Source organism: Bermanella marisrubri (genome assembly GCF_012295615.1).
GTDB lineage: Bacteria > Pseudomonadota > Gammaproteobacteria > Pseudomonadales > Oceanobacteraceae > Bermanella > Bermanella marisrubri.
This window is the reverse complement of the sequence record NZ_CP051183.1, coordinates 2704458-2761173: the sequence shown is the minus strand read 5'-3', so window position 1 is coordinate 2761173 and position 56716 is coordinate 2704458. Positions and strand designations below refer to the sequence as shown.

59 protein-coding genes and 3 tRNA genes (1 of these 62 running past the window's edge) are annotated in these 56716 nt (G+C 44.4%); 41 read left to right on the top strand and 21 right to left on the bottom strand.

Annotated features, from left to right (window positions below; all coding sequences use genetic code 11):
* From rpsO to HF888_RS12845, 5 genes are all read left to right on the top strand, one after another.
* A protein-coding gene (gene rpsO, locus HF888_RS12865) for a 30S ribosomal protein S15 (RefSeq protein ID WP_007016555.1) crosses the window boundary here: on the top strand, window positions 1-80 show its final stretch. The gene continues 190 nt to the left of window position 1, outside the view; 80 of the gene's 270 nt are visible here — the last part of the coding sequence; the start codon falls outside the window, past its left edge; the stop codon is at window positions 78-80.
* 226 nt (window positions 81-306) lie between these two features.
* The gene (gene pnp / locus HF888_RS12860) at window positions 307-2403 is read left to right on the top strand and encodes a polyribonucleotide nucleotidyltransferase (RefSeq protein WP_007016554.1); all 2097 of its coding nucleotides are present in this window, start codon (window positions 307-309) and stop codon (window positions 2401-2403) included.
* Window positions 2404-2580: 177 nt separating this feature from the next.
* On the top strand, window positions 2581-3066 hold the full coding sequence (locus HF888_RS12855; protein ID WP_007016553.1) for an FKBP-type peptidyl-prolyl cis-trans isomerase: 486 nt from the start codon (window positions 2581-2583) through the stop codon (window positions 3064-3066).
* Between the two features lie 193 nt (window positions 3067-3259).
* Window positions 3260-4141, top strand: a complete 882-nt coding sequence (locus tag HF888_RS12850) for a bile acid:sodium symporter family protein (RefSeq protein ID WP_007016552.1) — start codon at window positions 3260-3262, stop codon at window positions 4139-4141.
* A 116-nt stretch (window positions 4142-4257) separates the two neighbouring features.
* Window positions 4258-5097, top strand: a complete 840-nt coding sequence (locus tag HF888_RS12845; RefSeq protein ID WP_007016551.1) for an ATP-grasp domain-containing protein — start codon at window positions 4258-4260, stop codon at window positions 5095-5097.
* Between the two features lie 76 nt (window positions 5098-5173).
* On the opposite strand, the gene HF888_RS12840 is transcribed toward HF888_RS12845, so the two are convergent.
* Window positions 5174-5752, bottom strand: coding sequence for a YceI family protein (locus tag HF888_RS12840; RefSeq protein ID WP_007016550.1), 579 nt, complete (start codon window positions 5750-5752; stop codon window positions 5174-5176).
* A 43-nt stretch (window positions 5753-5795) separates the two neighbouring features.
* Window positions 5796-6317 (bottom strand): cytochrome b, encoded by a 522-nt coding sequence (locus HF888_RS12835; RefSeq protein ID WP_007016549.1) that lies wholly within the window; start codon window positions 6315-6317, stop codon window positions 5796-5798.
* A gap of 246 nt (window positions 6318-6563) precedes the next feature.
* On the opposite strand from HF888_RS12835, the gene HF888_RS12830 reads away from it, so the two are divergent.
* Window positions 6564-6911: an Mpo1-like protein gene (locus HF888_RS12830; protein ID WP_007016548.1), complete on the top strand. Its 348-nt coding sequence runs from the start codon at window positions 6564-6566 to the stop codon at window positions 6909-6911.
* A 90-nt stretch (window positions 6912-7001) separates the two neighbouring features.
* Here the strand turns inward: HF888_RS12830 and HF888_RS12825 are convergent, their stop codons facing one another.
* Window positions 7002-8246, bottom strand: a complete 1245-nt coding sequence (locus tag HF888_RS12825; RefSeq protein WP_007016547.1) for a serine hydrolase domain-containing protein — start codon at window positions 8244-8246, stop codon at window positions 7002-7004.
* 491 nt (window positions 8247-8737) lie between these two features.
* On the opposite strand from HF888_RS12825, the gene rpsF reads away from it, so the two are divergent.
* The 5 genes from rpsF to HF888_RS12800 all read left to right on the top strand — a co-directional run bounded on the left by rpsF (window position 8738) and on the right by HF888_RS12800 (window position 11491).
* A complete protein-coding gene (gene rpsF / locus HF888_RS12820) occupies window positions 8738-9151 on the top strand; it encodes a 30S ribosomal protein S6 (protein ID WP_007016546.1) in 414 nt (137 codons plus the stop codon).
* 14 nt (window positions 9152-9165) lie between these two features.
* Complete coding sequence (gene rpsR, locus HF888_RS12815) at window positions 9166-9393, top strand: 30S ribosomal protein S18 (RefSeq protein WP_007016545.1); 228 nt, start codon at window positions 9166-9168, stop codon at window positions 9391-9393.
* A 13-nt stretch (window positions 9394-9406) separates the two neighbouring features.
* A complete protein-coding gene (locus HF888_RS12810; protein WP_007016544.1) occupies window positions 9407-10258 on the top strand; it encodes a DUF2232 domain-containing protein in 852 nt (283 codons plus the stop codon).
* Window positions 10259-10322: 64 nt separating this feature from the next.
* A complete protein-coding gene (rplI, locus tag HF888_RS12805; RefSeq protein ID WP_007016543.1) occupies window positions 10323-10772 on the top strand; it encodes a 50S ribosomal protein L9 in 450 nt (149 codons plus the stop codon).
* Between the two features lie 122 nt (window positions 10773-10894).
* Window positions 10895-11491, top strand: coding sequence for a LysE/ArgO family amino acid transporter (locus tag HF888_RS12800; RefSeq protein WP_040297426.1), 597 nt, complete (start codon window positions 10895-10897; stop codon window positions 11489-11491).
* 15 nt (window positions 11492-11506) lie between these two features.
* Here HF888_RS12800 and dsbD read toward each other — a convergent pair whose 3' ends face one another.
* The gene (gene dsbD, locus HF888_RS12795) at window positions 11507-13318 is read right to left on the bottom strand and encodes a protein-disulfide reductase DsbD (RefSeq protein ID WP_007016541.1); all 1812 of its coding nucleotides are present in this window, start codon (window positions 13316-13318) and stop codon (window positions 11507-11509) included.
* A gap of 175 nt (window positions 13319-13493) precedes the next feature.
* Entirely contained in the window at window positions 13494-14462 is a 969-nt protein-coding gene (ispB, locus tag HF888_RS12790; protein WP_007016540.1) for an octaprenyl diphosphate synthase, read from the bottom strand.
* Between the two features lie 340 nt (window positions 14463-14802).
* Between ispB and rplU the strand changes: the two genes are divergently transcribed.
* The 5 genes from rplU (at window position 14803) to dnaB (ending at window position 19406) form a co-directional block, all read left to right on the top strand.
* Complete coding sequence (rplU, locus tag HF888_RS12785) at window positions 14803-15114, top strand: 50S ribosomal protein L21 (protein WP_007016538.1); 312 nt, start codon at window positions 14803-14805, stop codon at window positions 15112-15114.
* 88 nt (window positions 15115-15202) lie between these two features.
* Entirely contained in the window at window positions 15203-15466 is a 264-nt protein-coding gene (rpmA, locus tag HF888_RS12780) for a 50S ribosomal protein L27 (protein WP_007016537.1), read from the top strand.
* A gap of 133 nt (window positions 15467-15599) precedes the next feature.
* Window positions 15600-16799, top strand: coding sequence for an Obg family GTPase CgtA (cgtA, locus tag HF888_RS12775; protein ID WP_007016536.1), 1200 nt, complete (start codon window positions 15600-15602; stop codon window positions 16797-16799).
* Window positions 16800-16825: 26 nt separating this feature from the next.
* Complete coding sequence (gene proB / locus HF888_RS12770; RefSeq protein WP_007016535.1) at window positions 16826-17944, top strand: glutamate 5-kinase; 1119 nt, start codon at window positions 16826-16828, stop codon at window positions 17942-17944.
* 88 nt (window positions 17945-18032) lie between these two features.
* Window positions 18033-19406 (top strand): replicative DNA helicase, encoded by a 1374-nt coding sequence (gene dnaB, locus HF888_RS12765; RefSeq protein ID WP_007016534.1) that lies wholly within the window; start codon window positions 18033-18035, stop codon window positions 19404-19406.
* 8 nt (window positions 19407-19414) lie between these two features.
* On the opposite strand, the gene HF888_RS12760 is transcribed toward dnaB, so the two are convergent.
* On the bottom strand, window positions 19415-19843 hold the full coding sequence (locus HF888_RS12760) for an Lrp/AsnC family transcriptional regulator (protein WP_007016533.1): 429 nt from the start codon (window positions 19841-19843) through the stop codon (window positions 19415-19417).
* A gap of 113 nt (window positions 19844-19956) precedes the next feature.
* On the opposite strand from HF888_RS12760, the gene HF888_RS12755 reads away from it, so the two are divergent.
* From HF888_RS12755 to HF888_RS12745, 3 genes are read left to right on the top strand one after another with little or no spacing between them, the layout of a single operon-like run.
* Window positions 19957-21162 carry an aspartate aminotransferase family protein gene (locus tag HF888_RS12755; RefSeq protein ID WP_007016532.1) on the top strand — a complete coding sequence of 402 codons (1206 nt, stop codon included), beginning with the start codon at window positions 19957-19959 and terminating at the stop codon, window positions 21160-21162.
* 9 nt (window positions 21163-21171) lie between these two features.
* Complete coding sequence (gene astA, locus HF888_RS12750) at window positions 21172-22194, top strand: arginine N-succinyltransferase (protein ID WP_007016531.1); 1023 nt, start codon at window positions 21172-21174, stop codon at window positions 22192-22194.
* A 13-nt stretch (window positions 22195-22207) separates the two neighbouring features.
* Window positions 22208-23014: a DUF1338 domain-containing protein gene (locus HF888_RS12745; RefSeq protein ID WP_007016530.1), complete on the top strand. Its 807-nt coding sequence runs from the start codon at window positions 22208-22210 to the stop codon at window positions 23012-23014.
* Window positions 23015-23057: 43 nt separating this feature from the next.
* Here the strand turns inward: HF888_RS12745 and HF888_RS12740 are convergent, their stop codons facing one another.
* From HF888_RS12740 to HF888_RS12720, 5 genes are all read right to left on the bottom strand, one after another.
* Window positions 23058-24065, bottom strand: a complete 1008-nt coding sequence (locus HF888_RS12740; protein ID WP_007016529.1) for a class I SAM-dependent methyltransferase — start codon at window positions 24063-24065, stop codon at window positions 23058-23060.
* 48 nt (window positions 24066-24113) lie between these two features.
* A complete protein-coding gene (locus tag HF888_RS12735; RefSeq protein ID WP_007016528.1) occupies window positions 24114-24845 on the bottom strand; it encodes a type 2 periplasmic-binding domain-containing protein in 732 nt (243 codons plus the stop codon).
* Window positions 24846-24923: 78 nt separating this feature from the next.
* Window positions 24924-25469 carry an outer membrane beta-barrel protein gene (locus HF888_RS12730; RefSeq protein ID WP_007016527.1) on the bottom strand — a complete coding sequence of 182 codons (546 nt, stop codon included), beginning with the start codon at window positions 25467-25469 and terminating at the stop codon, window positions 24924-24926.
* A 36-nt stretch (window positions 25470-25505) separates the two neighbouring features.
* Complete coding sequence (locus tag HF888_RS12725) at window positions 25506-26516, bottom strand: serine/threonine protein kinase (RefSeq protein ID WP_007016526.1); 1011 nt, start codon at window positions 26514-26516, stop codon at window positions 25506-25508.
* A 44-nt stretch (window positions 26517-26560) separates the two neighbouring features.
* Complete coding sequence (locus tag HF888_RS12720) at window positions 26561-27007, bottom strand: ComF family protein (RefSeq protein WP_007016525.1); 447 nt, start codon at window positions 27005-27007, stop codon at window positions 26561-26563.
* A 372-nt stretch (window positions 27008-27379) separates the two neighbouring features.
* On the opposite strand from HF888_RS12720, the gene bioB reads away from it, so the two are divergent.
* The 7 genes from bioB to HF888_RS12685 all read left to right on the top strand — a co-directional run bounded on the left by bioB (window position 27380) and on the right by HF888_RS12685 (window position 33543).
* Window positions 27380-28438: a biotin synthase BioB gene (gene bioB, locus HF888_RS12715; RefSeq protein WP_007016524.1), complete on the top strand. Its 1059-nt coding sequence runs from the start codon at window positions 27380-27382 to the stop codon at window positions 28436-28438.
* 11 nt (window positions 28439-28449) lie between these two features.
* Window positions 28450-29625, top strand: a complete 1176-nt coding sequence (gene bioF, locus HF888_RS12710) for an 8-amino-7-oxononanoate synthase (RefSeq protein ID WP_007016523.1) — start codon at window positions 28450-28452, stop codon at window positions 29623-29625.
* Window positions 29626-29637: 12 nt separating this feature from the next.
* Window positions 29638-30450: an alpha/beta fold hydrolase gene (locus HF888_RS12705; RefSeq protein ID WP_007016522.1), complete on the top strand. Its 813-nt coding sequence runs from the start codon at window positions 29638-29640 to the stop codon at window positions 30448-30450.
* Window positions 30443-31246 carry a malonyl-ACP O-methyltransferase BioC gene (gene bioC, locus HF888_RS12700; protein WP_007016521.1) on the top strand — a complete coding sequence of 268 codons (804 nt, stop codon included), beginning with the start codon at window positions 30443-30445 and terminating at the stop codon, window positions 31244-31246. The genes HF888_RS12705 and bioC overlap by 8 nt, the downstream gene beginning before the upstream one ends.
* Window positions 31247-31270: 24 nt before the next feature.
* A complete protein-coding gene (gene bioD / locus HF888_RS12695; protein ID WP_040297433.1) occupies window positions 31271-31960 on the top strand; it encodes a dethiobiotin synthase in 690 nt (229 codons plus the stop codon).
* A gap of 315 nt (window positions 31961-32275) precedes the next feature.
* On the top strand, window positions 32276-32530 hold the full coding sequence (locus HF888_RS12690) for a hypothetical protein (RefSeq protein ID WP_007016519.1): 255 nt from the start codon (window positions 32276-32278) through the stop codon (window positions 32528-32530).
* Window positions 32531-32571: 41 nt separating this feature from the next.
* Window positions 32572-33543 (top strand): putative metalloprotease CJM1_0395 family protein, encoded by a 972-nt coding sequence (locus HF888_RS12685; RefSeq protein ID WP_007016518.1) that lies wholly within the window; start codon window positions 32572-32574, stop codon window positions 33541-33543.
* Window positions 33544-33662: 119 nt separating this feature from the next.
* On the opposite strand, the gene HF888_RS12680 is transcribed toward HF888_RS12685, so the two are convergent.
* From HF888_RS12680 to HF888_RS12660, 5 genes are all read right to left on the bottom strand, one after another.
* Window positions 33663-34961 (bottom strand): NAD(P)/FAD-dependent oxidoreductase, encoded by a 1299-nt coding sequence (locus HF888_RS12680; protein WP_040297431.1) that lies wholly within the window; start codon window positions 34959-34961, stop codon window positions 33663-33665.
* A gap of 161 nt (window positions 34962-35122) precedes the next feature.
* Window positions 35123-35482: a hypothetical protein gene (locus HF888_RS12675; protein ID WP_007016516.1), complete on the bottom strand. Its 360-nt coding sequence runs from the start codon at window positions 35480-35482 to the stop codon at window positions 35123-35125.
* A complete protein-coding gene (locus tag HF888_RS12670; protein WP_007016515.1) occupies window positions 35475-35684 on the bottom strand; it encodes a hypothetical protein in 210 nt (69 codons plus the stop codon). Before HF888_RS12670 ends, HF888_RS12675 begins: the two co-directional genes overlap by 8 nt.
* Before the next feature lie 29 nt (window positions 35685-35713).
* Window positions 35714-36163: a hypothetical protein gene (locus HF888_RS12665; protein ID WP_007016514.1), complete on the bottom strand. Its 450-nt coding sequence runs from the start codon at window positions 36161-36163 to the stop codon at window positions 35714-35716.
* 97 nt (window positions 36164-36260) lie between these two features.
* Window positions 36261-36464 carry a YgaP family membrane protein gene (locus HF888_RS12660; RefSeq protein ID WP_007016513.1) on the bottom strand — a complete coding sequence of 68 codons (204 nt, stop codon included), beginning with the start codon at window positions 36462-36464 and terminating at the stop codon, window positions 36261-36263.
* 227 nt (window positions 36465-36691) lie between these two features.
* Here HF888_RS12660 and alaS point away from each other — a divergent pair, with 227 nt between their 5' ends.
* The 6 genes from alaS (at window position 36692) to HF888_RS12630 (ending at window position 41679) form a co-directional block, all read left to right on the top strand.
* On the top strand, window positions 36692-39322 hold the full coding sequence (gene alaS, locus HF888_RS12655) for an alanine--tRNA ligase (protein ID WP_168367066.1): 2631 nt from the start codon (window positions 36692-36694) through the stop codon (window positions 39320-39322).
* A 169-nt stretch (window positions 39323-39491) separates the two neighbouring features.
* Entirely contained in the window at window positions 39492-40715 is a 1224-nt protein-coding gene (locus HF888_RS12650; RefSeq protein WP_007019129.1) for an aspartate kinase, read from the top strand.
* A gap of 295 nt (window positions 40716-41010) precedes the next feature.
* Complete coding sequence (csrA, locus tag HF888_RS12645; RefSeq protein ID WP_007019130.1) at window positions 41011-41196, top strand: carbon storage regulator CsrA; 186 nt, start codon at window positions 41011-41013, stop codon at window positions 41194-41196.
* 90 nt (window positions 41197-41286) lie between these two features.
* Window positions 41287-41376: transfer RNA gene (locus HF888_RS12640), tRNA-Ser, on the top strand.
* A 94-nt stretch (window positions 41377-41470) separates the two neighbouring features.
* Window positions 41471-41547: transfer RNA gene (locus HF888_RS12635), tRNA-Arg, on the top strand.
* Window positions 41548-41602: 55 nt separating this feature from the next.
* Window positions 41603-41679, top strand: a tRNA-Arg gene (locus HF888_RS12630).
* 52 nt (window positions 41680-41731) lie between these two features.
* Here HF888_RS12630 and HF888_RS12625 read toward each other — a convergent pair.
* Window positions 41732-42115, bottom strand: coding sequence for a winged helix-turn-helix transcriptional regulator (locus tag HF888_RS12625; protein ID WP_007019132.1), 384 nt, complete (start codon window positions 42113-42115; stop codon window positions 41732-41734).
* 97 nt (window positions 42116-42212) lie between these two features.
* Between HF888_RS12625 and HF888_RS12620 the strand changes: the two genes are divergently transcribed.
* Both HF888_RS12620 and ybaK read left to right on the top strand, forming a co-directional pair.
* A complete protein-coding gene (locus HF888_RS12620) occupies window positions 42213-42953 on the top strand; it encodes an HD domain-containing protein (RefSeq protein WP_007019133.1) in 741 nt (246 codons plus the stop codon).
* Between the two features lie 168 nt (window positions 42954-43121).
* Entirely contained in the window at window positions 43122-43592 is a 471-nt protein-coding gene (gene ybaK / locus HF888_RS12615) for a Cys-tRNA(Pro) deacylase (protein WP_007019134.1), read from the top strand.
* 7 nt (window positions 43593-43599) lie between these two features.
* Here the strand turns inward: ybaK and HF888_RS12610 are convergent, their stop codons facing one another.
* The 3 genes from HF888_RS12610 to HF888_RS12600 all read right to left on the bottom strand — a co-directional run bounded on the left by HF888_RS12610 (window position 43600) and on the right by HF888_RS12600 (window position 48576).
* Window positions 43600-45744, bottom strand: a complete 2145-nt coding sequence (locus tag HF888_RS12610) for a DUF748 domain-containing protein (RefSeq protein ID WP_007019135.1) — start codon at window positions 45742-45744, stop codon at window positions 43600-43602.
* Window positions 45745-45758: 14 nt separating this feature from the next.
* On the bottom strand, window positions 45759-47216 hold the full coding sequence (locus HF888_RS12605) for a cobyric acid synthase (protein WP_007019136.1): 1458 nt from the start codon (window positions 47214-47216) through the stop codon (window positions 45759-45761).
* Window positions 47217-47283: 67 nt separating this feature from the next.
* Window positions 47284-48576 (bottom strand): HD domain-containing phosphohydrolase, encoded by a 1293-nt coding sequence (locus HF888_RS12600; protein ID WP_007019137.1) that lies wholly within the window; start codon window positions 48574-48576, stop codon window positions 47284-47286.
* A gap of 135 nt (window positions 48577-48711) precedes the next feature.
* On the opposite strand from HF888_RS12600, the gene HF888_RS12595 reads away from it, so the two are divergent.
* From HF888_RS12595 to HF888_RS12585, 3 genes are read left to right on the top strand one after another with little or no spacing between them, the layout of a single operon-like run.
* Complete coding sequence (locus tag HF888_RS12595) at window positions 48712-49269, top strand: response regulator (protein ID WP_007019138.1); 558 nt, start codon at window positions 48712-48714, stop codon at window positions 49267-49269.
* Window positions 49270-49288: 19 nt separating this feature from the next.
* Window positions 49289-49837, top strand: coding sequence for a heme NO-binding domain-containing protein (locus tag HF888_RS12590; RefSeq protein WP_007019139.1), 549 nt, complete (start codon window positions 49289-49291; stop codon window positions 49835-49837).
* A 4-nt stretch (window positions 49838-49841) separates the two neighbouring features.
* Window positions 49842-51302, top strand: a complete 1461-nt coding sequence (locus HF888_RS12585) for a sensor histidine kinase (protein WP_007019140.1) — start codon at window positions 49842-49844, stop codon at window positions 51300-51302.
* Here HF888_RS12585 and HF888_RS12580 read toward each other — a convergent pair.
* Entirely contained in the window at window positions 51265-52230 is a 966-nt protein-coding gene (locus HF888_RS12580; protein WP_007019141.1) for a tRNA dihydrouridine synthase, read from the bottom strand. The two genes, HF888_RS12585 and HF888_RS12580, sit on opposite strands and share 38 nt — an antisense overlap.
* 291 nt (window positions 52231-52521) lie before the next feature.
* Here HF888_RS12580 and HF888_RS12575 point away from each other — a divergent pair, with 291 nt between their 5' ends.
* The 4 genes from HF888_RS12575 to HF888_RS12560 all read left to right on the top strand — a co-directional run bounded on the left by HF888_RS12575 (window position 52522) and on the right by HF888_RS12560 (window position 56661).
* Window positions 52522-52761, top strand: coding sequence for an OadG family protein (locus HF888_RS12575; RefSeq protein WP_007019142.1), 240 nt, complete (start codon window positions 52522-52524; stop codon window positions 52759-52761).
* A gap of 41 nt (window positions 52762-52802) precedes the next feature.
* Window positions 52803-54581, top strand: coding sequence for a sodium-extruding oxaloacetate decarboxylase subunit alpha (gene oadA, locus HF888_RS12570; RefSeq protein ID WP_007019143.1), 1779 nt, complete (start codon window positions 52803-52805; stop codon window positions 54579-54581).
* 13 nt (window positions 54582-54594) lie between these two features.
* Window positions 54595-55896, top strand: coding sequence for a sodium ion-translocating decarboxylase subunit beta (locus HF888_RS12565; protein WP_007019144.1), 1302 nt, complete (start codon window positions 54595-54597; stop codon window positions 55894-55896).
* Window positions 55897-56205: 309 nt separating this feature from the next.
* A complete protein-coding gene (locus HF888_RS12560; protein ID WP_007019145.1) occupies window positions 56206-56661 on the top strand; it encodes a hypothetical protein in 456 nt (151 codons plus the stop codon).
* The last annotated feature ends 55 nt before the right edge of the window (window positions 56662-56716 follow it).

The window sequence follows — 56716 nt, the reverse complement described above, 5'->3', positions numbered from 1 at the left end:
GTAAGTTGCTGGATTACGTTAAGCGTAAAGATGTTGCTCGTTATGCTTCTCTTATCAAGCGTCTTGGCCTACGTCGCTAATACGCTGAAAGCCCCCGAAAGGGGGCTTTTTATATGCTGTCAAAATCCTCACAAATATTGAAATAACTAAGATAACGTCAGATAACCTTGATCCAACTTAACTGTGTTTCTACCCATTCGCCTTTTCACCTTTGCAGCAGCATGCGGTAGAGAAAGGGCTAATGCTTGGAAGTACAGTAAGTCAGGTAAGGCATTAATGGCGTTCAAGTGATTTAAAAGGAAAGCTATGCTAAATCTAACACCTGTAACGAAAACGTTTCAGTTTGGTAATCAAGAAGTTACTTTAGAAACCCAACGCATTGCGCGCCAAGCTTCTGGTGCGGTGCTTGTTACCATGGGCGAAATCCAAGTATTGGCCACTGTGGTTGGTAAAAAAGAAACTAAGCCTGGTCAAGACTTCTTTCCACTAACGGTTAACTATCAAGAAAAGTATTATGCTGCGGGTAAAATCCCAGGTGGCTTCATTAAGCGCGAAAACCGTCCAAGCGAAAAAGAAACTCTAACTAGCCGTCTAATCGACCGTCCAATTCGTCCACTGTTCCCTGAAGGTTACATGAACGAAGTGCAAGTGGTTTTGACTGTGGTATCGGCTGATAAAGAAAATGATCCTGATATTGCAGCTATGATTGGTGCTTCTGCCGCACTTGCGATTTCTGGTATCCCATTCGATGGTCCTATCGGCGCTGCCCGTGTGGGTTATGATGCGGAAAACGGCTATGTTCTAAACCCAACGTATGCGCAGCTAGAAACCTCTTTACTAGACATGGTGGTTGCGGGTACTGAAGACGCCGTACTGATGGTTGAGTCTGAAGCGAAAGAACTTAGCGAAGACCAAATGCTAGGTGGCGTATTGTTCGCTCACCAAGAATTCCAAGTAGCTGTGAATGCCGTTAAAGAATTCGCAGCGGCGGTAGGTACTGAGCGTTGGGATTGGCAAGCGCCAGAAATTGATACTGAATTGTATGGCAAGATGAAAGAAGTAGCGTTTGCTGATCTTACAGCGGCTTATCAAATTAAAGATAAGCTAGCACGTCAAGATGCCGTTGATGCAGCGAACACTAAACTCAAAGAAGCGCTTTTGGTTGATACTGAAGAAGAAAGCAACGCTGAAGAGTTATCTAAACTGTTCAAGAAGCTTCAGAAAGAAGTAGTACGTGAGCGTATCTTATCTAACGAACCTCGTATCGATGGTCGTGATAACAAGACGGTTCGTGACTTAAACATCCAAACAGATGTGCTGAAAGGCACTCATGGTTCTGCGCTATTCACTCGTGGTGAAACTCAGTCAATCGGTACAGTTACTTTAGGCTCTACTCGCGACGCGCAAGTGGTTGAATTCCTGCACGAAGTACAAAAAGACAACTTCTTGTTCCACTACAACTTCCCTCCTTACTCTGTAGGTGAGTGTGGTCGTATGGGTGCACCTGGCCGTCGTGAAGTCGGTCACGGTCGTCTAGCTCGTCGTGGTGTTCAAGCCATGATGCCAAGCCTAGAAGACTTCCCATACACAGTGCGTGTGGTTTCTGAAATTACAGAATCAAATGGCTCTTCTTCTATGGCGTCTGTATGTTCTGCATCTCTAGCACTAATGGATGCGGGTGTACCGATTAAAGCACCTGTTGCGGGTATCGCTATGGGTCTTGTGAAAGAAGGCGAACGCTTCTCTGTTCTTACTGATATCTTGGGTGATGAAGATCACCTAGGTGATATGGACTTTAAAGTAGCCGGCTCTGAAGCAGGTATTACTGCACTGCAAATGGATATCAAAATCCAAGGTATCACTGAGCAGATTATGGAAATCGCGCTTGAACAAGCACTTGATGCACGTATGACCATTCTTAAGCAAATGAATGAAGTTATTGCAGAACCTCGCTCTGAAATGCCAAGCAATGCTCCAACCTACCTAACCGTTAAGATCCCTGCAGACAAAATCGCAGAAGCTATCGGTAAAGGTGGTGCGACTATTCGTGGCATTACTGAAGAAACAGGTGCGGATGTGGACATTAGCGAAGAAGGTGTTATCAGTATCTTCGCCTTGACTAAAGACGCAGCAGAAAAAGCCAAAGGTATGTTTGAAGCGGTTACTGCGGAAGCAGAAGTTGGCACTATCTACGAAGGTAAAGTGAACAAGATTGTTGACTTTGGTGCATTCGTAAACATTCTTCCTGGTAAAGATGGTTTAGTACATATTTCACAGATCTCAGATGAGCGTGTTGAAAATGTTGCTGACTACATCCAAGAAGGTGCAGTGATCAAGGTTAAAGTTCTAGATGTGGACAACAAAGGTCGCATCAAACTAACCATGAAAGGAATTGAAGCCTAATTAGGTTTCATCAGGGCTCATGGAGAGCCCTGAGCCTAGACTCTGTGTGACTGTCACAATATCAGTGCTATGTCTCTAAGGGTCCTATTTACCACTGACGTTAGGTGGTATTTTTTTAGTTGCACTGGCAGTGCAACGAGCAAGCATGAAATTCAGGTCAAAAAACGGGGGTATCCCATGACCATCGAAAAAGACAAAGTTGTCACTATTGAATTTACTGTCAAAAATGCCGATACGAACGAAGTAATCGAGAGCTCTGTTGGTGCCGAGCCATTATTGTACCTACACGGCCATAATAATCTGGTTCCTGGATTAGAAAATGCGCTGACAGGCAAGGCAGTGGGCGACAATTACTCTGTCCAAGTTGCTCCTGAAGAGGGCTACGGTGTACATGATGACAGCCTAATTCAAGAAGTACCTCGTGAAATGTTTCAAGGTGTTGAAAATATCCAAGTCGGTATGGAATTCACGGCCGATGGCCCGCAAGGCCCTGTTGTTGTTGAAGTGAAAAGCGTTGACGACAAAGTCGTTACGGTTGATGCAAATCACCCACTAGCAAGCGTAACTCTTGCTTTTGAAGGCGAAGTAAAAGACGTTCGCGATGCGACAGCTGAAGAATTAGAGCATGGTCATGTTCATGGACCAGGTGGTCACGAGCATTAATTCAAACAATGTTTGAATGATGAAGAAAGGGCCGAATGGCCCTTTTTTTATGCCTAGCATTTGATACTGCCCTGTGCCAATCTAATGGCAATTTAGGACAGCAAAGGCTGGTAGGTACATTCCTTCTTGGCCTACGAAGACAAACATCGTAAGCTCTATTCAGAATAAAAATAAATTGAAATCAGAGGGTTAGATGGAAGCTCAGTTTCTTACCAAGGTATTTCTACCTGTATCCTTGTTCATCATCATGTTGGGAATGGGCCTAAGTCTGAGGCCTATCGACTTCAAACTAGTAATAGTGAAGCCAAAAGCTGTGGTGTTAGGTCTAATTGCGCAAATGATTTTATTGCCCATGTTGGCCTATTTAGTTGTGATAGGGTTTGGTATGACAGGTGGCCTTGCGGTGGGTGTGATGATTTTAGCTTTATGTCCCGGAGGTACCACCTCAAATTTGTATACCTATCTTGCAAAAGGCGACATTGCTTTGAGTGTCACATTAACTTCCGTCGTGAGCTTGATAGCACCTTTTACTGTGCCTTTGTTGATTGTTTTCTTCATGGAGCTGCTCATGGGTCAGGAGGAATACATCAAACTGCCTGTTCTTAAAACTATTTTGCAACTTGTGGTCATTACTATTATTCCTATTAGTCTTGGCATGCTAATACGGCGCTATAAACCTGAATTATCACAGAAGTTAGAGAAACCAGTTAAGTTGTTTTCGATAGTTGTCTTGTTTGTCATTATTGCCGCCATCGTTTTCAAAAACCGTGCTCATATCGGTGACTATGTGGCTCAGGCGGGTTTGGTGACATTGATATTGAATGTCGCTTGCATGATGATGGGTTACGGAATTGCTAAGCTTGCCCAACTAAATGAAGCACAGAGTAAGGCTATCGGCATTGAAGTGGGTTTTCAAAACGGTACCTTGGCCATTCTCATCGCCTTAACGTTACTGGAAAACGACCAAATGGCCATCGCGGCAACCACCTATAGCCTCATCATGTTTGCAACGGGCGGTTTGTTTGCGTGGGTTTTACATCGCAAAACTCAGGTTCCAGTGGAAGTGGATGCATAATCCTGTAGCCAAGGATAGAAACTCGAACTTGGCTTATCGTAAAGATTAAAAAGTGTTGCTTTGCATAAGCGCTGATATTCATAAAATACAGCGCTTTATAGACGACGCATCCTGCGATGAAACTGATTACCTTTGATGCCCTGAGAACCTTGGGCTTTGCCGATGTACGCTATATCAAACCCGAGCTTATGCAGCAAAGCATCGATCAGTTGATCGATGCTGAGGGCATACTTTTTCCTGAATATTGGCAGGTTAATTCGCTGCACTACGCCTTAAAGAAGCGCATTTTCCCCAGCCCGGCTAGCTACCATATTGGCCATAATAAAATAGAAATGACTCGCTGTTTCCAAGCCCTTGCACCTCGACATGTGCCTTGGACTTTGATTGTTGCCAACTCTCCTTTCGAAGCCGAGCGTATTTGGCAAACAATGCCTTTGCCCTTTGTTGCAAAAATACCTAAGAGCAGCATGGGGGAGGGCGTTTTTTTAATTGATACGCTTCAGCAGTGGCAGCATTATCTTTCTCTAACGCCGGTTCTTTATGTGCAAGAATACCTGCCAATCGACCGTGATCTGCGCATTATATGGGTGGGTAACAAGATAATAGCGGGATACTGGCGTATGCAATCGCAGCAGGGCTTTTACAATAATGTGGCTCGAGGAGGTCAGGCTGAAGAAGGCATTATCCCTAAAGAAGCCTGTGACCTTGTGGAGACTCTAGCAACGGGCTTAGGTATTGATCATGGCGGTTTTGATATTGCAATGATTGGACATTACCCCTATGTATTTGAATTCAATCGCCTGTTTGGAAACCAAGGGATTAATGGATTGCAAAAAAAAGTGGATGAAGCAATACAAGTTTATATTCATGAGCAGTGGCAAGATGATGAGCCCGATGAACCGATAACACCGGATATGGGACCGGCCAACTCTCGCACCTGGGATAAGGTATCTTAGAGTATAAAAAAAGCGGTAAGCCTAGGGCTTACCGCTTTCATTACCTAGGGGTGCTTAGGTAATTCTTTTTGCTCGATTACTGGCGTACACCTTCGATGTTCAAAATCAGTTGTACGGTTTCAGAGGCTGGGCCAAGGTTGAAATCGATACCATAGTCTTTTAACGCAATTTCGGTAGTGCCCTCAAAACCACGACGGAAACCGCCCCAAGGATCTTCGCCTGCGCCGATTTCTTTGGCATCGATAACTACTTTTTTAGTTACTCCGTTAAGTGTTAGGTCACCATGAATATCAGCCATGCCTTCGCCTTTGCTGACAACTTTAGTACTTTTAAAGGTGGCCGTTGGATGCTTTTTAACGTTTAAGAAGTCGTCGCTACGTAGGTGCTTATCACGCTCTGCATGGTTTGAATCTACGCTTGCGGTTTTGATCGTGACATTAACGCTAGAGTTTTCTACATTGTCACCGTCATAAACAAATTGACCATCAAAGTCATTGAAGCGGCCTTTCAGCCAGCTGTAGCCAAGGTGCTTAATTTTAAATTCGATGAAGGCATGCATGCCCTTTATGTCGAATTGGTAATTTTCTGCGCTAAACGCTTGAGCACTTAAGCTAAGGGCTAGACCAGCTGTGATGGCTTTTAATGTATTCTTCATGTTGTCTCCTTTTGTATCGTTTCTTTTGTGTAGTGTTATATACCTATAGCATACGCTTTAGGGTTGAATCTTTATCGATGAAATGGTGTTTGATGGCGCCTGATGCGTGTAGCACCACTAATGCCATTAAAATGTAGGCTACCCATTCGTGGATGAAGCCCGCGACGTCTTCTTGATTTTCAAATGCTTCAAATAAGGCTGGAAAAGTAAACCAGCCAAATACATCGATGCCACGATCGTCTGCAGTCGCAATCATGTATCCGCTGACTAAGATAGTAATAATAGCTAGGTACATCATTGCATGAGTAATATGGGCTAACTTGATTTCCCACTTTCTATGGCTGGACAGTGGTTTGGGAGTATTGCTAAGAAAACGCCACGTGAGACGCAGCACAATAAGACCAACTAGTAATATACCCACAGCCTTGTGGTACTCAGGGGCTGGCTGGTACCAAGGATGATAGTAATCCAGTGTTCTCATCCACACGCCCACAGCGAATAAGCCAAGGATAACGAGTCCAGTCGTCCAATGTAAAAATCGGCTGGTTTTTGAATACTTTTCCATAGTAAGCACTTAGTTTATTCGATTCAGATAATCTTAATGCAATTAAATCGATAATAAACCTTAATTAATTGCAGTATTTAATTAGTTAATTCGATCAGTCTAGATGCCATATCAATAACGTTGACTTCACAAGTAAACTCCCTGTCTCTTAAAGCCAATGGGTTAAGCAAAAGGTGGCGGCATAATGGACTGAAGGATTCAAAAAACGTTCAAAACAATAAGAATTTTTGAGAGAGGGTCGTCAAAGTGGCTGAAGAAAAACGTATAGAAAGCTTTAAAGAGTTTTATCCATTTTATTTGGCAGAGCACAGCGACCCGGTGTGTCGCGTACTCCATTACGTGGGCAGTTTACTGGTCTTGGCGGTGCTTACGTTTAGTATCATTACGGCTCAATACATTTACTTGTGGGCTTTGCCCGTCATAGGGTATGGCTTTGCTTGGATAGGACATTTCTTTTTTGAACACAATAGACCAGCGACTTTTAAGTACCCGCTATACAGTTTTGTTTCTGACTGGGTGATGCTGGCGCAGGCCTTAACGTTTTCTCTGCCGAAAGAGCACTTTAAACCCGTGCATAAACAGGCACACCAATAGTGTGTGCCATCATGTGAGAAATAAGCGTTTACTAAATTAAAAAGCCTAGCAAATGCTAGGCTTTTTAATTAGTGAAGCGAAGGTAATGTTTTATCTCATGAGCGCCGTATCTCGCGTTGCTTCCGGCTCAGTTAATGAACGTGCAATAGAGCGGAACGCAGCTACTGCAATATCTTTGCTCTCGTAGTCATTTGCCATGAAGTCTCTGTGGGCGCTATTTTTAACAATAACCACATCATGTTTGCGATTGATATAGATGTATTGACCGTATATGCCGATGGCCAAAAATTCTTGATCAGGATTCTCTGGTAGCCACCATTGGTAGCCATAACCGAAATTGGTTGTGGCGTTGTCGCGCTTGCCTGGCATTAAATGCGGAGCATCCGGCGTGATACTATCTTCAATCCAAGATTCAGGAACAATTTGCTCGCCGCGATAGAAGCCATTGTCACGGTAGAGAATCCCCATACGCGCGTAGTCTCGACTAATGATGTTCAGGCCACCTAGCACCATGGGCTCTCCGGTGCTGTCGGTGATATAAATCGCGTCGCGCTCTGTACCTAATTTGCTCCAAAGTTTTTCGGTAAAATAATCTTCGATACGCTCACCTGTAGCAGCGCGCAATACCATGCCTAAAACATGAGTATCGATGCTCACGTAGTGCATGAAGGTACCTTGAGGACGAGTTTCATCTTTAGTGAGCGATGCTGCAAAATCATCAAAACTACCACCTAAAGCCATAATGCGACCAAAGCGATTAATGTCGCTGTTGAAATCGCCATAATCCTCGTTGAAATAAACACCACTGCTCATCTGCAAGACATTCTTAATGCTTACACCGTCATATCCACTGCCTTTTAAGTTGGGCACATAATCGGTCACAGGGACGTCGAGGTCCGGAATATGTCCTTCATTTACGGCTATGCCAAAAAGCGCGCTGAGATAACTCTTTGCCACGGACCAAGATATGCGTTGATCCCACTGATCGGTGCCCTGGTAATATTGTTCAAATGTGATGTCTTCACCTTTCAGAACCACTAAGGCGGTTGTGCTGCTGTTTTCTATGAACTCTTGGATGTTTCGGGCCTCACCCTTGTATTGAAAGGTGTTGGGAAGATCCTTCGCTGATGAGCCTAGATTGAAGACGGGACCTTGCTTCTCTATGGTTTTGGTAGGGGCTATTTCCGGTAAATGGGAAAAATTATGTACGATGACATCGGCATCAAAAAGACGAACCGTGTGGTAGAGCTGGCGCAGTTCGGTATAAAAGCCTATACCAATGAACAGACCCATGATTAAAAGGCTGATTCCAGCCCACTTGAAAAGTTTCAACATGCTATTCCTTATTATTTTTTGACTTAGCATACTTAAGGAATGTGTTTTGGGAAATGGCCTATCCGGTATTTCGGGTGGTTAAAAGTGACAATAGAAGGTGTTTAGCGCTCGGGCCCAGTGTAAGCCCTCTGAAAAAAAGTTAAAAAAAAGCCCCTCTCGCGGAGGGGCAAATGCTTGCTTAAGGAACACAATGATAGCGCCCTTGGGGAAAGGCGCTGGCTAAGGGCGGCCAAACCCATGTTCGCCCCAGCTGAATACTCAGACGATGGGGTTTAAGAAGAGTTCCTGCCTTCTTGGAAAAAGACGTTTTATATCCAAATGTTATTTAAAATACAGGTCTGAATTGCTCTACAAGGCCCGAAACTATTGATATGTGCCTAGTTTTTATGCATACTTCGCTGCCCTGATTTGCAACGGCAGATCAGGCCTCCTTGCCTATTGCTGTGTGAAGAGCACCGACTTTAGGCTATTAACCCATAAGGAGCATTTATATGCGTCATTACGAAATCGTATTTCTGGTTCATCCAGATCAAAGCGAACAAGTACCTTCTATGATCGAGCGTTACACTGGCTCAATCAAAGAAGCTGGTGGTCAGATTCACCGTCTAGAAGACTGGGGTCGTCGTCACCTTGCTTACCCAATCCAGAAAATCCACAAAGCACACTACGTTCTGATGAACATCGAGTGTGATAACGATACTCTGGCTGAGCTGAACAACACCTTCCGTTTTAACGATGCAGTAATCCGTAGCATGGTTATTCGCATGAAGGATGCTGTGACTGAAGCTTCTCCAATTAAAGCTGCTGAAAGCCGTCAAGATCGTCGTGACGAGCCTAAGGCCGAGCCAAAAGCAGAAACTAAATCAGAAGAAGCTGCTGAGCAAGCTGCTGACGCTGAAGAATAATAGGAGTATCTATCATGTCTCGTTTTTTCCGTCGTCGTAAGTTCTGCCGTTTCACTGCAGAAGGTGTGGATCAGATCGATTATAAAGATCTAGATACTCTAAAAGGCTATATCACTGAAACTGGCAAAATCGTTCCTAGCCGTATTACAGGTACGAAAGCTAAGTATCAGCGTCAGCTTTCTTCAGCAATTAAGCGTGCTCGTTATGTTGCGCTATTGCCATACACTGATGCTCATAAGTAATCGGTAAGTCTGTATGACCGGCATTGCACGCTTTGTCATGCAAGGCCCTCGTCAGGCGATGATTCTGGCGGTGCTATTCGCTGCGTTACCTGTGATGTACTGGTTGAGCGCAGCGATTGTTGCTTTGGTGATTTTACGCCAAGGTAGCACTCAAGGAATCAATGTGCTGTTGGCCGCGTTGTTACCAGGCATTGCTTGGTATGCAGCCCAGCACGAATTAACCGTTATCGTCGTGATCTTAGGTGCGGCGATAATGGCCTCGGTATTAAGGCTTTCAGTTTCTTTACCTAAAGCACTTATAAGTAGCTTGGTAACAGGGGCTGCAACCGTGATCTTATTACCGATCATCAGTGAAGAATGGTATGCCATGTTAAAGCAGGGCAGCCAAATTTACCTAGAAGCATTTAAAGAGCAAATGCCAGAATCAGCGGCCCAAATAGAGCCTTGGATTCTGCCCAGTTTGCTGGGTGCGGTATCGGCACTGATGCAGCTATTTGCAATGGGTTCATTGCTGCTTGCTCGCTTTTGGCAGGCAAAACTGTATAACCCTGGTGGGTTTGCAGAGGAGTTTCATGAGCTGCGCTTTCCTGTTTGGTTTGCTGCACTGGCTATAGGAGTGTCCTTAATTGGCACCTCATCTGTGAATTTTGTTTCATGGTTACCTGTGGTTTTGGTACCGTTTTTCTTGGCGGGTATCAGCTTGATTCACTCCGTTGTTAAAAAGAAACAAATGAGTTCGCAATGGCTGTTTATGTTTTACGTTGGCCTTGTGTTCTTTTTACCTTACATGTACGCGTTACTAATTTTAGTTGCGTTGATTGACTGTTTGGTCGATATACGCAGTAGACTAAAAGACACGGCATAAATATTAACTATTTGAGTTCATTGGATTTAATGGCTCAAATGCCCTGTAATGAGAGAAAACTATTATGAACGTTATTCTTCTAGAAAAAGTAGCAAAACTAGGTGGCCTAGGCGATCAGGTAACTGTAAAAGCAGGTTACGGTCGTAACTTCCTTATCCCACAAGGCAAGGCAGTTCCAGCTACAGATGTAAACGTTAAAGAATTCGAAGCTCGTCGCGCTGAACTAGAAAAGCAAGCAGCTGAGAAACTAGCAGCCGCTGAAAAACGTGCTGAAGAACTAAAAGAGCTAGAACTAACATTGGCTGTTAAAGCTGGTGACGAAGGTAAGCTATTTGGTTCTATTGGTACTCGCGACCTGGCTGACTTGATTGCTTCTACTGGTCTAGAAGCAAACAAATCTGAAATCCGTCTTCCAAACGGTCCTCTACGTACAACTGGTACATTCGAGATTACACTTCAGCTACACGCTGACGTGACTACTTCTCTAACTGTACACGTTGTACCTGAAGAGTAATCACTTTTAGAATCTTCTAATTGTGAAAAAACCCGCTTCGGCGGGTTTTTTTGTTTTTTTAGAGAAGCCTAAACTTATACTTTTTCGTTGCTAGACATATTCTGTTAGCCACAGAGGTTTATTTGAGTACTTTTATTTCTGGTTTTTCATTGGGGTTCTCATTGATCCTAGCCATTGGTTCGCAAAATGCTTTTGTTTTGCGTCAAGGGATTAAGGGCGAACATGTATTCTGGGTATGTTTAGTGTGTGCTTTGTCAGATGCGTTGCTTATAGCATCAGGTGTTGCAGGCTTTGGTTCGATTGTAAAAGCGTATCCAGATGTTTTAGTAGTGGCACGCTATGTAGGATCGGCATTCCTTATTGGATATGGGGGGGTGAGTCTTTACTCAGCATTTGCCAAAGATCATATATTAAAAGCGAGTGAATTAGGAGCGCAGACACCTTTCAAGGCGATTGCTATTTGTTTAGCGTTTACGTGGTTGAACCCTCATGTTTATCTCGACACTGTAGTGCTTTTAGGGAGTATTTCGACACAATATATCGAACCGCTAATGTTTGGATTGGGGGCTATCTCGGCGTCATTTGTTTTCTTTTTTAGTCTTGGGTTTGCAGCAAAAAAGCTTGCGCCTTTATTTGAGCGTCCTCTCTCATGGAAGCTACTCGATGGTTTGGTCGGCGCAATTATGTTTTATATTGCACTTAGTCTGCTGCATGAGTAAAAACATATTTGCCGCTTAGGGGTCAAACTGGTCCAAGTGGTTGAGAAAGTCTTTCTTACTGATTTCCCCTAATATTTTTGCTTCATCAATGGCCTGTCCATTGAAGCCATAAAAGATTAATGCTGGTGGGCCGAATACAATTTGTGATTCCAAATAGGCTTTGTGGTCATCGTTATAGTCGGTGATATCAAATTTGATGCGCACGAATGGGTCTAATTTGGCTTGTACTTCAGGGTCTGTAAATAACGTTTTCGCCATAATCTTGCACTCAATACACCAGTCCGCATACATATCCACAAAAACAAGCTGATTGTTCTGCTGTGCTTTTTCTACTGCGGTGCTAAGTTCGGCCTGACTATAAATGGTTTGGAAGAAGCGATCACTTTGCTTTTGCTGAATCGCCGCTTGGCCTACGACTACTCCTGAATTCTGTACAGCCATCGCACTAGGGATGCCTGCTGGGAATACAATCAGTTTGATCATTAAGCTTAAGGCAATGCCGACCAGAAGAAGACCAAAGCCTTTGATTACGCGCTGGCTTTGACTGTGGGCCGGTTCGAAAGCTCCCAAAACCACACCATATATCCCTGCAAGTATTACCCAGCCACTTAGGTAAATCCATTCAGGAAGTACACGTCCCAATACCCACCAAGCAACGGCAAGCAGTAATACGCCAAAGAAGTGTTTGACTTGCTCCATCCACATACCTGCTTTAGGTAGTAGAGACGCCCCAGTGGTTCCGATGATGATGAGCGGAACACCCATTCCCAGTCCAAGCGCTAATAATGCCGAGCCGCCAAGTACAGCATCGCCTGTAGTGCTGATATAAACCAAGGCTCCTGCTAAGGGAGCGGTCACGCATGGGCTGACAACAATGGCGCTTAACACACCCATGAAGAAAACACCGACAAGGCTGCCGCCTTCTTGTTTTTCATTGAGGCGATTGAGCGGGTCCTGAATAAAGCGTGGCAGGCGAAGCTCGTAAAAGCCAAACATCGACAACGCGAGTAAGACGAATAACCCGGCAAAAATGGCGAGTACCCAAGATTGCTGCATATAAGCTTGAATATTAAATCGGGCGCCAAGCATGCCAACAATGACACCGGCAATGGCGAAAGTGATGGCCATGCCTAATACATAGGTTGTGGAAAGTACGAAGCCTTTGCTGGGCGTGAGATTATTCTGACCCGCAATAACACTAGAAAGAATGGGCACCATGGGTAAAACGCATGGCGTAAAGGTCAGGCCAATGCCTAATAATAAAAAGGTGAGAATCACCCAAGTAGCGCTAGCGTTTTCAAGAAAACCGGAAATACCTTTTGCACTGTTCAGGTCTTGTTGATTTGATGCTGATTCAACTGAAGCTTGTTTCGATGCTTTGCTTGCTGGGGTGATATCCAATTGAGCTTTTTGTGGTGGATAACATAAACCAATGGCTTCATCGCAGCCTTGGTATTTCATGGTAAGGGATTCTGTACCTGCAGGTAGTTTGCTGCGGTCAATCAGCAATGTTGCCTGCTCATAAAACACGGCTACTTTACCAAACGCAGGGTCTTCAATAACAACAGGGGATTCTTCAAATCCGAAATGGGAGTATGTGGTTTTATCTGCAAAGCTTAATTTAATTTTGTCTTGGTAAAGATAAATGTTATCAGCCAATTCGAACTGAACCGCGAGTTGGCTATCTCGTTGCTCAGTGCTGAATTGAATGGCTTCATTGGCAGGCAGGGCGCTTGAACCAAAGAGATTGGCGTAAGAATTCAGCGTCATTAGCATAAGGCTAAACAGTAACACTGGGCGCAATAATAGATTTAACATCGGCTTCATAAATAACGGCTTATTTAATAGATACGCAATAGGAGTCTAATGTAGCGACTTTGTTCCCAATTGCCTATGGTCGTTTGGGCTAAGTGTGATGGTATTGGCCTAGTTGCGTTGGCCAATTGGGCGAGTGCGAGTAGGCTGATTCTTGTGTGGAATCAGCCTGCTATCTCTATAGAGTCTATTTGTTGCGGTTAATAGCCATATCGGCCAGAGTTTGCAGTGCTTGTTTGGCGGGCGTATCTGCAAGGATAGCGATGGCTTCGCATGCCTGATTCACATGTTCTTGTGCTTTTTGCTGGGTGTAATCAATGGCTCCACAGCTCTGAACAATCTCAATGATCTTGGGTAGATCCTCAGTGCCACCTTTACGAATGGCCTGTCGAATGACATCGGCTTGTTCTTGTGAGGCGTTTTGCATGGCGAAAATCAGCGGCAGTGTAGGCTTACCTTCTGCCAAGTCGTCGCCCACGTTTTTACCTAATTCATCCGCATTTCCGATGTAGTCAAGTACGTCATCAACCAGCTGGAATGCCATGCCCAAGTGATGTCCGAATAGGCGCAATGCTTCAGCTTGCTCTGGTGATGCGTTGGCCAGCTTGGCACCAGAATGGGAGCTCGCCTCGAACAACATGGCGGTTTTGCCCTGAATCACATCCATATATTTGTCTTCACCCACATTTGGGTTTTTAACATTCATGAGCTGCATCACTTCGCCCTCAGCGATGACGCAAGTGGCGTTGGATAAAATGGCCATGACTTCCATGGAACCCAATTGCACCATCATTTCGAACGCGCGGCTATAAAGGAAATCGCCCACAAGCACACTAGGGGCATTGCCAAAGGCAGCGTTCGCAGTGGCTTTACCGCGACGCATGTCAGAGGTATCGACGACATCATCATGTAACAATGTGGCGGTGTGGAGAAATTCAATAATACTGGCTAAAAGAGGATGATTTTGCTCATTACTTTCCAGTGCCTTAGCGGCAAGTAGCACTAGTAGTGGACGCATGCGCTTGCCACCACTTTCAATGATGTGATGGCCGATTTTTTCAACCATGGGTACGTTGCTAGAGAGCTGCTCAAGTATGATTTCGTTGGTGCGAGCGAATTCGGTTTCTACAACCTGATAAATGTCATTAAATTGCATGGATCATCACTTCCTTCAGGAAGGCCGTATCCTAAAGAGCTGTGGCCACCTAGGCAAGTCTCAAGCTCGCATTATTGGTGCTTTTGCGCTAGAAAGTACCGTCAAGGAGTGGGTAGAGCATAAGCTTTGCGTTAGCCGTGATATTGCTATATAATCCCGCGCCCGACTTGTGGTACCGCTAAATCATTGATTGTCTTACAATCTTGGCGGGCATGGGTGTTGGCTCCCTACCATAGAGCGTCCAGAGCGGCGTTCATAGAAGTAGGTCTTCGAATGAAGAGCAAAGTAGCCGTCCAGATAGAAACATCGCAAGCGAAACATCAGTCTTTGGAGACAAAACATGTACGCAGTTGTTGTAACTGGCGGTAAGCAATACCGTGTTGAAGAGGGTCAAACCCTTAAAGTAGAAAAAATCGAAACCGCTACTGGTGAAACAGTTGAGCTTGAGAAAGTTCTTCTTGTGGGTAATGGCGACGACGTAAAAATCGGTCAGCCAGTAGTTGAAGGTGCTAAAGTGACAGCTGAAGTTGTTGCTCACGGTCGTCACAAGAAAGTGAAGATCATCAAGTTCAAGCGTCGTAAGCACCACATGAAGCAAATGGGCCACCGTCAGTGGTTCACTGAACTAAAAATTACTGGTATCTCTGCTTAATTTTAAGCGAGACGTAACCTTATCTATTAACTAAAAAGTGTTGGGTAAAATATCCAAAGGCCCGAGACTTTAACAAGGAGATGACCAAATGGCTCACAAAAAAGCTGCTGGTAGTACTCGTAACGGTCGCGATAGTGAAAGTAAACGCTTAGGTGTCAAAGCTTTCGGTGGTCAATTTGTAACTGCAGGTTCAATCATTGTTCGTCAACGTGGCACTCGTGTTCACGCTGGTGACAACGTAGGCCTAGGCAAAGATCATACTCTATTCGCAAAAGCGGATGGCTATGTGAAATTTGAAGAGAAAGGTCGTATTGTTCGTAAGCAAGTAAGTATCGTACCTGCTGCTAACTAATACCCTTTGATCCAACTAATACGTTAAGTGTTAGTGCAAAAAGCTCTGAGTGCCTAGCACCAGAGCTTTTTTATGTTCAGGATGAACGTTTAAGAAACTCAATGTAGCCAGACAGCATAATGAGGTTTATAAAATGAAGTTTGTTGATGAAGCCAGCATTGTTGTCGAAGCCGGTAAAGGCGGAAACGGTTGCATGAGCTTTCGACGGGAAAAATATGTCCCGAAGGGCGGTCCAGATGGTGGTGATGGTGGTCACGGCGGTAGCGTTATTCTCGTAGCCGATGATGCTGTTAATACACTTGTAGATTATCGCTATGTACGTCGCTACAAAGCGGAAACCGGTCAAGACGGCATGGGCCGTGAAATGAGCGGTAAAAAAGGTGAAGATACCTACTTAAGAGTTCCTGTGGGCACCACGGTTATTGATGAAGACACCATGGAGACCTTAGGGGATTTGACCGAGCAAGGCCAAGAGTTGAAAGTCGCGCAAGGCGGTACCCGTGGCCTGGGTAATATCCATTTTAAATCCTCTGTTAACCGCGCACCTCGCCAAACAACAAAAGGCACCATGGGTGAAAGCCGTAATCTCAAGCTTGAGATGAAGGTGATTGCTGATGTAGGACTTTTAGGTTTACCCAATGCAGGTAAGTCTACCTTTATACGCGCTGTATCAGCAGCCAAGCCAAAAGTCGCGGATTATCCTTTTACCACCTTGGTACCTAATTTAGGCGTTGTCAGCGTAGCCAAGCATAAAAGCTTTGTGGTTGCAGATATCCCTGGTTTGATTGAGGGTGCTTCGGAAGGCGCAGGCTTAGGAATTCGCTTCCTTAAGCACTTAGTTCGCACGCGAATATTGCTGCATATTGTTGATATGAATCCTTATGATGGCTCGACCCCAGCAGACAATGCGAAAGCCATTATTAATGAATTGGATAAATTCAGTCCTGAGCTGGCCGAGCGTGAGCGCTGGTTAGTTTTGAATAAATTAGACTTGGTTCCAGAAGAAGAGCGTGAAGAGCGCTGCCAAGCAGTGATTGATGAGTTAGGTTGGCAAGGCCCCGTTTATAAGATTGCTGCCATCTCAAAACAAGGCACTCAGCAAATTGTTTTTGACATCATGAGTTTCTTGGATGAAAAAGCGCAAGCCATGGCTGAGGATCCTAGTCTCAAAGAAGCAGAAGAAGCTCATCGTAATTTGGTCGAGAAAGAAGCACGCGACAGAATGGAAGAATTGGCGGACCGTCGTAAATCACAACGAGCAGCCCGTAAAGCGGCGAAGCAGAATGATGATGACAACGACGATGGTCCAGAGTTTATTTATACCTACGAATAACAAAAGATTAGGAAATATCGACACCTATGAGCCGTCAATCTGTTGCGAACGCAAAGCGCATTGTTATTAAAATTGGTAGTGCGCTTTTAACCAATGACGGCGCCGGCTTAAATAAAGCAGGCATCGCCAACTGGGTGGACCAAATTGCTGAACTCAAGGCCCAGGGAAAAGAAATAATCCTTGTATCTTCTGGCTCTGTGGCAGAAGGTATGACACGCTTGGGATGGTCTGAACGGCCTACCGCCTTACATGAATTACAAGCCGCTGCAGCTGTTGGCCAAATGGGTTTGGTTCAATGTTATGAAAGTAATTTCTCTCGCCATCAGTATGTCACCGCACAAGTACTATTGACTCACGCTGACCTCAGCAACCGAACACGCTATCTTAATGCGCGTTCTGCCATTACGTCGCTGTTATCGTTTGGAGTTGTGCCTATCATTAATGAAAACGATACGGTAATCACCGATGAGATTCGTTTTGGCGATAATGATACGCTCGGGGCTTTAGTCGCCAATTTGATAGAGGCTGATGCGCTGATCATTTTGACAGACCAGGACGGACTCTATACCGCGGATCCTCGCAAAGATAAAAACGCCAAGCTCATTGAGCAAGCTCGCGCTGAAGATCCAGATATTGAAGCCGTAGCTGGCGGTGGCGGCAAGTTGGGGCGTGGCGGTATGACGACAAAAGTGCGCGCTGCAAAATTGGCGGCTCGTTCTGGTTGTTTTACTGTGATAGTGGGTGGTCGTATTGAAAACGTCATTACGCGCTTAAATAAAGATGAAGTTTTGGGTACGCTTTTGTGTAGTGATCAAGAGCCCATGGCGGCGCGCAAGCAGTGGCTTGCCGGTCACTTACAAACCCGAGGTCAAATTACATTGGACCCAGGAGCAGTTAGAGCCGTGATTGAACAGGGTAGAAGCTTGCTATCAGTGGGCGTGGTTCATGTGGACGGAAATTTTGGGCGCGGTGAAGTAGTTGCTTGTATTAATGAGCAAGGTCAAATCATTGCGAAAGGTTTGATCAATTATAACGCCCTTGAAACGCAGAAAATCATGGGTAAAGAAAGTAAAGAAATCCTCGATATTCTTGGTTACATGGATGAACCCGAGTTGATTCACCGAGATAACTTGGTTTTAGTATAACCATTGGCTTGCTCTTGTCTTCGCTTGTAAGACTGGGCAAACTAACTCTCCTTTGTCGTAGCAGAATAACAATAGAGTTAAGCAATTCATGGAACACGAAACGGACACTATCAAGATGCCACCCAATTCGGTGGATGCAGAGCGCTCAGTCTTGGGTGGTTTAATGCTTGATAATCGTGCGTTTGAAACGGTGAGTGAGCGCTTAATACCTGCTGATTTTTTCCGAACACAACACCGCCAGATCTATACCATCATCGGCAAGCTAGCTGAAGAAGAAAAACCATTCGATGTATTAACACTTAGTGATGAGCTGCAAGAAATTGATGCTTTGGCGGAAGTGGGCGGCTTAGAGTATTTGTCTGAACTGGTCGAAAGTACACCATCAGCAGCTAATATTGCAGCCTATGCAGATATCGTAAAAGAGAAATCGCTGTTGCGTCGTCTCGCAGAAGCGGCTACTGATATCGCCGAGTCCGCTTATCATACGCAAGGCAACGATCCTTTAGACCTTATTAGTGACGCTGAAAAACGCATTGCGGAAGTAGCAGAAGGCGGCGGTAAAAAAGACTCGGGCCCAGAGCACGTCAACCCTATTATGTCGCGAACCTTGGAAAAGATTGAAGAGCTTTTCCAAATGGAGGATGGCTTAACCGGTTTAACCACAGGCTTTACTGATCTGGACAAGCGCACTAATGGTTTCCAAGAGGCGGATTTAATTATCGTCGCCGGTCGTCCTTCCATGGGTAAAACGACCTTCGCCATGAACCTCTGTGAAAATGCTCTATTGAATACTAATCGTCCAGTATTAGTATTTAGTATGGAGATGCCCAAAGAAGCGATATTAATGCGGATGTATTCATCTGTCGGACGCATCCCTTCCAATAAATTGCGTTCAGGTAAATTGGATGAAGAGGATTGGCCAAAGTTAACCTCAGCATTCAATATGCTGAAGGATAAACCTCTTTATATCGATGATACACCTGCGTTAACGCCACAAGAAATGCGTGCCCGTTGTCGTCGTGTTTATCGTGAAAATAATAACGACCTTGCACTTGTTATGGTGGATTACCTTCAGTTGATGCAGGTTGCCGGCAAGAGTGAAGGGCGTACACAAGAAATCTCGGAAATTTCTCGCTCGCTAAAAGCTATCGCGAAAGAATTTGGCTGTCCTGTCATTGCGCTTTCTCAGCTTAACCGCTCACTAGAGCAGCGCCCTAATAAGCGACCAGTTATGTCAGACTTGCGTGAATCGGGCGCCATTGAGCAGGACGCAGATATCATCGCTTTCATCTACCGGGACGAGGTATATAACGAAGACTCCCCTGACAAAGGCATTGGTGAAATCATTATTGGTAAGCATCGTAATGGTGAGATTGGAACTGATCGTTTGGCCTTTATTGGTAAATATACTCGTTTTGAAAACCTCGCTCCGGGTTATTATGATGAGCAAGGTGCAGAGTAAAAACTAACTCACCGCCGAAACTTGGTTTCTAAAATAACCGATGAGGCGGTGCGCTCTACCCCTGGTAAGTCCCCAATTTCATCCAGTATTCCATTGAGCTGTTCTAGGCTCGCTGCTTGCAGTTCTGCAATCAAATCAAACTCTCCGCTTATTGCATGCAATGCATGTACGGCACTCAGTTTGTGCAATTGTTCGCAGGTTTCCATGGTCAATTTTTGTTTTACTTTAATCGACACATGGGCAGCAACAAGTGCCTTGAGGTAGGTCGATCCTAAATTGACTCGATAGCCCTCGATAATCCCAGAATGTTCTAGTCTCTCTAAGCGATGTTGAGCTGTTGTGCGGGATATGCCAAGCGTACGAGCCAATTCAGAAATACTAATTCTTGCGTTCTTTTGCAGTATCTCTAGTAATGTTTGATCTTTATCATTAATCATTTTTCACAATTGAGTGGTTAATTTGTCAAATAATTATAGTCAATACAATCAATTTATAGCTGCAAAATAGTTTTTTCTTCTTCCATACTGATTAAAAAGTAAAGAGGTTGCTTATGTCAGTTCAACGCTCATTATTTGATGAGGTCATGGTACCTACCTACAACCCACCTGAGATCATTCCTGTTTCTGGTAAGGGGTCTAGGGTATGGGATCAAGAAGGTCGTGAGTATATCGATTTTGCCGGTGGTATCGCTGTGAACTGCCTCGGTCATTGTCATCCTGATGTGGTTGAAGCCCTGCAGGAACAAAGCCAAAAACTCTGGCATTTATCCAATGTCATGACAAACGAGCCAGCCTTGAATTTGGCCAAATCCTTAACGGAAAAAACCTTTGCTGATCGAGTTTATTTTGCAAACTCCGGGGCCGAGGCCAATGAAGCCGCGTTTAAGCTCGTGCGTCGATATGCCATTGAGCAACATGGTGAAGATAAAACGAAAATTATTAGTTTTACGCGAGCGTTCCATGGCCGAACCTTCTTTGCCGTAACCGTAGGTGGTCAAGAAGCTTACTCCGCAGGATTTGGACCTCGACCTGGCAATATCGTGCATTGTGATTTTAACGATATCGAACAGTTTAAAGCACTGATTGATGATGATACCTGTGCCGTCATTATGGAGCCGATACAAGGTGAAGGCGGTATCATTGAAGCCGACCCACACTTTGCCCACGAAGTTCGTAAGCTTTGCGATCAGCATAAAGCGCTTTTGGTTTTCGATGAAGTACAAACCGGTGTGGGCCGCACAGGCAGTCTTTACGCGTACGAAAGCTTAGGTGTTGAGCCGGATGTGCTCACCACAGCTAAAGCCTTGGGCGCAGGCTTTCCTATTGCTGCCATGCTAACCAAAGAACATATTGCCGCTTGTTTTAAAGCGGGTGTGCATGGCTCAACTTATGGTGGTAATCCTTTGGCTTGTGCTGTGGGTTTGAAGGTACTGGATATCGTTAGTGATCCAAAGCTACTGGAACAAGTGACAGTCAAAAGTGAACGCCTTAAAGAAGGCTTGAAAACCATTGGTGAGCGTTACGATGTGTTTTCCGATGTGCGTGGTAAAGGCCTATTAATTGGTGCCGAATTAAAACCAGAATTTCATGGTAAAGCTCGTGAGCTTTTAAACCATGGCTTGCAGCAGGGTGTTATGTGTTTGGTGGCAGGTCCAAATATTTTACGTTTAACGCCCTCATTGATTATCCCCGATAAAGATATCGATGAGGGGTTAACGCGCTTGGATGCAGCAGTTAAGTGTATGGTCTCGGTGTAGGTAGAAGGTATGTTTGTACTGCGTCCAATTACCCAGCGTGATTTCTCTGAGTTAAAAGACATTGCTATTGCTTCTGGTCATGGTTTTACGTCACTGCCGGTTGATGACAATGTGTTGTGTAATAAAATAACAAGAACCGAACAAAGCGTGGCTCGCGACATTCAGCAGGCCTTTGATGAAACCTACTTGTTTGTATTAGAGGATACGGATACGAATCGTATTGTAGGGACCTCAGGAATTGAAGCAGCCGTCGGAACTCATATACCCATCTATCATTATCACATAGGTAAAACCGTTCACTACTCTCGCACATTGGATGTATACAATGCCGTTGAGGTATTGAGTATGTGCAACGACTACACAGGTAGTAGTGAAATTTGCACTCTGTATTTGCGTCCTGAGTATCGAAGAAGTCAGTTAGGTCGGTTTTTATCTCGTGCGCGATTTTTATTTATGGCGCAGCATCCTCAGCGGTTTTCTGAGCGTGTTATTGCGGAGATGCGTGGCCATCAAGACGAAGAAGGTAATTCGCCGTTTTGGCAATGGCTACAAGAGCACTTCTTTAGTATTGAGTTTCCCCATGCGGATCGCCTAGTTGGTCTCGGCAATAAAGAATTTATTTCTGAATTAATGCCTAAATATCCCATCTACGCCAATTTATTAAGCTCAGATGCTCAGGAAGTGATAGGGAAAGTCCACAAGGATACTTTGCCTGCGCTCAAGCTTTTAGAAAAGGAAGGCTTTGAAAATCGTGGCTATGTGGATCTATTCGATGCGGGTCCAACGGTGGAATGCAAGTTTGATCAGATAGATGGTGTAAAGCAATCTAAAACGGCTAAAGTGAGCATTCAATCCACTGAGCCTTCGGCAATCGTCTATGCCATTTGCAATCAACATACTGAAGGTTTTCGCGCCACGTTTACGAACAATATGTCCTTTGACGAAGAGTCTGGAATCGTAAACATCTCGCCAGAAGTAGCGGAACAACTTAACGTATTTAATCAAGACGAAGTGCGCTTTTTCGTACTTTAATAGGGAGACTGACATGCACAACCATACTGAATCCTTGTTTGCAGGCTTGTGGCAAGATTATGTAAACCATACGCCGTCAGCGATGAGTATTCATGAACTGCTAGGTGCTACTCAAGATAAACCTATTATCAATGATCATATTGCTTTGCGCACATTTAATCACGACAAAGTGAACCTCGATAAACTGGCTGAGCATTTTATTCGTCTAGGCTATAAAGAGGGCGGAGAGTATCACTTTAAGGCAAAGAAGCTATACGCAAAGCATTTTGAGCATGAAGACCCAACGCTACCTAAAGTGTTCATTTCTCAACTATTGTGCGAGCAATTGTCTGAACAGGCGCAACACTTAATTAATCAACTAGTTGATAGTGTGGATGAACAAGCCTATTTGGCCGATGACTTTTTATATAGTGGTATTCATTGGTCAGTAGAGCGCCAAGTTTATGAAACCTTGGCCGCTGAAAGTGAATACGCGGCATGGATGTCGGCTTGGGGCTTTCGAGCAAATCATTTCACGGTGAGCATTAATGAGCTTGAGCAATACGATACGATTGAAGCGGTCAATCAAAAGCTGAAGGATTCTGGTTATACGCTCAATAGTGCAGGCGGTGAGATAAAGGGTTCACCGGAGGTACTACTAGAGCAAAGCTCTACCATGGCAGATACGAAAACGTTGGACTTCAGTGATGGACAGCTGACGATTCCAAGTTGTTTCTACGAATTTGCGCTTCGCTACAAGAAGCCAGACGGAAAGCTATATAGCGGATTTGTTGAAGCATCCGCAGATAAGATATTTGAAAGCACGAACAAAGCAGACTAGTCGTTGTAGCTAGGCTGCTTTGTTGGAAGTAGGGCAGGACCTTCTATTTTCTCATGATGCCTTCACACTGCAGCACTTTAAAGCCGTTTTCTCTGGCCACCTCTTTGACCATCTTAAAGTGGTATTTGAGAATGACTTCATAACTTAAAAATTCATTGGCTACGATAAGAAGCTTGCCGCTAAGCTTTAAGTGGTCTTTAGCCTTTGCTAAAAACTGCTCCGTCACTTCGTAATGGGTTTTTACTCCTTGATGAAAAGGAGGGTTGCTTATGATCCAGTTGTAGCGATCCTCTACCTCATCAAAGCCATTGCTGGCAAAAGCCTCAGCGTAGGGAATGCTATTCTTTTCAATCGTGCGTTGCGCACTTTTGACAGCAAGTAAATCGTCGTCGAGCATATCAATCTCGTCGACTTCGCGATGTTGTTGAACATAGCATCCAATGACCCCAGCGCCGCAGCCGAAATCTAACACTCTACCTTTAATTTTACGAGGTAGATTTTTCAGTAATACTTCAGTGCCTTTATCTAGCTTTTCTTGGCTAAACACACCCGGCAGAGCCTGTACATGCATATCAAGTTCGTTTACTTGATTCTGGTAATAGGTTTGTAGTTCAAAGTCCTTTGCAGTTAATGGCTTGCTGGCACTTACAATGGCGCTGTGTTTACCTGTGGCAAACTTATCACTTTGCTCAAAGAGTTTTTTGGTTTGCTTGGCAAGGCTTTTTATTCCGCCTTTGTTTTCACCAACAAACCAAATCTCGCCATCGTCTGCAAGGCTCGAACAACAGTAGTCGATGACATATTGCAATCGATTTTTGGATTTTGGTAAATAGACAATGATGCTTTGATAAGCATGTTGTTTTGGCGCCAATACAGATACGGTCTCAAACCCTTGAGTTTCAAATACAGTATTGGTGCTATGGCTAAAACAGGCAGCATGCCATCCACTAGGTATAGATTGGGCTAGGTCATCATGGGGAGGATTGACCAGCAAAGCATGCTCAGGTAAATCTTGTTGCAGTAGTAACTGACTAGGAGGAGCTAAAGGCATAGATATCCATTGAAACGCGCATTAATTATGGTGGGTATAATACCAGTATTAAAGTGGATGGTCTTGGGTGTAGGCCTGTATAGCTTTATTTAGAACCGGTAGTTGCTTTTTATGATGTTTGCTTACAGCGCAGTGGATCAATAAATTTGTGGAGAGTGGGTGGCTGTATAATCTTTCCTTGCCCACAATATCAGGAATAACTTCAAGCAGGTGTTTCAGAGTTCGTTCCTTAATTAAAATCACATCGACCTTTTTATCACGGAACAAGCCGATAATATTGTATATCTCTCGCTTATGATAAACCGGAATAACGGCTTTACTATCAATGAGATGGCGGAATCTAGGATATTGGTAGTGCTCCATGAGCCCGATTGCCATGCCATTCAGATCGTTATATTTTTGTATTTTAGGTATATGAGGTTTGATCGAAACCAAGATTTCCTTATCTTGCATGAAGGCATCTGTGAGCAGTATGTTGTCAAGGTTTGGGTGCCATTCTGCTCTGGTGTAGCAAACAGATTGTAATTGACCATTGGAGAGTAGGGTGTCCACGTCTCCTCTCGGTATAACCTTGTAGCGAATCTTTTCTGAGGTATAGTTTTCTGCATATTGGCCCAACTCATACAATATACCCTCAGGCCGAAGCTTGGGGCCGTTCGAATCGTAATAAATAGATGCCACAGGTGCTACTTGGGAGGATGCAACACCCATTTCAAGGGCATTGCACTTTACAGAGAGTAGTATCAGTAAAATGGTGTAAGCGAATCGATATGGTGGCATGATCGAAATCCAACAGCAGTTCTGTCCTAAGCAATTATAGTTGAAAAACCGCTGTCAGATGTTCAGTGGACTCAATGACTAGAATGAAAAACCTAAGTTAGCTTGGTAGCTTTGTGTTAGGTCTTTGTTTAGATATTCCAAACGCACAAAGACGTTGGGGTGAATATCATATTGGGCACCAATGCCAACAAATAAGCCGTCGTCACCTTTTAAGCCCACACCAATACGAGCAATGGCACTCAAGTCTTCACGGATTTCCGGTAAAGGCTTACGCACAACGGCGCTGCCCCAAAAACCGTTTACATCAATATCGCTATTATCGTATAGCTCACCACTTTTTATGTATCCCGCTTCTATAGAGGTTTCTGTACCATAGCGATTACCAAGGGCGTAACCGAAAAAGACTTGTGAACCAGAGGCTTTACCGTCTTTTGCTGAACTAAGCGAGGAGTTATCGATGCGATTATAATTGAAGCCAACGCCGACTCTGAGTTTATCTAAGTTGATGGTAATTTTTTTGTCTGTATCCGCCGCTTTTGTAGTGCTTTCTTGTGAAAGTGCAACGTTGGTACCTAGTGAAGCCAAGCAAACTAAACCCGTAGTCAATGTTTTCATTATTTGCATTAGAGTCATCCTTAAAAAATTCAGCATTCTATTGGCTTAGAATGCGAGCTGCAAAGCAGGTTCCTGCATATTGGCAAACTGTTCGCGTAAAGTGAGAACTTGATCAGACCAGTAGCGAGGTGATTCAAACCAAGGAAAGGCTTGCTTAAATGCTGGATCATCCCAGCGACGGGCTAGCCACGCGCTATAATGGATCAGTCGCATGGTTCTTAACACTTCTATTAGGCCTAATTGCTGGCTAGGAAACGGCAAAAACATATCATAGCCTCTTGCAATGGCATCAAGTTGGCTAAGCATTTCGTCGCGCTCACCATAGAGCAGCATCCACATATCTTGAATTCGAGGGGCTAAACGACAGTCATCTAGGTCTAGCATGTAGGGGGTGTGGTCCACCCAGAGTAAATTGCTGGCATGCAAATCCCCATGGCAGAGCTGTAAGTTGGGTTGAATACTTTGCCAACGCTCGTCTACTAGGCCTTCTAAATCTGTGGCCAGACTTTTGTAAGCATGGCTTACATTGGGATCAATCCAATCCTGTTCGTATAGGTAGTTCAGGCTATCTTTAATAAAGGTTTGCGGCGTCATTTGTGGACGGTGCTGTATTTCAATGCTATTGGCGAGTTGATGCAACCGACCCAATAAGCGACCCATTTGTTCGAAATCGTCTAGACGTTCGAGTTGTCCACTGTAGCCGCCTTGTTTGCGAAAAAGAGCAATCATAAAACCATCTTTTTCGAATAGCGTTTCGCCATCTATTTCCAGTGGAGGAACAACTGGCAATTCAGATTCGACGGCCTCTAAGGCAAATGTGTGTTCCTCTAAAATCGCTTCTCGACTCCAGCGATTGGGGCGATAAAACTTTGCGATCACATCTGGATGCTCTTCGACACCAATTTGGTACACACGGTTTTCATAGCTATTCAGAGCGAGGACATGACCTGAGCACAACCAATTGAGCGGTGCCAATATTTCATCGAGAATATTCAGAATTCGATCTGGATTAAGCTGAGCGTATTCGTGACTAAGCTCTTGTTCGTGATCATTCATGGCAAATCTCAAAGACAAAGAGCAGGATTGTACCTGATCTTTTCCTAAATTGTCTGTGGCGGCGTGCGCGCTAGACAAGCGACACAAACACTTTTGGCGCCAGATTTAATCAGTGTTAGAGACGCTTCATGGGCTGTGGCTCCTGTTGTCATGACATCATCAATCAATAAGACATTCTTACCTTCAATATATTGCGCAGAGTTCACCTCAAATGCGTTTTTTACGTTCGTTTTACGTTGTTCGCGAGAGAGGCCACGCTGACTAACGCTCGGTCGAGGGCGCACAAGACATTCTGAAACAGGCAAGGAGAAATGACGAGCAATTAGCTGGGCTAGGTGCAAGGTAGGATGATAACCGCGCTGAATTAAGCGTTTCCAGTGATAAGGTATAGGTACAATTAACTCGAATTCGTGGTCGCTGAGCTGCTCTATCAGTGCATTGACCAGAAATGGACGTGCCGTATTACGCCCCCGTTTGAATTGAACCAGCAATTGCTTGATGGGGGCAACATACTGAAACGGTGCAATTACTTTGGAGAAGGCGGGGGGTGAAGCGAGGCAATGTCCGCAGATATGACCAAATAGATTGGGCTCACTGCAGCGAGGGCAGGCTTGTGTTATACGAGGTAGATCTGAGGCACAATCGGAGCAAATTCCTTGTGTTAAGGATGTTGGGTTTAGGCATAGGCTGCATAGTTCTTTATTTATACATCTGTAAACCCTATTTATTGCAATGGTTGACTGTTTGAATATTCTGGATAACATAGCGTTATTACTTGTTTTCATGGCCTTGATGGAGCGCTCTAGCCTAGTCATAGCGCTTGTATTGGTATATCAGGCAATGCACCTAAAAAGGATAATAATATGAATGCGCAACTAGACCCTCAGATTCGCCATGACTGGAATGAGCAAGAAGTACAAGCTTTGTTCGATTTGCCGTTTAATGATCTGCTATTCCGTGCACAGAGCATCCATCGCACTTATTTCGATCCCAATGAAGTACAAGTCAGTACTCTATTAAGCATTAAAACCGGTGCTTGCCCAGAAGACTGTAAATATTGCCCGCAGTCGGCTCACTACAATACAGGCCTAGAAAAACAGCGCTTGATGGAAGTAGAAGCCGTATTAAACAAAGCCAAAGAAGCCAAAGCCAAGGGATCAACGCGTTTTTGCATGGGCGCAGCGTGGAAAAACCCAAATAAACGCGATATGCCCTACGTTCTAGAAATGGTAAAAGGCGTAAAGGCGATGGGGTTAGAAACCTGCATGACCTTGGGGATGCTAAATGAAGAACAGGCGGGTGAGTTGGCTGAAGCCGGATTGGATTATTACAACCACAATTTGGATACGAGTCCAGATTATTATGATCAAATTATTACGACGCGCACGTACAGCGATCGATTAGATACACTGCAGCACGTTCGTGATAGTGGTATGAAAATCTGTTCCGGTGGCATCATCGGTATGGGTGAACGCAAGAAAGATCGCATTGGGTTGCTGGCACAATTAGCGAACTTACCTGTGCATCCAGAGAGTGTGCCGATCAACATGTTGGTGAAAGTGAAAGGCACACCACTCGAGGATGTAGAAGATTTAGATCCTATCGATTTTGTGCGCTGCATCGCTGTGGCGCGTATTCTCATGCCCAAATCCCATGTGCGTCTCAGTGCAGGCCGCGAAGATATGAGTGACGAGATGCAAGCAATGTGCTTCATGGCCGGTGCTAATTCTATTTTCTATGGCGAATGCCTTTTAACCACACCGAATCCTGAAGCCCACAAGGACATGCAATTGTTTAAGCGTTTAGGCCTACGTCCAGAGCAAGCCATTGTTGATCACAATGACGATGAGCAAGCTGAAGTGCTTAGCAAACAGGTGCAAAAGAACGATCAAAACCAACCTTTCTACGACGCATCCGTATAGATAAAAAGCGCATGTCTTCCACGTTAGATCATGTATTGTATCAGGCGCTCAATGAGCGTCGTGAGCGCAATTTGTATCGCCAATGTCGAGTATTGAGTTCGCCGCAAGGACCCCAGGTCGAAATCAATGGTCGTACTATGTTGAGTTTCTGTTCCAACGATTATTTAGGCCTAGCAAATGATGCTCGAATCATTCAGCGTTTTAAGGACGCAGCGGATGAGATGGGAGTCGGCAGTGGTGCGGCCCATTTAGTGAATGGTCATAATTATTATCATCAAGCGTTGGAAGAAGCATTAGCCGAATTCACCAACCGCCCTCGCGCTTTGCTTTTTAGCACCGGCTATATGGCTAACATGGGCGTGATTGCTTCAGTACTCAATAAGCAAGATGCCGTGTTTGAAGACAAATGGAATCACGCATCTTTGATAGATGGTGGGTTGTTAAGTGGCGCGCGTTTTCAGCGATACCTGCATAAGGATCTTGAAAATCTCAATCAGCGCCTACTAAAAACGCAAGCCAATCAAAAAATGATTGTTACGGATGGTGTTTTTAGCATGGATGGCGATTGCGCTGACTTGCCCCGACTAGCGAATACTGCAAAAAAACATAACGCATGGCTAATGGTGGATGATGCCCATGGCTTTGGTGTATTGGGTGATAATGGTGCAGGTTTATGTGAAGCGCAAAATGTGTCTGGCGATGATGTGCCCATCTTGATGGCGACGCTAGGTAAAGGCTTGGGAACCGCAGGCGCTTTCGTTGCTGGTAGCGAAGCATTGATAGAGTATCTTACTAATTTTGCACGCCCGTATATTTATACAACTGCTATGCCCGCTGCAGTGGCTGCAGCCACGCTGACCAGTTTGCAAATTGTTAAAGAAGACGCCGAAAGAAGAATCCATCTTCAGTCATTGATTTCGCAATTTCGTCAAGGCGCTCGGCAGTTGGGTTTTGAATTAATGAACTCTTCTACTCCGATCCAACCGATAATAGTGGGTGAAGCAGATCAGGCGCTACTAATGACCGAAGCACTCAATAAAAAAGGCATACACGTTGCTGCAATTAGGCCGCCTACTGTACCTGAAGGCACATCTCGATTAAGAGTTACGTTGAGTGCATCTCATAGTGAAGCTCACGTTAATCAATTACTGCAAGCACTGGAAGACATTCAGTACTTGAATCAATAAGAGCAAAATTTTATGCAGATTCAACACGACGAATTTCATATTCGCGAATTTGGTAATCCGGATAACCCGAGTTTATTTTGTATTCACGGCTGGGCTAGCAATAGTCATGTGTTTGAACCTCTTGCGAAATTGTTCAAGGATCATTTTCATTTTGTTTGTGTTGATCTACCAGGGTTTGGTGAATCCAAATGTGAGGATGCACAACAAAGTTATCAGCTGCCTTATTTGATCGAAGGGCTTTTATCCGTTGCACCTGAAAAGTCAGCTTGGCTTGGCTGGTCTTTAGGCGGCATGTTGGCTGTGCAAGCGGCTGCGAAATTACAACTTGAAAAGTCTGATCGAATTGAGGCGTTAGTCTCTATGAATGCTAATGCAAAGTTCATAGCGCACAAATCATGGAAAAGCGGTGTACCTCAACCATTATTTGATGGTTTTATGGAATCGATTGCTGATGTGAAAACCACATTACGCCGTTTCGCTGCTTTGACCGTTGTAGGTGAGCAAAAAGACATGCTGCAAAGCTTAAAATGGTTGCAGCAGAATACCCAAGTTCCTGCGCCCACCTCTGACGTTCTAAATGCCAGCTTAAAGCTATTAGCACAATTGGATAATCGAGCTACGTTAAAGCAATTAACGCTACCCACACTGCATTTGCTTTCAACGGATGATGCAATTGTGCCCAACGGCGTCAGCCAAGAACTTAATAAATTAAATCCAATGCACCCTGTGAGTTTTGTTCCCAACGGTTCTCACGCAAGCTTGGTGGCCCAACCACAATCCGTTGCCAATGGCATTTTGACCTTTCTGGAGGGGTTGAATGCTTGACAAGCAGGCGGTAGCAAAAAGTTTTGGTAAGGCAGCGCATGAATACGATGAGTATGCACGTATTCAACATCGTATTGCTGACGCTTTATTAAAAAAGTGTGAACCACTCGCTCCTGACGAATCAAACAGTGACCTATGTAATCATCACACTGTCCTTGATTTGGGTTGTGGAACTGGTTATTGCTTGCCTAAACTTCGCCAGTGTTTCAAGTCTAGTACTATCAAAGGAGCGGATCTTTCAGAGGGTATGCTAGCGTATGCAAAGCAAACTTATCCAATGTTTGAATACTCCATTGCAGATGCTGAAGCCTTGCCATTTGAACACGAGTCTATATCGCTTATATTTTCTAACTTTGCTGTGCAATGGTGTGATTCTTTTTCACAAGTGTTAAATGAACAGTATCGAGTACTGAAACCCGGCGGTCATTTAGTGTTGAGTACATTGGTTGAAGGTACGTTGCGTGAATTGAAGCAGGCATGGTCAAAAGTGGATCAGAGGCAACATGTAAATAGCTTTGAGACTCAACAAAATGTGGAGCAGGCAATATCTGAATCGTGTTTTGAAGAGATTGACGTCACCTTTCGTGATGAGGTGGAGTTTTACCCGGATATAAGGAGTTTAACTGATTCGTTAAAACGTATCGGTGCTCACAATGTAACACAAGGGCGCAATCGCAGTTTAACCACGCCCAAGCAATTGAAGGCATTCATGCAAGCATTCGAAGAATATCGTCAAGAAGAGGGCTTACCAGCTCGCTATCACGTTGCAAGTATTGTCTTAAGAAAACCGAATTAACGACATTGAATGACAGAGGCAGTCATGGCAAAACAAATCTTCTTTATAGCGGGCACAGATACAGATGCAGGCAAGACGTTCATTGCCAGTGGCTTATTAGCCAAGGCCAAACAAGCACAATTGAGTACATTAGGTTTGAAACCGGTAGCCGCTGGCTGTAGCGAAACAGATCAAGGTTTACGTAACGACGATGCCATGAAGCTGATGACGCAAAGTACAGTGCAGTTATCATATGAGCAGGTAAACCCAATTGCGTTACAACCAGCAATTGCACCTCATATTGCGGCGCAGCGAATTCGCAAGCCGTTAAGTGCCGAGCGCATAGTTGGGTTGTTACGCGGTGTACTCATGACGAATAAAGCAGAATTTACTCTGATAGAAGGCGCTGGTGGATATCGTGTACCGCTTAATCCAAGAGAAACACTGGCAGACTGTATTAAAGAGCTAAGAACACCAGTTGTTCTGGTTGTAGGGATGAAATTGGGTTGTTTAAATCACGCTTTGCTAACGGTCGAGGCTATTAAACGTGATGGTTTGCACATTGCGGGTTGGGTTGCCAACCAAATTGACCCAGCCATGAGCGCATACGATGAAAATATTGAAACGTTACGAGCGATGATTCCAGCGCCGTGCCTTGGTGTGGTGCCGCACATTGATAACAATACAGCAGAAGCTGCGGCAGAGTATTTAACGCTACCATCAATGGAAGGTTAACTTCGTATTACCCCAGCATCCTTGTTGGGGCATTTTTAACTTGCCTATTAAGTCTACCGTTTTTAGGCGTCCAAACCATGCTACAAATAGTCGCACCGTATATTTCTTGAACTTTTAGTTATATGCCTGAGATTATTTAAAATAAATAACTCTAAATAACTGAAAAACTGCTGCATGTTCCCTTCATATTCATTTCTACAAGGTGATACTGATTTCTTAGTCTGAAACAGTATTAAAGTAATAAGCGGCAAGTTTGTGCCGCTTTTAAAAGTTTGGTTAAATTATATACAGGTAAAACCAACTGAGGAGTCGATAATGCAAGTAGGTGGAGCGGGTAACGCCCTAGCAGCAGGTTTGTCAGGGTTACAAAAAGGCCAAGAGCAGGTGACCGAAGCTGCGCAAAACATTGCGTCGGCGGGAACGCAGACAGCACAGGGCAGTGATGCCACTACGCAGCTGTCGAAATCCTTGGTTCAACAAACAGAAGGCGTACGCCAAGTAGAAGCCAGTGCGAAGGTAGTTGAAGCTGCCGATAAGAGTGTTGGCAGCTTGCTTGACGTCAGAGCTTAGATCCTAGGAGGTTTCGTAAGAGTTAGCTTGCGAATCATGTTATGAATATTCAAGTGGGCAGTGCAGCCAGTTCACCGCAGATCACGCCAACGGCCAATACAGACGGTCGTGCGAACCTTGCTGTGCCCACGGATGCTGAAAATCAAGCGACCAATTCGTTTAATCCGGTAACGCAGAACGATGAGAGTGCTCGCGCCAAGGATAAGGATCGTCGTCAAGCTACGGAAGAAAAGCAAGAGCAGCAAAGAGCCAGCAGTGATCGAGCTCGCCAAGAGCAGGCAAGAGCAAATGCGCAAGCTAGAGATCAACAGACAGATCTCCGAAACGACGATCGTTCGCAAGAGGACCTGCAGCAAGATCGTACACTTACTGATGCTCAAACGGAAGCAAGAAGGGAGGACGGCCAGCAGGAGCAGCGCCGCCTAGAGCAAGAACTAAAAGAAATTCGTGCGCTAGCCGAGCGAGATAGGCAGGTTAGGGCTCATGAGCAAGCTCACCAAGCTGTAGGTGGCCAATACGCGGGTGCCATCAGTTTATCTTATAAAACTGGCCCCGATGGCAAACGCTATGCTGTAGCAGGTGAAGTACCCATCAGTGTGGGGAAAGTCCCAAACGACCCGCAAGCGACATTAGAAAAAGCTCAAACTGTGCGCCGAGCAGCGTTGGCACCAGCCGAGCCATCCGCGCAGGACCGACAGGTAGCTGCGCAAGCAGTCCAGTTAGCATTAGAAGCGCGTAGCGAGCTTCAGCAAGCGCGCACTGAGGAACTGCGACAGCAGTCCGAGTCGAGAGAAGAGAAGCAAGTAAAAGAAGAAAGTGATGAGTCGCGTCTAGATAAAGAACAAGAGACGCAGCAAGCAGATCAGCAGCAACAAGAACGTGCTAATCAAGCGGCTGAGAGCTTGCGAGAACTAAACGAGCGGTTAGCTCGTGTTCAATCTCAACTTGTTGAAGCGGGTCAGATTGATGACAAGGTAAACTCTAGAGTAAATCTCTTAGACATTACCGCCTAATTTAGCATCAAGTGGATTGAAAAAAGCCACGGTATTTACCGTGGCTTTTTTATGTTCAGGACGAACGAAATAGTGCGGCGACGGGACGTCAAAGAGCGCATATATTCAAAATAGGGTAATTAGTGAAGTTTTAATCGAGGACGAATTACTTTATTGATGCGACCGGACAAACTCATTAACAGAGTTTTAAAATAACCGTGTAATGCAATCTGATGTAAGCGATATAAACTCACATATACAATGCGCGCGAGTCGGCCTTCAATCATCATACTTCCCCCTGATAAATTGCCCATCAGACTGCCGACGGTGCTATAGCGACTTAGATTTACTAAAGATCCTTTGTCTTTAAACACGAAGTCTTTAAGTTCTCTGCTCTCAACTAGACGTAATAAATTTTTATAAACATGGCTGGCTTGTTGGTGCGCAGCCTGAGCTCTCGGCGGTACTGGCGTGCCGTCAGGTTGCAGCATAAAAGAACAGTCACCAATGGCAAAAATACGATCATCCAGCGTCGTTTGTAAGCTGGGCTTCACTTTTATTTGGTTGGTCTTGGTTGTTTCCAGTCCACCTAGGTTTTCCATCCATTCTGGCGCTTTGACACCAGCGGCCCAGACTTTTAACTGTGCGGGTATTAGTTTGCCTTCGCTGGTCCAATAGCCTTCTTCGGTTACTTCTTTGATGAAAGTCTGTGTTTGTACTTCCACACCAAGTTTGTTTAGTTCTCGATGTGCGGCAGCACTGATACGCGGTGGCAGCGCTGGTAAAATGCGTTCGCCAGCTTCAATAATGCTGACATTTAATTGCTCTTTCTTTAAGTAATCTAATCCATACGCACGCAGTTGCGCGGCCGTGTTATGCAATTCTGCTGCGAGTTCAACTCCAGTTGCACCAGCACCAACGATGGCTATATTCAGATTATATTGATCTTCTTTTTGAGCTTGGTTGTTGGCCTTTAGATACGTATTGAGTAACACTTTGTGAAAACGATCTGCTTGTTCGCGGCTATCTAAAAATGAGCAGAAAGCTTGCGCGCCAGGTGTTCCAAAATCATTGGTTTGACTACCAACGGCTAGAACTAAATAGTCATAGGATAGGCGACGCTCTGGTAAAATTTCTTCGTGTTTTTCATCATGAATGGATGAGAGCACAATTTCATTGCGTTCCCGATCTAGATCATTCATGCGACCTATATGAAAGGTAAAGTGATGATTGTGAGCCTGTGCTCGATAACTTAATTCATCTATACCACCATCTAGAGAACCAGTTGCCACTTCGTGCAATAAAGGCTTCCAAAGGTGAGTATTGTTTGCATCGACTAAATGGATTTCGGCTAAATTCCGTTTGCCAAAGTGATCTCCTAATTTTGTGGCGAGTTCTAAGCCACCGGCTCCGCCGCCTACAATTACGATTTTGTTCATGATGGATTCCAATAAAATAGTTCTAGAATGGACCGCGCCACGATGCATTCTAGAAATATCTTTTATGGAGAAGAGGTATTTTCATTATAACGAACTAACTTTTTGTAACAAGTTAGAAACAGAGTAGTTCGCAAATGACGATAATGAAAATGATGAAAGCTTTATTTAGCCAAACTTAATAAAAGGCAGGCAACAAAGAAGAAAATCACACCGGTAACCCAAAGGTGTTGATGATGCTGTTGTTCTGGTGCGGGTTCAGTGCGTTGCATCATATTTAATAAAGACTTTAATTCTGAGTTAGACGTCCATCCGATACAGTATCGATCGTCAGTTAAATCTATTTTCACCTGATGTTGGTCTTGCTCAATAGCTTGCACCTGTACATTGATTATTTCATCGCAACCAATGCGAAATTCATTACGTGGGCTAAAAGCCAAGCGATGAGAAAGAAAAGGAACGGAGTCTTGATGTTTTATTTGCCATTGCCCCTCTCCCAGATGGCCTTGCTGGATATCAATCACGAATCACACCCACCAAAACAAGTGTGCAGGCGATGGACAAGGCGGATGCCGTAATAAGCAATACTTGAGTAAGCCATTTTGGTTTTTTCCGTAGAGAAAAGTAATAGCGTTCCCAAGGATCTCTTGAAAATGGACCCACTCCGGTAACTGCCATCAAAACCACTCCACTGATGGCGAGTAAAACGCAAGCCAAGGCGTACATAAGTAAATCCTTCGGTTATTAAAACTCAGTTAATTGGTAGGAATGGCTAGATGCATTTCTGCACCGATGATTTCGTTATTTTCATCTGTATGCAATTTGCCTTTAAAAGCAGGCTTTTGATCTTTAACACGGGGCTCGAATAGGTTAGAGAATTGGTGTTGTTCCGCGGCTGTTTCCAGCGGGATAGCAGAATCGTCAAGCGTCATCGGGTCAACTTTCAGATCTAATCTTTCTGGGGGTAGCAGTGCTTGTAGCTGCTCATCCACATCATCTTTCGCAGGTGTGATACTAGGAGATGGTTCCATCTCGTCTTGAGCATCCTGTCCAATATCCTTGAAGAGTTTGCCTGAGTCTTCAAAGAGGGTAGTCGTTTTTTCAATCCAATCTGACCAGTCTGAAGTCGAATTTTGCTGGTGGGGCATCAAAACGATGAAACCAATAACCCCCATCAAAAAAATTAGTGCAAATGTTTGTTTCATAAGAAACCTGATAACAATGGCTTTATGCCATCATTATCAGGCTCTAATGGCGGGGTTTCAACCGTTTACTGTTGCAGTGTGTTACGGTTGGCAGGATTTAGTTAAAAGCTTGACCTGGCTTGATACCCATGGTTTTCAATATTTTTGCCAATGGACAAAAGCCTGTGAACGCAGCTTGAAACATATTAAGTCCCACAAATGCAGTAAACCATAACCAATTCACATGATGAATTTGGCTCAAGCCTAAGCTGAGTAAGATGAATAAACCTGCGAATGAGAATACAACGCGATCGATCGACATGGGGCAACTCCTCAAATATTACATTAGGTTATTCTAAATTAGATAAATCTTAAATAAAAAGCAAGAGATGTTTGTCTATTGGATGATAAACACTGATGCAAAATCCCCCCATCACCAGTGAGTTTGTGCTAGACCTCTCGTCGAAACGGCTTATTCTCGATATACTTGCCGCTTTGTGATCACAACCAGAGCCCTGTCGCCAAATGGGGCCGATAAGACGGAAAATTATGAAAACCGCAGAAATTAGACAGGCATTTTTAAGATATTTCGAAGAAAACGGGCATACCGTGGTTGCTTCCAGTTCGTTGATTCCTGCGAACGACCCGACGTTAATGTTTACTAACGCTGGGATGAACCAGTTCAAAGATACCTTTTTGGGACAAGAAACCCGTAATTATACTCGTGCAGCCTCGTCTCAGCGCTGTGTGCGTGCAGGCGGAAAACACAACGACCTAGAGAATGTAGGTTATACCGCCCGTCACCATACTTTTTTTGAAATGTTGGGTAACTTCAGTTTTGGTGATTACTTTAAGCGTGAAGCGATCAAGTTTGCTTGGGGTTTTCTAACCGGCAAAGACTGGTTGAACTTGCCTGTAGAAAAATTGCTAGTAACGGTTTATGCCGATGACCAAGAAGCCTATGACATCTGGCATCAAGAAATGGGTTTGCCGGAAGACAAGATCATCCGCATCGGTGATAACAAAGGCGAAAAGTACGCGTCTGACAACTTCTGGCAAATGGGTGATACCGGACCATGTGGCCCTTGCAGTGAAATCTTCTTTGATCACGGTGATCACATTTGGGGTGGCAAGCCTGGCACACCAGAAGAAGATGGTGATCGCTTCATCGAAATCTGGAACATCGTATTCATGCAGTACAACCGTTATGCCGACGGTAAAATGGAACCTTTACCTAAGCCGTCTATTGATACGGGAATGGGCCTAGAGCGTATCTCTGCCATTATGCAGGGCGTTCACTCCAACTACGAAATCGATTTATTCCAAAACTTGATTGCCGCAGCGGCCAAGGCAACCGGTACACAAGACTTAAGCAATAAATCTCTGCTAGTAATCGCCGACCATATTCGCTCTTGTGGCTTCTTGATCAGTGATGGCGTGATGCCAAGCAATGAAGGTCGTGGTTATGTGCTACGTCGTATCATTCGTCGTGCACTCCGTCACGGTCATTTATTAGGTGCCACAGACTTATTCTTCTTCAAGTTAGTCGCGGCGCTGGTAGACGAAATGGGGGATGCTTATCCTGAACTGAAGCAAAACCAAGCTCAGTTGGAAAAAATTCTAAAACTGGAAGAAGAGCAATTCGCTAAGACGCTCGATAACGGCATGAAGCTTTTAGAAGAAGCCATTGCTGAATTGAAAGGCGATACCATTCCCGGTGAAACCGTGTTTAAGCTTTATGATACTTACGGCTTCCCAGTGGATTTAACCGCCGATATTGCGCGCGAAAAAGACCTGAAAGTAGATGAAGCGGGCTTTGAATCGTGCATGGAAGAGCAAAAGAATAAGGCTCGTGCGGCAAGCAATTTCAAAGTGGACTACACAGATACGCTTAACATCGAAGGTGAAACCGACTTTACGGGTTACGATCATCTAAGTGATCAAGCAAAAGTCGTTAGCCTTTATAAAGACGGTAATGCGGTGGAAAGCTTGAACGCAGGCGAAGCCGGCATGATTGTTCTGGATAGTACACCATTTTACGGTGAGTCAGGTGGCCAAGTGGGCGACACAGGCGTACTGCGCACGGCGGACGGTTATGAGTTTATCGTTACGGATACAACCAAGCAGCAAAACAATCACTTGCATCACGGTGAAGTAAAAGCGGGCATCATCAAAGCGGGTGATACTTTAAGTGCATTAGTTGATGAGCATAAGCGTCAGCAGACTGCTATTCACCACAGTGCAACCCACTTATTGCATGCGGCTTTGCGTGAAATTCTTGGGGAACATGTGCAGCAAAAAGGGTCTCTATGTACCTATGATCGCTTGCGCTTTGACTTTGCTCACTTTGAAGCCATGACGGCGGATGAACTGGCAGCGGTAGAACGTCGAGTGAATCAACAAATTGCGGCCAATACGCCAGTGCAAACAGAATTGATGGCGATTGATGCGGCGAAAGAAAAGGGCGCTATGGCTCTGTTTGGCGAAAAATACGATGACGAAGTACGCGTTTTGAGTATGGGTACCGATGGTTTCTCGGTAGAACTGTGCGGTGGTACACACGCTAAACGTACGGGCGATATTGGCCTACTTAAAATTGTTAGCGAAGGTGGTATAGCAGCCGGTGTACGTCGTGTTGAAGCGGTTGTAGGCGAAGCTGCTATCAAATATATCCAGTCTATGGACGCGAGCTTGAACCTCATCGCCAGCCAAGTAAAAACCACCCGTGATAGCTTGGAAGATAAGGTGACACAGTTAGTACAGAAAAACCGACAGCTAGAAAAAGACGTGCAGCAATTGAAAGCCAAATTGGCTTCTGGTGCAGGTACGGATTTAGCGGCCGGTGCTAAAGATATTAACGGTGTAAAAGTCTTGGCGGCGCAGCTAGACGGTGCAGATGTTCCAGCCATGCGTAGCGCTATGGACCAGCTTAAAAATAAACTGGGCAGCGGTATTATCTTGTTGGCGAGTCACGATGGCGAAAAAGTAACCCTAATCGCAGGTGTGACCAAAGACTTGCTGGGTAAAGTAAAAGCGGGTGACCTTGTTAAAGAGCTTGCGCCTTATGTCGATGGCCGCGGCGGCGGTAAGCCAGATATGGCACAAGCTGGTGGTAAAAAGCCAGAAGGGATTCAGGATGCATTGAACGCATTTGATGCGTGGGCTCAGCAAAACCTATAACTCTTCTTGTTGATCGCAGCTTAAACACAGGTTTCCTGTGTTTCGCTGCAATAAAATCTATAAAGCCCTGTATTTCGGGGCCCTCGGGTATTTTCAATGGCGCTAATTTATTGTCTAATTAGCGCCCAAAATTTTTGCCCGCTTTTTAACAACATTTGAGAGCCTTTCCATGGCATTGTATGTACATAAATATGGCGGTACATCAGTGGGTTCTATTGAACGCATTGAGGGCGTCGCGCAAAAGATAAAGCACTTTAAAGAAGATGGTCACGATGTTGTCGTGGCGGTGAGTGCCATGAGCGGAGAAACCAATCGCCTGATTGGATTGGCCAAAGAGATTACTGATACACCGTCTGCCCGTGAGATGGATGTATTAGTTAGTACTGGTGAGCAGGTGACGATTGCGCTGCTAAGCATGGCGTTGGAAAAGATTGGTGTGCCGGCTAAGTCCTATACGGGCAGTCAAATTCGTATGTTAACCGATAGCGCATTCGGTAAGGCGCGAATCGAACACATTGATACGGATTCTATCCGCAGTGATTTGGACGAAGGTAAAGTGGTTGTCGTAGCTGGCTTCCAAGGTGTTGATGCGCAAGGTAATATCACGACACTCGGACGAGGTGGTTCAGATACAACTGGGGTTGCGTTAGCAGCTGCCCTAAAAGCTGATGAATGTCAGATCTATACAGATGTTGATGGCGTATACACTACCGACCCTCGAGTGGTAGAAAAAGCCCGTCGTATGGAAAAGATTACCTTTGAAGAAATGCTGGAAATGGCCAGCTTAGGTTCAAAAGTGTTGCAAATTCGCTCTGTGGAATTTGCAGGAAAATACCAAGTTCCGTTGCGCGTATTGCACAGTAGCAAAGAAGGCAATGGCACACTGATTACCATAGAGGATGATAACGCCGTGGAAAAACCTGTTATTTCTGGCATTGCATTTAACCGCGACGAAGCCAAATTGACCGTCATGGGCGTACCTGATATCCCAGGTGTAGCTTCAAAAATTTTGGGTCCTGTGGGCGCAGCTAACATCGAAGTAGATATGATCGTACAAAACGTAGCTGCTGACCGCACAACAGACTTTACGTTTACTGTTCATCGCAACGATTTTGCTAAAGCGCAAGGTGTTCTTAATGAAGTTGCTCAAGAGCTTGGTGCAAGAGAGGTTGCGGCCACGGATGACATCGCCAAAGTGTCTTTAGTGGGTGTAGGTATGCGCAGTCACGCTGGAGTGGCGAGCAAAATGTTCGAGATTCTTGCAAACGAAAACATCAATATCCAAATTATTAGTACTTCGGAAATCAAAATATCCGTGGTCATAGAAGAGAAATATCTAGAACTCGCTGTACGCGCATTGCATACAGGCTTTGATCTAGATGACGAAAAATAAACGTTTCGTCTTAACGAGCACCCGCGATAAAGATGACTGTGGATTAAGTCGATCTTTATCGCATTGTAATAGCGTCAAAGATCGGTCGCTATTACATAAAAAACCGCGTTGGAAAGCCAGCGCACCCTAGGTCAAGATCAGTAATGTTCAAATCGGTCGTCATCCATAACTAAATATTATGGAAACAATGTTAAGGCGGCTTTTAATTTGCTCAAGCTGGTCAATAATTAAACGTATGGATGCCCGATAGGGATTAAGTAGTCCATCGCTTGGCTACCGTATTCAGGAGAATAGAATGCTAATTTTAACGCGTCGTGTTGGTGAAACCTTAATGGTTGGTGACGAAGTAACCGTTACCGTATTAGGTGTAAAAGGCAATCAAGTTCGCATTGGTGTAAACGCCCCTAAAGAAGTGGCCGTGCATCGTGAGGAAATCTACCAACGCATTCAGAACGAAAAAGGCTCACCAGAAGAAAAGTAAAAATTTCGGCGAAATGGCGCTAATTCGTTAATTTTATTGAAATTTTTACTTTAAATTTCTCTCTAAGCTGGTAGTATATCGCCCCGTTGTGGAGAGATGGCCGAGTGGCTGAAGGCGCGCCCCTGCTAAGGGCGTATAGGAGAAATCTTATCGAGGGTTCGAATCCCTCTCTCTCCGCCACATTTAAAGTTCTTTTTATTTCCTAGAGATAAATAAACTTTGGCGTAGGTTGACTAATTTAATTGGCTGCCTATAATACGCCAACCCAATTAGTGCGCTCGTAGCTCAGCTGGATAGAGTACCTGGCTACGAACCAGGCGGTCGGAGGTTCGAATCCTCCCGAGCGCGCCATTTTCGAATAGATTTTATTTGAAATAGTTATTGGGAAAACAGTTTTAAAGATTACGCGCTCGTAGCTCAGCTGGATAGAGTACCTGGCTACGAACCAGGCGGTCGGAGGTTCGAATCCTCCCGAGCGCGCCATCATTCCAAAAACCCTGCACCAAAACGCAGGGTTTTTTTATGCCTCCAATATCTATTCTTTATTTTTCAGTTCTTTGATTGTTAAACCAAAAAACCATTTCGGTGGTTGCTTGCAATCAAAGTGATCATTCCCCCATTTGGCCAATGCTTGAATACTAGGAAGAAGCTCACAACCACTTTCTGTTAATACATATTCGTAACGCGTCGGTCGTGTTTGGTAGGCTTGCTTTGCAATAAGTTCATGTTCCAGTAAGCGCTTCAATCGGTTGGCTAGAATGTTTGTGGGAATGTTTTCATCGCTGCTAGCAAAATCGCCGTAGCGACGTTTTCCTTGAATCAAGTCGCGTATGATCAATAACGTCCATTTATCCCCCAGTATGGATAATGAGGTTGCTAAAGGACAAGGCTTTGCATTGTTATCAATATTCTTATTCATGCTCTTAGATTACGAAATACTTTAGTAACTTGCAATTTAAAAGTTATATGTGCATAGTAACTTTCAAAATGAAAGTTACTAATTAGGGCATAAACGCATGAAAGTAGGGACACTAAATAAACTGGAGCAATTCGGTTTTATCGCAAAACTCATTCAATCACAGTGTCATGAGCAATTGAGTCGTTGGATATGGCGCTTCAAGCTGACAGGAGCCAGTCGCAAGACGGTTGATCTAGAGGCGCTGCGCACTCCTGATACACACTTAGTTAAGCAAACAGAGCAATTGGTAGGCGATCGCTATACGCCAGTCATGTATGCTCACTGTCAACGTACCTGGCAATTTGCTTGGGTTGTAGCCAGAGCATTCGATATTCATTTTGATGAAGAGGCTTTTTATATTGCATGCCTTATGCATGATCTTGGCTTAACCGAACCTTGTTGTCACAATGTTACCGACAAGGGTTTTCACGTACTTGGAGCAGAAGAAAGCGCTCGGTTTCTTAATGGCCGTGGGGTGGAGAGGGATCGCGTTCGCTTAGTCACAGAGGCCATAGAGCGACACTTGCATCTAGGGACTAACTTGCGTAATTCAGAGCCTGAATCCTATCTTTTAAAAATAGGAGCCCATATGGATGTAATCGGAAGTTTTGCTCATTATATTGAGAGCAAAAATCTTGCAAGCATACATAAATCCTATCCACGCAGTGGGTTCAATCAAGAGATAGTTAAAACAATTAATGAGCTACCACACCAGCCTAATTCTCATGCCGGAATCTTGAGGCGACTTGGCTTTGCTAAATTGGTGTATGATAATCCTCTCAATCATTTTCATCATTAATGATATTCAGTGTAACGTGGCGACCCATGTGTACGCGAAGTTTATTTGTCGTTTTGAGTTATTGCGTAGTGCTTGATTGAGCAGTGTTTCCAACGCACAATTTAGAACTACTTGTAGAGCTTTCAATAAAAACTTTTCCGTTTGATTTGGTAATGAGACGTCTTAGATATGACACCAGCGATTAATTTACTCATTAAGCAAAATGTAGGGCACACAATTCATGAGTATAACCATGATGCTCGGGCTGAATCTTTTGGATTGGAAGCTGCTGACAAGTTAAATGTTGATGCTTCTCGTGTATTTAAGACCTTGGTGGTCGAAACGGATAACAAGGAATTAGCAGTAGCAATTGTTCCGGTTAATCGTCAGTTAAACTTAAAGTCTTTAGCCAAAGCACTGAAAGTTAAAAAAGCGAACATGGCAGACACTAAAAAGGTTGAGCGCAGTACAGGGTATGTATTGGGTGGTGTCAGCCCATTAGGTCAAAAGAAGCGTTTGCGAACGGTTATTGATGAAACGACAAGCTTATTCGATACCATTTATGTAAGCGCCGGAAAGCGTGGTTTAGAGATTGAGCTGCCAGCCACTGCTTTAGCTAAGCTGCTTAATGCTGACTTTGCAAACATCGCCACTGAATAGTTGTCCGTTATACGCCTAAATCCACATGAGGCGTATCTGCTACTTCTGTTACGCAAAGCGTTGTGCGCTTTGCTAGGTTCTCGCTGTTTTTGTCGTTATATTGTGCCAAGTAGGTCTTCACCGATTCTGCACGTGCTTGTCCTAGCTGTGCCCAAGTCTCTTGCTGGGTTTCTTGCTTTGAGACGTAAGGGCAAACCTGTAATTCCAACTCGGTTTTTTCAGTCAGGATTTTAACAACTTTATCTAAATAATCTTTATGCGATTGGCTTAACTCAGTTTGCTCTTCTTTAAAGTCTAATTGATTGAGACGAATCGCCATGATGCTATCAGTGGCAAACGATAATAGTGATATAAGTGCCCCATAGGGTTGTAAGCTCTGCTGTAGATAATGCATGGATGCTGTTTTTAGGGCGAGTGTGCCTAATTGATTCATCACATCATCATAAGCAAAGTCTGGATCGCTAATTTTTCCCGACATAGGAATACTCAATTGCAAATTGCCATTATCGTCTCTCAACAAATCCAAAGCGGTATCGACGGGCATGGAAATTTGCTTGCTGACTCGGCTGATGGTATTTCGATTCTTCGGTTCTAATTTTGAGTTGCGCAAGAAGATTCTAGTTTCACCATTTAATGTTTCATCATTCAGCGTGACCTGTGTGTTTACATTGAGCATGCCCTTTTGTGCTCTATAGCCAATGGCTTTAGTCATATAGCCATTAAGTGGAATGATATTGAATTGTTCTAGCTCTAGGCTTGCCTTGCCCATGGGCCATCCTTCTTTGCGATTCAACTGGGCATTAAAGTTAATTTCGCTATAGTTATCCACAGAGGCCATGAGTTTTATGTTAACGTCGGGCTCGAAGGGAGCATCGATATCCTTCATGGATAGCGCGCTCACAGAAAAAGACTTTAGCGCCATTGGGACCACATAATTCGGATCAATGCTCTGGTCTCGAAACCAGATTGTGGAAATAGTATCTTTAGAATCTTGCAGTGTGATCCCTTCAATATTAATAGCAAATGATGACGCCTCTTTGATTTGTTCCCTAGAGCCTTTATCGTCGAAAGCGTCATCTGCACTATTGGCACTGTTATCTTTCTCAATTGAGTTTTGATGTTCTTCAGGCTTTTCTGTGTTACCTGAACCAGCAATTGAGTATTCAATCTCGCCATTCTGGTCACGATAATTATTTACTTTCAATCCAGAAACATAGTGTATGCCTGTCGTTAAACCAAAAGAGGTCAGTGTGAGTTGGTTCAGCCAGTATTTATCAAGTGTTAGCCAAAATTGCTTATCCGTCTGCTCGCCTAAGGCTAATCCTGAAAGTATCAGATCATTACTTACCAGCTTTTGTTCTTCAATATTTAAACCATCAATGCGGAGGGAAGCTAATTGCGCGATGGGATTTTGTAATACGAGGTCTTCAATCAAGACACTCCCGGAAAACTTTGGTGATTTCATTAGGCTGAACAGTGAACCCTGCACATTGATACTTAATTCTGTATCGGCTTGCGCAAGATTAGACATAAGTAGATTCGCTATTTTACCTTCTAAGTTAATCGAAGTTTCTCGATTCTCTAAACTATGAAAATTGCTTAGCGATAGCTTTTCAATCATCACTTTGGACGAAAGCGCCTTCATGTTTAATTGATAGGTGTGCTGCTGAATATTGATGGAATTGATTTCGATAGCCCATGGATTTCCACTTTCTACCGCATCAATGTTATCGTCTTTATTGTCACTGGTTTGATTTGTATTGCTACTTTTCGGCCCATTTAATGGAATTTGAATACCAGCGATAGACAGATTGCTATCATCCTCAGTGATAGGAATGCGAACGCCGTTTAGCTGGATCTCATTCATGACCAGCTGCTTGTTGAATAGTGGTAACCAGCGGATATCCACACTGATGTCATCAATAGTGGCTTGCTGATCAGTGCTCCATTTAGCATGTATATTGGAAAGTGCTAATTCACCATCAATCAGGTTGAGCGACCAGTTTTGTATTTGTAGCTTGTGATTGGGCCCTTGTTGTGCGTAAAAGTCTTCTAGCCATTGAATGGCGAACATTGGCGCCAGCTGCAAGCTGGCTCCAGTGGCAAGGATTAATAGTAAGAAAACAATGAACAGTCGTTTGAACCACTTCATATTCGTGCTTGTGCCTATCCTTTTGATTTGATCACACTCTGCCAATCAAGATGTTCTTCTACCGTATGCGCAAGTCGATCAATTTCTGATTCTTGGAAATCGTAATAATTGAAATCTACTGTAGCGGACTGACCGCTCCATTTCAAAAATGCTTTTATAAACTCTGGGCTGTCAAAGATGCCATGTACATAGCTGCCCATTATTTTATCGTCATCACTGAACAGTCCATCTTGTATGGACTCATTGCCACATTGCAATTCAAATTGCGCTTTTGCAAAAGCCGGCCCTGTCGATTCACCACTATGTATTTCATAGCCACTAAAATTTACATTTTCGTAATGCCAAATACCGGATACATTGCGCAATTGTTTATCGGGGTGAAGCGTGGTTTCAAAGTCGAGAAAACCGAGAGTCTTGCTTGAACCTGCTTCGCTTTCGATGCCTTTTGGATCGTGAATCCAGCTTCCCAGCATTTGTAAGCCACCGCAAATTCCAACGACTTTGCCTCCGTAGCGCAGGTGCTGGTGAATAAGTGGTATCCATTGCTTTTCTTCTAGCCATTGAAAATCTCGACGCACACTTTTACTACCAGGCAAGATTAAGACATCGCAATCGTCTAAATCATTGGGATATTTTACGTATTGAACATGAACATTTGGATGCAAACGCAAAGCATCAAAGTCTGTGTGATTACTGATTCTAGGAACAGCAATGATGGCTATCTTAATTTGTGTGGCGGCTTTGTTTTGTACGCTAGTCTGAATGCTGTCTTCGGCTTCAATATGCAGGTTTTCAATGTAGGGGACTACACCTAATACGGGTTTGCCGGTCTTCTCTTCCAGCCATTCAAGTCCAGAGGTTAGTAAACTGGGATCGCCACGAAAACGGTTGATGATAAAACCGATTACGCGATTTTGTTCAGAGTCACTTAAGCATTGCATGGTGCCGAGCAGATGCGCAAATACTCCACCACGATCAATATCGGCAACAATGATGACAGGACAGTCAGCTGCTTCCGCAAACCCCATATTGGCAATGTCACGATCACGTAGATTGATCTCTGCCGGGCTGCCGGCGCCTTCTACAACCACCCAATCGTATTGCGTTAGTAAACGCTGATGCGATTCCAATACCGCCTCTAATAGTTTAGGTTTATGTTGGTGATAATAGTTTGCTTCCATGTTGGCGATGGCTTTGCCGTGGACGATCACTTGCGCTCCGGTATCACTATTGGGTTTTAGTAATACGGGGTTCATATCTGTGTGTGGGGCAATACCTGCTGCTTGTGCTTGCACTGCTTGGGCGCGTCCTATCTCTCCGCCGTCTTTAGTAACGGCACTGTTGAGTGCCATATTTTGTGGTTTAAAAGGAGCGACTGAGTACCCATGGTTTTTTAGGATTCGACAAAGGGCGGCCACCATAACGCTTTTCCCTGCATCGGAGGTTGTCCCTTGAATCATTATACTAGGCATGATATTCGGCTAATAAATAAGTAAAGCCATTATCATGTCATAGCCCCTTTATTTTCACTAGCGCAAACTAATTTGTTTCGGATTCTTCTTCTGGTTCTTCTTGCGGCTTTACAAAGACGGCAATTTGCGCAGCGCTCCTTTGTTGATATAGGTTGAGTTTAGAGATAAGTGTTTCTGTTAGAGTTGTCCCTTTAGCTACCAACAGAATTCCGGTTTCAGTGATAACATCTCGTGTTGTGATTAATCCTGCCTCTAGTTCTTCCACATGTTTAAGCTTATCTTGTGGCACATTATCTCGTTTAATTAAGCGCTGTATAAAGCGAGTGTAAAGTTGTAGCAGTACTGGGTCATACTTTATAGAAATGTATTTTCCCATGTACTCTAGGGCATCCATGAAACTTAATGATTGTGTAAATTGTTGGCCGTGTATTAGTTGCTGGAAATCGACAACAATTCTCAATATGCGAGACCCTAAAGGAATCTCCTTGCCTTTTAAACCATCTGGCATGCCGGATCCATCCATATTTTCGTTTTGGTAACGAATAATATTGGCAGCAAAATCAAGCGTGCTCAGCGGTGCGAGCATATCCGCGCCGGTAGACGGGAAGTTGTCATACATCGCTCGCTCATCTGAATTCATTTCGTTGAGTGTTTTTCCCAAAATAGCATCAGGAAAAAGCATCTTTCCAATCTGATATAAGCGCGCTGCATTTCTAATTTCTGTAATGTTTTTATTGTCCAGCTTTATGAGCTTCGCCATGGCCACACTGTGATTAACTACATTGTTGTCCATCTCCCAGGGGGTGGAAATGCGTTGGCTCAGCATGTTGCTAATCATTTTAATGGTGGTGTTATATTGTTTGAGAAGTTCGTCTTTTGCTAAATCCGCGAACACGCGAGTATTGGCCAGTTCAGAGGCGACGGATTCCACTTGCTGCTTGAGTATCGATTGGTCTTCGCTATTCGGATCGGATTTACTGAGTTCCTGCTTGGCCGCAAATTCTTTTTCTACCGTTTGCTTGAGTTCCTCGTTGTCCCAAGGCTTGGTCATGTACTGATGGACTTGGCCTTCATTAATGGCACGTATTGTACTTTCTTGATCACTATAGCCAGTGAGTAATATACGGCGGCTGTCAGGAGTTAAGGTGATAGTTTGTGCGAGAAAAGCAGCGCCATCCATCTCGGGCATACGCATATCAGAAATAATCACATCAAACTTGTGCGATTTAATGAGATCAATACCTTCTGCGCCGCTATTGGCTGTATGGGTTTCATAGCGCTTACCACGAAAAACACGGCCTAAGGCTGTTAGCATCTGGGCTTCGTCGTCGACAAAAAGTATGCGAATACAATCTGACATGGTCAAATCCTCCCGATATAAATTGACTATAATTTAACCTGTCTAAGCTGTCTAAGATTAAAATAGTATAAAAACTGACTATTTTTTATTCATGTCTGGGTCTAAATTATTGAGTGGTTGTTGAGGATATGCAGTATGAGCGAAACCACCTATACGACAGGCGACGTGGCAAAGCTGGTAGGGGTAAATTTCCGCACCGTGATTCGTTGGATTCAACGAGGTGAACTAAAGGGATACAAGCTTCCGGGTAGAGGGGATCACAGAGTAATCCAGAGTGATCTGCTGACGTTTATGCATGAAAACGGTATTCCAGTGCCATCAGAGTTGAAGCAGTCAAAACGTATTTTGGTGGTGGATGATGATCAAGCCATGGCAGCAGCTATTGAGCGAGTATTGAAACGAGATCATTGGCAGGTCGAAATAGCGCACAATGGATTTGATGCGGGAATAAAGCTGTCTACATTTGAACCAGCGATAATGACGTTAGATTTAAGTATGCCAAAGCTTGATGGTCTCGATGTGATCCGATCGTTGCGCCAGAACAAGGTTGCAAACCAACCTAAAATATTGGTAGTGAGTGGTCTAGACAAAGCCAAGTTACAGCAAGCAGTCACCGAAGGAGCCGATGATTATTTAGAAAAACCCTTTGATAACGATGCTTTATTGGATCGTATTCACGATTTGGTTAATTAGCTCTAATCTGGAGATCCACATGCAAGGTTTGATCTTTAATGCGCTTGAAGAATTTGTCATCAAAAACGCAGATCTATCTACATGGAATACTATTTTGAGTGAGACTGACTTACCCAGTGGTGGTATTTATACTGCGGGGGGTCGCTATGATGATAGTGAGATGATGGCGTTGGCTCAGGCAGTCTGTGAAAAACTGGGCGTTGATCAAGCAACAGGGTTAGAGGTATTCGGAAAATTTCTTTTCGGCTTCTTACAAACCAGAATGGCATCTGTGTTAGAGGGGCGAAAAGATTTATTTGATACTTTGGAGAATCTTGATAACACGGTTCATGTCAATGTAAAGCGCTTACATCCAGATGCGTATTTACCGTTCTTCCAGTTTGAGTACTTGGATACAAATACTGGCTATCTAGATTATCGCAGTAATCGAAAGCTATGTTCCTTGGCGTCCGGTTTAATACAGGGCTGCGCGGATCACTTTAACTCGCCAATCCATTTGGAGCATGTTGAATGCATGCACGATGGGGCTGCTCGTTGTCGTTGGCATATAAAACGACTTGGAGATTGAAACGATGGCTGATGAATATCAAGTTGCGTATGAGCGAGAGAAGCAAGCTCGATTGACTGCCGAAAAAATGCTGGATGAAAAGACTCGAGAAGTGCAGTCCAGTATGGACATGATTCAGCATCAATTTAATGACTTAATGAATCAAAAGAAAGAGGCTGATTACTTGTTAGCGGTAGCGAGACTGACTCAAAATGAGTTGGGTTTAAGTTCAGTGATACAGCAGTATATTATCGCGACATCAGGCTATCTTATTGTGAACTTTGCACGTTATTTTTTTATTTCTGGTGGCGAAATAAAAGAGGCCCAAGTAATGGTGGAAGGCATAACGCTTCCTCAATTTAAAGCAGATGAATACCGCTATCTCTTTGATCAGGAGCAAACTTTTTCAATGACCACTAATGAAGTCAAGTGTGATCGCTTTCGTGAAGCTTGTGATGAAGTGGGGGTTACTCGAGTTTTATATTTGCCTATTAAGCGATTTGGTAAAGTGACAACGGTATGTGAGTTCTTTATGGACTCAGCCAGTAACCATAAGTCAGATGTTCTAGAGCAATGCCAAGTAGCAAGCTATCAAATCGGGGGAATGTTAGAGAAAAGTTACAATAAAAAGAAAGTAGAACGTACTCTGGTGGAAATTAAGCGTAGCCATGATCAATTAAAGCAAGCCCAAGCTCAATTGGTACAGTCAGAGAAAATGGCATCATTGGGTCAATTATCGGCGGGTGTTGCTCATGAGATTAATAATCCAGTGGGATTCGTGATGAGTAACATCACCACCCTAAAAGAATACGCTGATGTCCTCAAATCATATATTGATCTATCTCAACAAATGGTTGTTGGTGTGAACTCGCCATTGGCTAAGCAAATGATAGAAATTGATGAAGAGCAAGATATCGAATTTATATCTGGTGATATGCAGTCCATTATTAATGACTGTGTCGATGGTTTGAAACGTATTAAAGATATTGTAAGTAATCTAAAGTCCTTCGCCCGAGCTGATGATACCGAGGAACATCGCTTCGATCTTAATAAAACTATCGAAAATACTTTAAAGGTCGTATGGAATGAGTTGAAATATAAAGTTACTTTGCATCAGGATCTTGATAGTACATTGCCTGAAATTTTGGGTAACGAAGGTCAGATTTCACAGGTAATCATGAATATGCTCGTAAACGCCGCTCAAGCCATGGAAACGGAAGGTGAGATATTCATCCGAACAAAGAATTTGGGGAAAGATGTTCAGTTTGAAATTCAGGATACCGGATCGGGCATGAGCCAAGAGGTTAGAGACAAAATCTTCGACCCATTCTTTACGACTAAAGGTGTAAATGAAGGTACGGGTCTTGGCCTATCTATTACGTTTGGCATTATTGAAAAACATCATGGCCGTATCGAGTGTGAATCAGAGGAGGGCAAAGGCACTTTGTTCAGAGTACGTTTGCCGATTGATTCTCAAGGCGACTGATTTCATCCAGTAGGAAGCGACGAATAGCGGATGCTTCCTTCATGGTCTTCAACGACTCGAACAAAGGCACCGCTTGTTCATATGACATCTTCAAAAAGCTAAACCATTGTTTGATACGACCATGAGCATAGCTTTGCCCACCAAACTCTACTAGTTCATCCAGCATCCAAATCAAATCATGCAGTCGATGTATCCATGTATCGGAAGATTCACAACCTTTAATGGTGGCCGCTAACTCAGGGTCAGCCACTGCGCCGCGTCCCAGCATGACATGCTCGCAATGGCTGGCGGCTTTACACGCTTCGTAATCGCGGCGGTTCCAAATTTCACCATTAGCAATGATCGGGACTTTTACCTGTTGTTTAATGTTTTTGATTTGATGCCAATGAGCGGGTGGACGGTAACCTTGCACCTTAGTGCGGGCATGAATACAGATATCACGCACACCAGCGCTTTCCATGGCTTGGGCGTTGGCTAAGGCTAGTGCATCGTCCTTAAAGCCCAAGCGCATCTTGGCTGTGAGCGGCACATGCTCGGGCAGCGCTTTGCGAACGCTCTCCAAAATGGTATGAATCTGATCTGGGAATTGTAGTAAGTATGCGCCGCCACAGCGGCCGTTTACAAAACGTGATGGACAGCCAAAATTAATATTCACCACGGGAGCACCCAGCTCGGCGGCACGGCATGCATTCTCTGCCATGGCCACAGGGTCGCTGCCTAATAATTGTAAGTGAACAGGTGTGCCCGCTGGTGTTTTCCACTGATGGTCGGATTCTGGGCAAATACGTCTAAATGAACGCTCAGGCAGAAGTTGCGTGGTGACTCGCAAAAATTCCGTCACGCAATAATCAAAATATCCACCGCGGGTGAGAAGGGTCCGCATATGGACATCAACCAACCCTTCCATTGGCGCTAAGCTTAACTGCACGGTACTGCCTACTTTATTTAATCAAAGCGCCATTTTAGCAAATTATTATTCGTTTAATGTCCTGAATTAAATGAAAAAATACGGATTTGACCAAGTCGTCAAGCTTACGCCCTTATTTGCCTAAGCTATAGATTTCAAGTACATTACGGCGATATTTTTTGTCTAAGCTGATGAAGTTTTAGTCAAAAGGCCAGAATTGATTTACTGCAATCAATACACTGCTTTGCCACTTGGTGAACCCAAGTAAAGGCAATAAAAAGCAGTCCGTTTAGCCAATAAGGAGAGGATGTTATGTCCCCAATCGTAGCTGACGGCCTAGGCTTGTTGGGATTTGGCATGGGTACGGTTTTCGTATTCCTGATTTTATTGATCTTTGCCACTTCCATCATGTCGACAATAGTGAACAAGTACTTCCCTGAGGCAGCACCTGTGCCAGCGAAGAAACGTTCACAACCGAGTCAAGGGGCCGACCCGCAATTGCTGAAAGTGCTAGCAGCGGCGGTAAAGGAACACAAAGCTCGCCAAAAGTGAGCCACGGAACTTATAACGATAATTAACATAGGCCATTACAAATGACCGATACTAAAAAACCATTAGGCATTACGGACGTCGTACTCCGCGACGCACACCAATCTCTTCTAGCGACCCGTATGCGCATCGACGATATGTTGCCGATTGCGGAAAAGTTGGATCAGGTAGGCTACTGGTCTCTTGAATCCTGGGGTGGCGCTACATTCGATTCCTGCATCCGTTATTTGGGTGAAGATCCATGGGATCGTATCCGTGAATTCAAAAAGGCCATGCCAAACACCAAACAGCAAATGCTTTTGCGTGGTCAAAACCTATTGGGTTATCGTCATTACGCTGATGATGTGGTGGACAAATTTGTTGAGCGTGCTGCTACTAACGGTGTTGATGTATTCCGTGTTTTTGACGCCATGAATGATCCGCGCAACCTTGAGCGTGCAATTAAAGCAGTAAAAAATAATGGCAAACATGCACAAGGTACTTTGTCGTACACCACATCTCCTGTACATAACCTAGATGCTTGGCTAAGCCTTGCGAAACAAATTGAAGATTTGGGTGCGGACTCTATCGCCATTAAAGACATGGCGGGCATCATTACTCCTTATGATAGCTACGAGCTAGTTTCTCGCCTAAAAGCCGAAACCGATCTTGAGGTTCAACTGCACTGCCATGCCACTGCTGGTATGTCGGATATGTCGATCTTGAAAGCCATCGAAGCGGGTATTGACCGTGTTGATACGGCTATCTCTTCTATGTCTATGACTTATGGTCACACGGCAACAGAAAGCATTGTTGCGGCTATGCGCGGTACTGAGCGCGATACTGGTATCGATCTACTATTGCTTGAAGAAATTGCAGCTTACTTCCGCGGTATTCGTAAAAAATACTCGAAGTTCGAGGGTGCCTTACGCGGCACGGACTCCCGTATTCTTGTAGCACAGGTTCCTGGTGGCATGTTAACCAACATGGAAAACCAATTGCGTGAGCAAGGCGCGTCAGACAAATTTGATGATGTACTAAAAGAAATTCCAAAAGTACGTGAAGACCTAGGTTACATTCCGTTGGTAACGCCAACGTCACAAATCGTAGGCACACAAGCGGTGCTTAATGTACTGACTGGCGAGCGCTACAAGTCTATCTCTAAAGAGACGCAAGGCATCCTAAAAGGTGAATATGGCGCTGCTCCAGCTCCATACAACAAAGAGCTACAGGAGCGAGTACTTGATGGTGCAGAACCTGTGACATGTCGCCCGGGTGACTTACTAGATAACGAATTAGATAGCATCGTTGCCGACGTTGAAGCGCTAGCCAAAGACAAAGGCTTTGATTTGGCCAAAGACAAAATTGACGATGCGTTGACGTACGCGTTGTTCCCGCAGATTGCGCCTAAGTTCCTAGAGAACCGTGGTAACCCAGATGCCTTTGAACCCGCTCCAAAAGGTGAAGCAGAGGATACGTTTACCATTACTGTGGATGGTAACGAATACGTTGTTAAAGTAGATGAAGGCGGTGACGTTACTCAGTTGGGTGCATTAAATGGTGCGCCAACATCATTAGGTGGTAACACAGGCGCAATTTCTGCTTCAGCGGCTGGCGCTGCACCAAGCGGCGGCGAGCCAATGGGCGCACCGTTGGCGGGTAATATTTGGAAAGTTGAAGTATCTCCCGGTGACCACGTTGAAGAAGGGGATCTTGTGATGATCCTTGAAGCGATGAAGATGGAAACCGAAGTGCGTGCGGCTAAGTCCGGCACCATTGGTAGTGTGAGTGTGAAAGAGGGCGACTCTGTTGCCGTTGGCGATACTCTGCTAACAATCGCTTAAGGGGATATGATCAATGGAAACTTTACTTAATTTCTGGCACGACTCGGGGATCTACCAGTTAGAACCCGGTCAATTTGCCATGATGATCGTTGCCTTCGGGATGCTATATCTAGCCATCAAGAAAGGCTTTGAGCCATTATTATTGCTACCAATTGCTGTCGGTACACTGATGGTAAATATTCCTGGTGCAGGTCTTGGCTGGTCTGCAGCTGAGCAAGCAATCCGTACGGGCGGTGCTGACGTGTTAGAACAGTTCCGTACTCTGTTGGGTCTTGCGGCTAATGCGGATATAGCGACTATGCTAGACGCTTATCACCACGCAGAAACACCGATTTATAAGCAAGCAGTGATGTTGGGTAAAACCCTAGGTTTTGAAAACGGCATGCTGTATACCTTCTATTCTATGACCATTGCTAGTGGTGTTGCACCGCTATTGATTTTCATGGGTGTGGGTGCGATGACTGACTTTGGCCCACTACTGGCCAACCCGAAAACCTTACTACTGGGAGCTGCGGCACAGTTTGGTATTTTTGGTACGGTTATCGGCGCGGTATTGATGACCCATTACGGCATTACTGATTTCAGCGCTATGCAAGCTGCGGCAATTGGTATCATTGGTGGTGCGGATGGCCCAACGTCAATTTTTATTGCTTCTAAACTAGCTCCTGAACTACTGGGTGCGATAGCAGTAGCGGCCTATTCATACATGGCTTTGGTGCCTATGATTCAGCCGCCGATCATGAAGCTATTCACCACTGCAGAAGAACGTAAGATCAAGATGGAACAGCTACGTACTGTATCCAAGCTTGAAAAGATCTTGTTCCCATTAGCGGTACTGGTGTTAGTGGCTTTCATTCTACCGTCAGCAGCGCCACTACTCGGTATGTTCTGCTTTGGTAACTTAATGAAAGAATCCGGCGTGGTTGAGCGTTTAAGCGATACAGCGCAGAACGCGTTGATCAACGTTGTGACGATTTTCTTGGGTCTATCTGTGGGTTACAAGATGAGTTCAGATGCGTTCTTGAACTGGGAAACCATCGCCATCATCGTACTGGGTCTTGTTGCATTCTGCGTAGGTACTGCCGCGGGTGTGCTAATGGCAAAAGCCATGAACCTATTCTTGAAAACGCCGATTAACCCATTGATTGGTTCAGCGGGTGTATCTGCTGTGCCGATGGCAGCGCGCGTATCTAATAAAGTTGGTTTAGAGTACAACCCTCAAAACTTCTTATTGATGCACGCCATGGGACCAAACGTAGCCGGTGTAATCGGTTCTGCGGTCGCTGCTGGTGTAATGTTGTCTTATTTTGGTTAAACAAGGGTTATAACTTCCAGTTAAACAAAGCGCCTTCGGGCGCTTTTTTTATGCCCAGGGATGGGCGGTATCGCGTAAGGAGGCAGGACGCTGGTACGCATATGCCCAGGGATGGGCAGAATCGCTGTGTAAAAAGTTAACTTTCCGACAAACAACTCATGTTTGTAAACCTTGGTAAAGCATGGTTTACAGATGTTCACCAAACCTCTCACGCATTTTACGTTTTCTCTCGCAAAACCTTGCTAATGTATGAAATATAAACAGTAAGTGTGACGGCGATCACACATGATGTGCAAGAGGGGCACTGTCATGCAACCAATCAAACATTTTTATGATCACGATGGCGAACATGTCGCAACTGTCCTACTTGAAAGCAATCAAGGACTGATTACCGTCATTTGGCAAGGCTCTATAAATGAAGTGTATTACGTGCAATGCGTGATGGACTATGTTTTACAGTGTACCCAACAAATGGGTATTGACCATTGGTTATGGGATTTGACTCAGGTGCGCTACGCCATAGACGGTGCGCCCAACCTAATCATTCAATCTCTCGAGAATACAAAGGTTTATCGGCAGGTGCGTCAGTGTGCTTTTATCAGTAAGCGTGATGACAATCCTCATCGCCGCAAAATAACGCAGTCACTTGCGGAGCAAGGCGTCGAAGTCAGACTATTTGCGACACAAGTCAAAGCACTCGATTGGCTGTTAGTACCTGATGTACAAGATACTGTATGGGAGAAGGCCCCAGAGAGGCAGTTTTGATAGACAAAGTTAGCCACATTAGGGGCAATCACAGCGGGTCCTAAGACTCTGGTCT

Bases quoted from the DNA above. Each gene is read 5' to 3' on its own strand.
- pnp (WP_007016554.1), top strand. From the start codon at position 307: ATGCTAAATCTAACACCTGTAACGAAAACGTTTCAGTTTGGTAATCAA.
- HF888_RS12855 (WP_007016553.1), top strand. From the start codon at position 2,581: ATGACCATCGAAAAAGACAAAGTTGTCACTATTGAATTTACTGTCAAA.
- HF888_RS12850 (WP_007016552.1), top strand. From the start codon at position 3,260: ATGGAAGCTCAGTTTCTTACCAAGGTATTTCTACCTGTATCCTTGTTC.
- HF888_RS12845 (WP_007016551.1), top strand. From the start codon at position 4,258: ATGAAACTGATTACCTTTGATGCCCTGAGAACCTTGGGCTTTGCCGAT.
- HF888_RS12840 (WP_007016550.1), bottom strand. From the start codon at position 5,752: ATGAAGAATACATTAAAAGCCATCACAGCTGGTCTAGCCCTTAGCTTA.
- HF888_RS12835 (WP_007016549.1), bottom strand. From the start codon at position 6,317: ATGGAAAAGTATTCAAAAACCAGCCGATTTTTACATTGGACGACTGGA.
- HF888_RS12825 (WP_007016547.1), bottom strand. From the start codon at position 8,246: ATGTTGAAACTTTTCAAGTGGGCTGGAATCAGCCTTTTAATCATGGGT.
- rpsF (WP_007016546.1), top strand. From the start codon at position 8,738: ATGCGTCATTACGAAATCGTATTTCTGGTTCATCCAGATCAAAGCGAA.
- rpsR (WP_007016545.1), top strand. From the start codon at position 9,166: ATGTCTCGTTTTTTCCGTCGTCGTAAGTTCTGCCGTTTCACTGCAGAA.
- HF888_RS12810 (WP_007016544.1), top strand. From the start codon at position 9,407: ATGACCGGCATTGCACGCTTTGTCATGCAAGGCCCTCGTCAGGCGATG.
- rplI (WP_007016543.1), top strand. From the start codon at position 10,323: ATGAACGTTATTCTTCTAGAAAAAGTAGCAAAACTAGGTGGCCTAGGC.
- dsbD (WP_007016541.1), bottom strand. From the start codon at position 13,318: ATGAAGCCGATGTTAAATCTATTATTGCGCCCAGTGTTACTGTTTAGC.
- ispB (WP_007016540.1), bottom strand. From the start codon at position 14,462: ATGCAATTTAATGACATTTATCAGGTTGTAGAAACCGAATTCGCTCGC.
- rplU (WP_007016538.1), top strand. From the start codon at position 14,803: ATGTACGCAGTTGTTGTAACTGGCGGTAAGCAATACCGTGTTGAAGAG.
- rpmA (WP_007016537.1), top strand. From the start codon at position 15,203: ATGGCTCACAAAAAAGCTGCTGGTAGTACTCGTAACGGTCGCGATAGT.
- cgtA (WP_007016536.1), top strand. From the start codon at position 15,600: ATGAAGTTTGTTGATGAAGCCAGCATTGTTGTCGAAGCCGGTAAAGGC.
- proB (WP_007016535.1), top strand. From the start codon at position 16,826: ATGAGCCGTCAATCTGTTGCGAACGCAAAGCGCATTGTTATTAAAATT.
- dnaB (WP_007016534.1), top strand. From the start codon at position 18,033: ATGGAACACGAAACGGACACTATCAAGATGCCACCCAATTCGGTGGAT.
- HF888_RS12760 (WP_007016533.1), bottom strand. From the start codon at position 19,843: ATGATTAATGATAAAGATCAAACATTACTAGAGATACTGCAAAAGAAC.
- HF888_RS12755 (WP_007016532.1), top strand. From the start codon at position 19,957: ATGTCAGTTCAACGCTCATTATTTGATGAGGTCATGGTACCTACCTAC.
- astA (WP_007016531.1), top strand. From the start codon at position 21,172: ATGTTTGTACTGCGTCCAATTACCCAGCGTGATTTCTCTGAGTTAAAA.
- HF888_RS12745 (WP_007016530.1), top strand. From the start codon at position 22,208: ATGCACAACCATACTGAATCCTTGTTTGCAGGCTTGTGGCAAGATTAT.
- HF888_RS12740 (WP_007016529.1), bottom strand. From the start codon at position 24,065: ATGCCTTTAGCTCCTCCTAGTCAGTTACTACTGCAACAAGATTTACCT.
- HF888_RS12735 (WP_007016528.1), bottom strand. From the start codon at position 24,845: ATGCCACCATATCGATTCGCTTACACCATTTTACTGATACTACTCTCT.
- HF888_RS12730 (WP_007016527.1), bottom strand. From the start codon at position 25,469: ATGCAAATAATGAAAACATTGACTACGGGTTTAGTTTGCTTGGCTTCA.
- HF888_RS12725 (WP_007016526.1), bottom strand. From the start codon at position 26,516: ATGAATGATCACGAACAAGAGCTTAGTCACGAATACGCTCAGCTTAAT.
- bioB (WP_007016524.1), top strand. From the start codon at position 27,380: ATGAATGCGCAACTAGACCCTCAGATTCGCCATGACTGGAATGAGCAA.
- bioF (WP_007016523.1), top strand. From the start codon at position 28,450: ATGTCTTCCACGTTAGATCATGTATTGTATCAGGCGCTCAATGAGCGT.
- HF888_RS12705 (WP_007016522.1), top strand. From the start codon at position 29,638: ATGCAGATTCAACACGACGAATTTCATATTCGCGAATTTGGTAATCCG.
- bioC (WP_007016521.1), top strand. From the start codon at position 30,443: ATGCTTGACAAGCAGGCGGTAGCAAAAAGTTTTGGTAAGGCAGCGCAT.
- bioD (WP_040297433.1), top strand. From the start codon at position 31,271: ATGGCAAAACAAATCTTCTTTATAGCGGGCACAGATACAGATGCAGGC.
- HF888_RS12690 (WP_007016519.1), top strand. From the start codon at position 32,276: ATGCAAGTAGGTGGAGCGGGTAACGCCCTAGCAGCAGGTTTGTCAGGG.
- HF888_RS12685 (WP_007016518.1), top strand. From the start codon at position 32,572: ATGAATATTCAAGTGGGCAGTGCAGCCAGTTCACCGCAGATCACGCCA.
- HF888_RS12680 (WP_040297431.1), bottom strand. From the start codon at position 34,961: ATGAACAAAATCGTAATTGTAGGCGGCGGAGCCGGTGGCTTAGAACTC.
- HF888_RS12670 (WP_007016515.1), bottom strand. From the start codon at position 35,684: ATGTACGCCTTGGCTTGCGTTTTACTCGCCATCAGTGGAGTGGTTTTG.
- HF888_RS12665 (WP_007016514.1), bottom strand. From the start codon at position 36,163: ATGAAACAAACATTTGCACTAATTTTTTTGATGGGGGTTATTGGTTTC.
- HF888_RS12660 (WP_007016513.1), bottom strand. From the start codon at position 36,464: ATGTCGATCGATCGCGTTGTATTCTCATTCGCAGGTTTATTCATCTTA.
- alaS (WP_168367066.1), top strand. From the start codon at position 36,692: ATGAAAACCGCAGAAATTAGACAGGCATTTTTAAGATATTTCGAAGAA.
- HF888_RS12650 (WP_007019129.1), top strand. From the start codon at position 39,492: ATGGCATTGTATGTACATAAATATGGCGGTACATCAGTGGGTTCTATT.
- csrA (WP_007019130.1), top strand. From the start codon at position 41,011: ATGCTAATTTTAACGCGTCGTGTTGGTGAAACCTTAATGGTTGGTGAC.
- HF888_RS12625 (WP_007019132.1), bottom strand. From the start codon at position 42,115: ATGAATAAGAATATTGATAACAATGCAAAGCCTTGTCCTTTAGCAACC.
- HF888_RS12620 (WP_007019133.1), top strand. From the start codon at position 42,213: ATGAAAGTAGGGACACTAAATAAACTGGAGCAATTCGGTTTTATCGCA.
- ybaK (WP_007019134.1), top strand. From the start codon at position 43,122: ATGACACCAGCGATTAATTTACTCATTAAGCAAAATGTAGGGCACACA.
- HF888_RS12610 (WP_007019135.1), bottom strand. From the start codon at position 45,744: ATGAAGTGGTTCAAACGACTGTTCATTGTTTTCTTACTATTAATCCTT.
- HF888_RS12605 (WP_007019136.1), bottom strand. From the start codon at position 47,216: ATGCCTAGTATAATGATTCAAGGGACAACCTCCGATGCAGGGAAAAGC.
- HF888_RS12600 (WP_007019137.1), bottom strand. From the start codon at position 48,576: ATGTCAGATTGTATTCGCATACTTTTTGTCGACGACGAAGCCCAGATG.
- HF888_RS12595 (WP_007019138.1), top strand. From the start codon at position 48,712: ATGAGCGAAACCACCTATACGACAGGCGACGTGGCAAAGCTGGTAGGG.
- HF888_RS12590 (WP_007019139.1), top strand. From the start codon at position 49,289: ATGCAAGGTTTGATCTTTAATGCGCTTGAAGAATTTGTCATCAAAAAC.
- HF888_RS12585 (WP_007019140.1), top strand. From the start codon at position 49,842: ATGGCTGATGAATATCAAGTTGCGTATGAGCGAGAGAAGCAAGCTCGA.
- HF888_RS12575 (WP_007019142.1), top strand. From the start codon at position 52,522: ATGTCCCCAATCGTAGCTGACGGCCTAGGCTTGTTGGGATTTGGCATG.
- oadA (WP_007019143.1), top strand. From the start codon at position 52,803: ATGACCGATACTAAAAAACCATTAGGCATTACGGACGTCGTACTCCGC.
- HF888_RS12565 (WP_007019144.1), top strand. From the start codon at position 54,595: ATGGAAACTTTACTTAATTTCTGGCACGACTCGGGGATCTACCAGTTA.
- HF888_RS12560 (WP_007019145.1), top strand. From the start codon at position 56,206: ATGCAACCAATCAAACATTTTTATGATCACGATGGCGAACATGTCGCA.